We start from the raw sequence: 57,671 nt of genomic DNA, 5'->3' as shown, positions 1-57,671 counted from the left end.
GACGGTCTTATTGGTACTGCTTTATGTGCCTTCGATGCCTAATGGTTATGTACCTTAGATATGCATTAAGTGTGATTTATTTCACATTTACCAACGGATACGGCCTTTTTCAACGACCACGCCGTATTGCTTGAAGTAGTCAAATTTGACTAACTTTGACTGTTCATTGGTACATATTCCGGTGAGGTCTTCTAAGTATCGGCGGCTCTTGGGTGTCTTCGTTAGCATGATGTAGCCATACTCACAGTTATCGATGATGGTCTTTGGTACTTCTTGGCCACGTTGGAATAGGTTGATGGTGTGAATGTTGTAAGAGCGACCAAGGCGAAGCAGCTTGCCATGGTAACCCGTTGCTTTACCTGAGCTTGTCGAGTTCTCCGCGACTTCTTCACAAATGACCTTGAGTGGCTTCTTGTGCTTCCCATCGCCACAACTCCACACTACACGGCAAAACAGGTCGAAGTCTTTAGCAGAAGGCTCTGAGGGGCGATAAGCTATCTTAAAGCCTTGCTTGGTTTCTCGTCCGGCCATTAACGCACTGGCGAACGTGCGTAAGTTTCCATAAACGCGGATTTTACGACCTACGATAAGGCCGTCATATTCACGTTTTGGATCGTAAATGGCGACTTGGTCAGTCGATGAGATAAGCAGTTTTTTGGCTAAGGACGATTTACCCGAACCCGACATGCCGACAATGTAGGCATGGTGGTTATCAAGTGCGTTGTTATTGTTGATTGGTTCCATATCTAACCCTAAAAAAAAGACCGCCCGAAAGTGGGCGGCCTTAGTGTTACTGCTTTATGTGCCTTAGATGCCTAACACCAAGCGGGTTAGATATGTATTAAGTGTGATTTGTATCACTTAAAGGCTTAATGAGCGGTGTGTTGCTCTTTTTCTTTCTGCGCTTCGTTAGCTGCATCGATGGCCGCTTGCTTATCGGCTTTTTTAAGACTGCGGTGCTGAAGGTAGAGCGAAGCGGTGATGCTGAGAGCCACCATACCCAAGGAAATCTCTTCCTTGTATTTCACCGCCCAGGGTGGAGGCGCAACGTTGTATTTTAAAATCACCGGTGCTGCGGCTTTTGCCAATGCGTGGGCATTGTCTTCACCAATCTCTAGACGTTCATCGAGCATTTCTTTTACGGCGAAGTCAGCCATACCAACACCGACAAGAACGGTTTCTTGTGTTGCTTCTAGCGCAAGTTGCTGAGCGTTTACCGCTTCGGCTTTTTCGTCTGCTTTGTCTAACGCAGCTTGAGGGTCGAACTCACTTTCTAGTTCTTCTAGGAACTCGCTTTTGTCTTGCTCTGTGTGCGTTTCAATTTCTTCAGCATCGATGACAGGTTGATCGAGTTCTGGTGTGTTTTGTTTCTTCATGGGTAGGGTGTCCTTATACAGCTCGTAAAACAGTGACGGCTTTACCAAGGGTTAAGCCAATGAATGCACCGATGCCAGCGCAAAATAAAGTTGATACGCCTTTCGGCTCTGCAGTCTCTTTGGGTGTGTCCGTTGGGGCTTCCTGCAGAACGTCGAGTTCTTCGGTTTGCTCAACTGGGGCAGGGTTCAATTCTTCTAAAGGCTTGTGCTGTTTTAGATAGTCTTGAGTATTGGCATTACTGCGCTGCTCCGTACACTTGCAAACGTGACAACGTCCCTTTAAGTAGGCCGAACGTTTACCGCTGCATTGGCTGACTTCCATTGCTTCATTGCAATTAGGGGCGGTGCATTTCACATAACCTAGAATCATTGTTCTTCTCCTTGAATCTGCTTGAGCTGTTCGCGTAGTTCATCGATTTGTTGCTGTAGGTTTTCGAGCGCGGCCACTTTGCTGTCGAAGATATCGCGGGCAGCTTCGAAGTTTGTGATCGCGAATTCCTTTACGGTACCGACCAATTTAAGAGGGGATATTTTCGGCCAATCTGGGGACGCATCCTCGAGAACGCGGCGCGATTCTTTGATGCCGTTTATGATTTGGGTGAACTGTTTTTTGAGGCTCATAAGACAATGGCCTCGCTAACTAACCCAAGTTTAAGCAGGACATTAACGGGCACTTGTGCCTGTCCCGTTTCCCAATGTGAAAAGGTAGCTTGAGTGATTTCAAGGTTGTTTTGAGAAATGAAGTCTTTCTGTTGTAGGCCAGAACGTAAACGTGCATCACGTATCAGTTTAGCCGGAATAGGGTACTTATATTTGGATGGTTCCATAGCTCGTTGCCTTAACTGACGTTAAAAGAAACAAGCCGGAGGTTTTACGAACGGTAGATATTATACATGTCCAAAAGAGATAAGGTACTTGTTTTATATGGTTAGTTGGTTTTGTTTCACATTTAAACAGTGAATAAGAGTTCTCGTTTGCATAAGTCGTTGTTCTTTTTAAGATAAAACCATTAGAATTGTATTGGTTAATTTTACTACTCTGGAGTCGAGAACGTAATGGATGAGGTATTGGTAGATGCTAATGGTATGGTCTTAAATATAGTTAATAAGCTTCATACATTGTTAGGTAGTATTGGAGATGATGAACAACCAAAGCATGTCAAAAAAGCCGCTCAAGACTATCGTAACGTATTGGAGGAGTTCTCTAGCTACCCATCGAAAGGTAGTAGCCTTCACTACATGAAGCTAACGTTGGAACTAATTCAGTCAGCACAGGCTGTTGCTATTGGAATAACGTATTTAGTAAAAAGTCTACCTTCAGAACTGATAAACGAAGCAAATAGAATTATCAGGTTATGTGTGAATGCTCGTGAGAACATTGAAAATGAAGTTGGCATAGAAGAACTAAAAGAAAGTGTTCAAGACAATAAAGTTATCATGGACACAAAGAAGTTTAAGTCCTCAGAACATTCTCTATTTCTATTGGAAGAAAGGCTTTTGAAGGCTAAGAAAGAACACTCTATGCATGATCAACATATCAAAAGTTCTTTGGTTGAAAATGAAACTAGAATAAAAGAATTAAATGAAAATTCAGACAAGTTAGCAACTTCAATTTATGAGCAACTAGAAAAAGTTAATGAACTGTATGCAGATACATTAACAAGTATTGATGCTAAGCAAGAGCAAATTGACGACATTTTGGGGCATGTATCTGGACGTGCGATATCCGGAGACTATGAATCTAACTCTTCAGATGAAAGAAAAATAGCTAATGCACTAAGGTATGGCTCTCTCACATGTATGTTTTTTATCGTTTTAATTGTTGCTTATTCTTTCTGGGAAACGACTCAAGCTTCATTTAAGTGGGAGCAAAGCATATTTCGTGTTGCTCTAGCTGCAATTCTATCCGTTCCGGCCGCCTATTTAGCTAGAGAATCAGCTAAACATAGAGAACAACAGTACAATCACTTACAAACATCTCTGAACCTAAAAACTTTATCGCCTTACATTGCGAGTTTGCCAGAACCGGAACAGCACAGAATTAAGGCTGAAGTTGCACAACGTTTGTTTTCAAGTAAAGATTTTTCAAGAGTTACTGATGATTCATATCCACTAAATACACATGAGTTGATTATGGAGCTATTGAAAAAAATTGACCTTAAAAAATAGTTACAACTTCAACAAACGAGGTTTTCGACCTAATAGTTTTTTGTGTTTGTTATGAAAATTATCGTTGTTTAACTTACTAATAATTCGTTCAGCGGAGAATTAAATGAAAGCAGTAGTAGCAGGTCTTAGCTCTTCAATTGGAATGTATGCAGCTGAAATTGATGGTACAGGAGAGTACGTGATTTTTGAGTTACTAGATACAGATGAGCCTGAGATCGGAGATGTAATAGTTCATCCGGACTTTTACTCGATGGGCGGTGAAACGTATAGAAATCAAACTCAAGGCTGTTCAATTGAAGTTTATGTTCAAAATGTGGGTGATAAAAACATCGCAAGGGAAATGCTTTTCTAGAGGTGTTGTAGTTTTGTTAAAAAATTAATTGTGATAAGGGAATTTAATGAAAAAGAGATTACAGGTTTTTGTTTCTTCAACGTATGTAGATTTAAAGGATGAAAGACAGGCTGCTGTTTCTGCAATCTTAAAGTCTGGGCATATTCCAGCTGGTATGGAGTTGTTTACTGCTGGAGACCAAAGCCAATGGGATATTATTAAGCGGTGGATAGATGAGTCTGACGTTTATATGTTAATTCTAGGAGGTCGCTATGGCAGTGTAGAGCCTCAAAGTGGCCTTAGTTACACGGAGCTTGAATATAATTACGCCCTAGAAAGTGGAAAACCGCTGTTTGCTGTCGTAATTAATGAATCGGCCCTAGATCAGAAATTACAAAACAAAGGGGTTTCAGTAATTGAAAAGGATTACCCCGTTGAATTAAAAGAGTTCAAACAGAAAGTCCTATCAAACATGTCTTCATTCTATGATGATGAGAAAGATATTCGTCTTTGTGTATTAGAGAGCTTACCTGATATTGCCGCATCTAGAAGTTTGGATGGATGGATTTCCGGTGCCGAAGTGCCTGACACAAAGGGATTGGTAGACGAGATCAATCGACTTACCCAAGAGAACAACGCATTGAACAATGAAATGGTTAGACTTCAAGATAAGATCAAGAATCAACCTAAACATAACGCAAATCAGTCATTCGATGAAACAATAGAACTATTAAAGTCTATAAACGTAAAGTTATCAGATAAACTAGCAGATTCATACGGCCGAGAAAAGCTGAACTTGTTTGATGCACTTTTATGGTTAAAAGAAGCGTTAATTACCGGAATCACCAATTCACCGTCTTCCGATAGCGTAACTTTGTATGTATATAAAAACATTTGTCCGAGGCTACAAATACATGACTTAGTCGTAAATGAAAAAGTGGCATCGGTAAAATATCGCCGCTTCTCTTTAACGAAACTAGGTCAACAAGTATTAGCGCATCATGAAAAGCAGAAACTATTGAATAAATAGACCTTGAAGCATAGCCCCTCCAGAGGCCACGACACGGGCGTGGCCTTTTTAATATCCACGCTTCCTTCTGCTAGAATCATCGCGAAGCGATAGGCTCTTAGAATCACGTCCAACTAATCCCAATCCGTAGAATCACCATTCCTTTGTTGTGTTTCGTCCACAGGCATACAAGGCCGCAAGTCGCTTGCGACTAAGAAAGGCCGCTTCATTAATTTATCCCCGAGTTTCGAGGGGGTAAAAGCATTAATACCATTACTATCCTTAATATCATGGTTCTAGTCGAAGACTATGCGGGCTAAGTAAATAGAGTAGGGAATGGTAGTAAGAACTAGGAGTAGTTTAGATCCATATATACGCGACTTTTGCACAAGCCAAACGAGATCGAGAGAATGCCAACCTCAAGCGATTGAAAAACAACCTACTTGTGGATAAGTTAGAGTGAAATAAATGGTGAGAACGGCCATAATGAGCCAATTTAAGATATGAATTGCGTTGATAGATCGCAAATAACGCCAGTTAAGGCGCATAGAAAAGAGTTTAGGCTATTGTGGTATTGGGACTGGGTTCTTAGCTTCTGCCGCTTCTTTGCGGCGTCTGCGTAGCAGTGTAATTGGGGTTTGAATGTATTTGACTGGACGGCCGATGCGGTTAGCAAAGGTTTTGAGCCAACGTTTAGACGCGGTCTTGGCTTCTTTGTATTGCTCAAAGATACCGATATCGTGAAAATAAGCATCTGTTACACGCTTAATAGACGCTAGGCCGCGCCATTTTTGCAGGTTGTCTTTGCCTGTATAGGTTTCTCTAGGCTGTTTGGATGTAATCCAACCTTTGTTAAATGCGAACTTAACGCACTGTTTAACACGCCAGATAGGGAAATCGCACATATCAGCAATGTACCCCCAAGAACGCAAAGCAAAGCCGTCCTTTGTGGCAACACCAATCTTATTCGAGCTTAGGCACATTTCGTTTACTAGGGCTTTCATTACGATCGCAATATCACGAGCAAAGCTCTTACGAACGCCACGGCCATTAGCCGTAAGGAATGCTATTGAGCTAGATGGACACTTAACAATCTTATCCAAAACAGAACGATTAAGAGCCGCCAGTGGGCGGTCTTTACGTTGCTTTTTGGTTAAGTCGTACATACTCATGGGAGTTAGTCCGTACCAAGCATTTTTGTTAGGCGGAAAAGTTCGTTCAAAGCACCACGGTAGTAATTAGCGGATGCTTCTTTGGTATGTGAGGTTAAAGACGGGTTTGATTGGTATTCGTCACTGTGTTTCTGTAACACTTCCATGCGATCTTTGATTATTTCGATAGGGGTTTTACGTTGATTTGACATGGTGTTGATCCTTTTTTAATAAGTCTGGTCAATACTTAAAGCCTTGGAACATCACTCATTTTTCAGACAGCCCCCATAAAAGCTTCGAATCAATTAGGGGGCTTAAAGGATGTTCGCAAAGTCTCCCGACTTGACGAAGTGTATTAAAGTTCATTTCAACATTGCTGTACATACTAACGGTACAGTGGCGGTATGGATTATCCTTGTCCGAGGAGGTGAAAAAATGATAACAACCTTAGATTTATTAAACCGTTTATGTGAATTAAAACAGGTACATAGCACTAGAGAAGTTGCAAAAGTACTAGGCATTGGACACACCACGGTACAAAATTGGCGAAATGGCACGACAATGAGTGACGATCTAGCCTGTGAAATAGCAGAAATGTTGGGATTAGACGTAGACCTTACTTTGTTAGCCATACTAGCCGAAAGGTCTAAGAATCAACGTACAATTGAAGTAATTGAACGAGTGATTGAAGACAAAAAAACAGCATAATTTGATAGGCAAAAAGTAAGGGTATCTAATTGATTTGATTGAAAAAGATGCCTTTATTTTTTGCCTATCCCACTGCGTATTATGGGTCTAAATTATGTTGAGTGGTTTGCTTGCTTAACTGAATAAGAACGTGGGCGAGTAACATGCTCAATGAGGAGGTCAGCTTGTCTGGCCTTTTTGATGCTCGTTAGGAAAATCGTTGTTAGAAGTTAACCCGTAACATAATTTGCACAATGCGCACTCTAAGTAGCATTAAACACGTTGACAATGTAAAGAGAAACATACATCATTTGATAACAGTTGAAATGATTGAATGATTAGATGATTGTGGAGCTCAGCGCTAACTTTGCCCCACATAAGTTTTGAATGTTAACCTATCAAATGATTGATAAGCTCAAGAGCTTTACCTAATAAATCTATGATAATTAACACTATTTCTAAGTATTTCATCTTTACCTCTGAGTTTTAGAGTAACCCTACTAGCTGTGGAATTTTAGTATCTGGGTTAACTTGAAAAAAAAGCCACTTAATTGTGGTTTTTTGCGTTTCTACTTATAAAGTAGTGTTTGTATCATGGCATGCTTTTAAGTTACAGGCAAACGTGACGCGTTGGTTGACTTTTTGGTCTGAGACCAAGAACTTGAGTAGCTCTCTATTAGGTGGTGGTTATACAAATCAGACACCGACCGCAAGCGACGAGGATTAGCGAAACTAGCCCCGCAGGGATAAGGGCACTCGATACAGTTCTTGGGTATGGCTCCCCCAAATGCCCGAAAAGCAGCGAAGCGTTACTCCCTCTAAAGAAGATCACAAAACCTTCCTTTCATTTTGCCAGAATAGCTTTTTGGTACAGAGCACTCCCAATTTTCGATTCTATCGATAAACAAAAAATCTCGTTTTATTACTGTTCTCGACCTTGAGAGATGACGACGAGCGGAGCTAGCGTAGGAGGAAGAACGATAGGGAGAGTACACTATCTTTAATAGTGGACTCTTGTCTCAATATGAGATTTTTCACTCAAAAAAAATGACCTCAAAAGGTCATCTTCAAAATCTCAATCGGTCACCCGAAGGGTTGGGGTTCCTGTAACACCCCAACTAACTCCGGACATCCGGACTATTTCTCTTTATCTAGAACTTTAATGGCATGTTCTTTTGCTTTCTTTATTTCTTCTTCGCTAGCATCAAGTTGGCCATTCTCGATTACTTTTAATACTAACTTTGCATGACAAATTTCGTCTTCTCTTGCTTCAATATCAAAGAGCTCGAAAGGGTACTCTGATACCTGAGAAAGCATACGGATGAATCCTTCCGTATCATTAATATACTTATGCATACCTATTAGCATTTCTGTATGTGGCACATGCTGCATTAATATCCCAACGCGCCTAACAAAATCTAGAGGATCAATTTTCTGACTTTGAATGTCACCGCTGCAGATTTCTTTCTCTGAAATTTTGAGAATCTGACTTAGCTTTGAAACTTGGGTTGCTTTGGGTTCGGTAATATCTCTTTCCCACTTACTTACGGTTTGTACCGTCACTTTCATCTGTTCTGCAATATCTTCTTGTTTGATGTTTAATTCAATTCGTTTGTCTTTTAGAACGCTACCAACACTCATGTTTACGTAATCCATATCAAAACCCTATTTAAGTTTAAGTTTACACCTACTTTTATATGTCATATTATTCAGCCATACATTTATATCTGTGTACATACATAAAAGTGTTTGTATTGATTCTTGACAGGGTTTTCATTTGTTCTTTATTGACCAACTTTTCATGCAACAAGATCACCATGAGGGAAATCTTCCTCTTGTGGGGCGTCATGTTATCGAAAGGGTTGAATTAGAAACTGGTGAAAATCTTCCACCCACAGTTAACCAAAAAATATTAGAAGGCTCATACAGTACAAAGTTAACTATTCGATGTAATGGAACTCGCGTTCGAGTCGAGGGGAACCCGTCGCGCTGGCAACGTATGGACAACCTATTTGGATTGCAGACGCTTGATGAATGTGTAGCAATTTATAACCATATTTTAGCTTCGTATGACTTGCCTCCGTTTACTAAAAATACTCGCTTTGCTCACCGTCAATCGGCTGATGGTAAATCGTCTTCATTGATTGGTAATGGTGCTGAAATTACATCGATAGATTGGACTAGAAATTTAGCTGTAGGGAAGGGTAATGAACGCTCTTTTATTCGAGGTCTTTCTTCTATGCAAATTGGTCGAGGCCGAAAACCTAAGCTCTATCCTGATGGCAATACATGTAACTGGGGGGAAGGCTCTACGTGGATAATGGACAAGCTATATGCAAAATCGGTTGATTTACAGAGACATTTATTAAAAGACCAACGCAAAAAAGAAGGAGTATCACAAGAGGCATTAAATTACGTGAACAAGCTTATTGATTACTGCGAATCATTCGGTGTTGTTCGAGAAGAGCACAGTTTGAGACAGGCATTATTAAAACGACACGACTTACAATTTTACGGCATCACTACAGAACAAGACTTTTACAAACACTTACAAGATATTGAGAATGCTATGAAAACAACACACATATCACACGACGAGCATCAATCCTTTGCAGACCAACTTTTATCACTAGGCGTAGTTAAGAGCCGACAAGCAGCCAATGCAACGCAGAGTTACGCCATTATGTGGCAACACGGAACAAATTTAAGAAGTGTTTTAAAAGATAGTCAATTTTACGAACACAAAGCGCGCCTAAAAGCGATCGGTATCGATATCGGTCAACAATTCGATGTTAGTCGGATGTGTCCAACGCTTAAACGTTCTGAGGTTATCGAGGTTCAGCCACTTAAAATTCCGCCTTGGTACAAGATGCCAGTTGTAGCCGAAACCAATATTTTACCTTTCAAAGCCTACGCATAGGAAAAGCACCATGTTAAAAATCGAAGTATTCAAAGAAGACGTAAAAGTCACATCTAGAACCATGCCAGGGAAAGACGGAAAACCACCACGTACTATTTACGAACAAGACGCTTATGCATATCTACAAGGTCGTTTCCCAACGCTTACCAAGGTTCAACTGGAAGAAGGTCAACCACCTTATGAAGCCGGATTTTATACCTTTCATAGCTCTTCTTATATCGTTAATAACTTTGGCACTGTGGAGCTAAAGAAGTACGGAAAAATCATCACGCCTCTGGAGTTGGATTTATGATTTGGAATTTACCTAAGCGTACCATTCACTACAAAGGTGGACTGACTATGGTGAGCCGTGAGGATGACCCTAAATATCAGTGTACATCTTGCTACAAACCATTCTTTGAAGATGAGGTTTTCATTGGTGCATTTCTTTCAAAAATTGAGTGTCCTAATTGCCAATCAGCATTGAGAGTTCTTACAGAATCAGAACCACTCATTACCAAATAAAACAAAGCCCGTAACTGCTAGAACAGCTACGGGCTTCTATCACAATCAACTATACGAGAGTTAATTATGAGTTTCCAAGAGTACACGCTAACGGATGTTTCCGACAAGGTTAATGATCTTCACGATATGTCTCTTTTCTTAAATTCAGGTTCTTACACTGAAGAAATAGGCGACAAATTAACATTCCATATGATGGAAGAAATTGAGACGTTACAGAGCATGCTTAGTTTTATTCGAATCTATCCACAGATTCAGGCTCAAGAGCAGCTAGATAGCCCCCAGAAAGAGCTTACGCCTTAGTGCGTATTATGTACGTTATGTTAAATTGATTTTGGCGTTTATAAGGCAGGTATCTTTATGTGATGCCCTGCTTTTATTTGGTGTCGATATTCTCTGATTTATACTGTGTATTTAACCATATTGGCTATTTACCATAAAATACCTAATAACCAGTGATAATAATCTTCGATTTTACCCCTGGCATTAGTTAGAGCTTAACCGCCAGCAAATTTAACTTTGTAGCCTTTCTTTTCAAGATGCGCTTTGAGCTTGTCACGAGCGTCGCCTTGAATCTCGATGTTGCCATCTTTTACTGAGCCGCCGCAGCCACACACTTTTTTGAGTTCCGCTGCCATTAGTTTTAATGGTGCGTCATCTAGGTCTAAGCCCGTTACGATAGAAACGCCTTTGCCTTTACGGCCTTTGGTTTCTTTTTGGATTCGAACGATACCATCGCCTTTAGGACGTTGGACTTTCTCTTCTTCAGGTTTAATGCGACCTGTTTCTGTTGAATATACTAGGCTCATAAATTACTTCTTTTGTTGCTCTGCTTTTTGTTTTGCGAGTAAGTAAGCTTCTATATGACGCTGGATTGCAATCTTGCCGCCTTTGATAAGACGCCCGTTAAACATGCAATACCACGCGTTAGGCTCACCGGTGTCATTCTTGATCTGATAGCCGTTGAAGTTTTCAGTTAGGCCACCAGTTCCTCTCGACTTATTTAATGCAGTGAACTCTTTAGGGTCAATAATAGACGCCGTGTCAATCCACCAATCAATACTCTTCTTCACGGCAGCTAGGTTGCCCTGAATCACATTGTTTTTTAACTTAGCACGCCAAATGGTGTTATTCGCATCCATCGATTGCAGATGGACGCTACGGTAAATTGAATTAGCCATATCTATTAATCATCTTTTTGTTTTCACTGTATTAATCATAAGTATACTTATAATGATATCAAGCATAATATGGTAAAAACACCTGTCGAGGTACGGTAATTTGCGAAAAAAAGTCCCTATTTTAACCGACTCTGTGACAATTAATTCATTTGTTGAAAAATTGAACAGGCACGCGACAATTGAAATTATAGATGAGTTAACAGGATACCAGTACTCTCGTAACTCACTGCTGGGTATCTACAGTGATTGGAATCGCTACCATGCGTTCTGTGCTAAAAATCGTATCAACACACTCCCTGCCTCTATTACTGCTGTTCGTCGTTTTCTTGAGACTGAATCCAATGACAGAAAATACGCATCTTTAAAACGTTACACTGCAACACTTAGCTTGTTGCATACTGTGTTGAGCTTTGCCAACCCAATCAAACATAGACAAGTTCGTTTTGCCCTGCTCCACTTGCAAGCTCAAATGGCCGGCGACGCTAAGCAAACCAATGCCATGACATCTACACACCTCGCTGAGTTAAACACGTTACTTTCAAATGAAAAATCGAGCTTAAAAGAGATCAGAGATATCGCCATTTATAATGTGATGTTTGAGTGTGCTTTAAAACGATCAGAACTTAAGGCGTTATCAATGGGTAATGTCGAGTGCGTTGAAAATGATTACCAGATTACAGTAAAAGATTCAGTGTATCGGCTGTCGCAAGTAGCAAGTGATGCACTTCAGCGTTGGCTTTCGTTTACTGGGACCCAAGATGAGTTACCCGTGTTTCGTGCGATAGACAAGCATGAGAATATCAGCCTGCAACCTTTAGATGATTCGTCGATCTATAGGATATTAAGAAGTGCAAGCGACTTACTTCAACTCGCAGAAAACCACCATTTTTCAGGGAATTCGATTCGTGTGGGTGCCGCACAAGAGTTGTCAAAACAAGGTCTTAAGGTTAGAGAGATTCAGGATTTTGGTCGTTGGCTCAGCCCTGCAATGCCTGCGCAATATGTGGGTTATTCGGGGACGGCTGAGACTGAGAAGATGAAGTTTAAAGCACTGATCCCTTGGCAATAAGCTGACTATCTGTTGGCATTAAACCAATAGTTCCTTGGCTGTAAGCTGATGGCCTCTGTGTTGACAGTTAGCTTGTTTATAGACCGCGTGTTAATAGTTAGATTTTAATAGACAGCTAGCCAAAATCGGCGTGATCAATAGACGACTGGCTTTAAAAACAAAAAGCTTTGACTCTAAAAAAAAGCTCGGACTCTTAAAAAAATAGCGCCTTGGCGGGTAAGCTCAAGGCGCTATTTTTTATTTAGCCAGTGGTGTAAGACTCACTAAGATATTTTGGAAGAACTAAGAAATGCTCGTTCTCACACAGTTCTCTAGGAACTGGCTGAATTTGTGGCCATCATGTTCAACCATTTTAGGGAACATGGAAATTGGCGTCATACCTGGGAAGGTGTTGACTTCATTCAGGTAGATCTCGTTGTCTTGCGTTAAGAAGAAATCGATACGAGATAAGTGACGAAGCTTCATTTGGGTGAATACTTTGCGAGCACTGTCTGCAATTAACTCTAGTTGTTCGTCTGTTAAGTTATTTGCTTCAACTTCGGTAATTGAGTGGCTGTCTGAGCTGTATTTCTCTTCGTAAGAGTAAAATGCGCCATTAGGTGCAATCACCTCGCCCGGTTTGCTGATGTGTAGCTCACCATCGATTTCATAAGCGGCAACTTCGAGCTCTCTAGGCACAACTGATTTCTCAACCAGCACTTGATCAGAGAAGGTAAACGCCTTATTGATCGCTTCGCTTAAGTCTTCCACTTGGTTAACTTGGTAACAACCTACAGAAGAACCTTGACGAGCCGCCTTCACGAACACTTTGCCCCAATTTTCAAAAGCTTGAGTCGCTTGTGAATGAGCTTGGTCGTTGTTGTCTGATAAAAACAGATACGGCGTATTTGGGATGCCAAGTGCGTCGTACCAAAGCTTTGAAGTGATTTTGTTGAAGCTGTTGTTGCTCGCTTCAGAACCACAGCCTAAGTACGGAATCTTAGCCATTTCAAACAATGATTGAATGTCACCTGTTTCACCCGGGAAGCCGTGAATACAAGGCACAATGAAATCGACTTTAGATTCTAGGTTGTCGCCACGTAAGGTTTGATTGTTGATATCTAGATAAACCAATTCACCTGAATCAAGACACCAGCCTTCGTTTTTAATTTCAACTCTGACAACGTTAAAATCTGCAACGCTATTCAGTTGTTCAAAAAGGTAATTGGCTGAAACTAAAGATACTTCATGCTCTGAAGATCCACCGCCACAAAGTAGAAGGATGTTAATGGTGTTCATGGGTAAATTCGGTCCTTGAAACTAGGAATACTGACTTCAATGATAAACAAAAGTCGAAATAGGTACAGTGTTTTGAACGTTAAAATTGTGTTCGAAAGATCGAGCGATTAACTATTAAACAAAACTGCTGGTCTTAAAACAAAAGAAGGAGCATTTGCTCCCTCTTTCTGAATTAAAACTTAGTTCAACTTGTTAAGCGTTGGGTATTCAGAGTTCTTGATGTCATCAATACTCTTAACAAACGGCTTCAAGTTTTGGAAAGTGGCTGGCAGCGTTGAGATTGCCTTTTTAGCTTCTAAGCGCGTTGCGTAATCACCGTAAAGTACTGTGAACCACTTAGTGCCGTTAACCATTTTGTAGTTTTCCCAAACTGGTTGAGAAGTCGTAGGTAGCATTTTCACGAAAGAATCGACTTTACTCTGGCTGCCAACAGCAACTACTTGAACCGTGTAACCAAAGCGCTGGTTCATATCTTGTTGTTTCTTCGTTGGGCCTGTCACTACTGCAACTGGCTTAGCTTTAGTTGTTTGAGTGACTTTCTGCTCAACAGGTTCGGTTCTGATCACGTTAACAACGTTTTCTTCAACAACGCCTGTTTGCTCAGATTGAGATACAACTGGAGCTTCAACTTTTGCCGTTTTGTACTCTTCTTGATAACTATCTGAAGTTACATTTGTAACGTAGTCGTCCGATACACATGCAGCCAAGAGCAGTGGCAAAGTCACAATTGCAAATTTTTTCATGGAAAGCTCTATATCCTTAATAATAATTACTATAAATCATGCCGATACGTCGGTTTAGAATCAAGTTAACTTTGAGATTATACACCATTAGTGGGTGACCTATTTCACAAACTTTATGCAGTGTTTGCTTATTCATCTGAATTCGGTGAATTTGCCATCAACCCGTGAGTGAAAAGTAAGTTACGATGAACTTACGTGCATTGCTAGGATATGTCTATGAATCATCTTGATCCCCTCCTTAAACCCCGTTCAATCGCTGTTGTTGGTGCTTCTCAACGAGAAACGCGCGCGGGATATATCGTCATGAACAATTTGTTGCACGGGGATTTTAAAGGTGCGGTGATGCCCGTTACGCCAAAATATGACTCGGTGGCAGGCGTACTCTCATACAAGAACATTTTGTCACTGCCTATCGTGCCTGACCTTGCGATTCTCTGTACCAATGCAACCCGTAATGTGGCTATTTTTGAAGAGCTGGCCGAGAAAGGCATAGCCTCTGTCATCGTGCTTTCTTCCGACATGCAGCAACAAAGCGATAATGGCGAAACGTATGATGCACGATGCCTAGCGATTGCTAAAAAACACAACATTCGGGTGCTTGGCTCCAATAGCTTGGGGATTATTGTCCCTTGGTTAAATTTAAACGCCTCTTTTTCTCCGGTAACTGCGCTGCCAGGTAAAATCGCCTTTGTTTCTCAGTCGGCTGCAGTGTGTACCACGATTCTCGATTGGGCGAACGACAAAGAGATTGGCTTCTCAGCGTTTATCTCGATAGGCAATGGCAGTGACATTGAATTCTCGGAACTCTTGGATTATCTGAGTACCGATTCTCACACCGAAGCGATATTGCTTTATGTCGATAGCATTACTGATGCGAGACGCTTTATCTCTGCAGCGCGTGCAGCGTCACGCAACCGACGAATTCTAGTGCTCAAAGGCGGGCGAACAGCGAAAGGCCGAGCAGCGGCCATGGCACATACCGGTGGTGCTGATACCTTAGACATTATCTATGACTCTGCGATCCGACGCAGCGGTATGTTGCGAGTTAAGAACTTACATGAACTGTTTGCTGCGGTAGAGACACTAACTCATTCAGTGCCCTTGCGTGGCGAGCGCTTGGCTATTGTTACCAATGGTGGCGGCCCTGCAATTATGGCCGTGGACACCCTATTTGACCGCGGCGGTAAGCTCGCAGAATTATCTGAAGATACGCTCGATAAACTCAGTAAGGTTTTGCCATCGAGTTGGTCTCATAGCAACCCTATCGACATTGTTGGCGATGCCGGCGATCAACGCTATATCGACACCATAAACATCTTGCTCGATGGCGATGAAGCGGATGCCATTCTTATCATGCACAGCCCTTCTGCGGTCGCACATTCAGCCAAAACAGCAGAGCGAATTATTGAAGCGATTAAAAAGCATCCTCGCCACAAGCGCTTTAATATCTTAACGAATTGGTCTGGGGAGTTAACCGCTAGACCAGCGAGAAAGCTGTTTACGGAAGCGGGTTTCCCAACTTATCGAACGCCTGAAAGTTCAGTGGTCGCATTCATGCACTTGGTCGAGTACAGACGCAACCAACGTCAGTTAATGGAAACGCCGACCACGGCAGAAAAAGTGCACATTGAAGACTTGGCAGATGCAAAAAATTGGATAGAACGCCAACTACTGGATAAAGATACAGTTAGTCTTGATACTCACCAAAATAGTCAATTTTTCAAGCACTTCAATCTTGATGTGTTGCCAACTTGGATTGCTTCCGACCCAAGTGAAGCGGTGCACATTGCTGAAACGATCGGTTACCCGGTCGCCGTAAAACTTCGCTCACCAGACATTGCGCATAAGTCGGATGTTCAAGGTGTGATGCTCAATTTACGAAACAGTAGTGAAGTCGCGAATGCCGCTCAGGCAATTCTCGATCGATCTCAATTGTCGTTCCCTACTGCTCATATCCATGGCTTGTTGATTCAAGGTATGGCCAAGCTTGCAGGCGGCCAAGAACTGCGAGTTAAGGTTACAACGGACGAAACCTTTGGCCCTATCATTTTACTTGGCCAAGGTGGCTCTGAGTGGGATGAATCGATTGATGCCGCGGCTGCTTTCCCACCGCTTAACATGACACTGGCGCGTTACTTGATCATTAGGGCGATAAAAAGTGGCAAGATTCGCCTGCAAAAACTGCCTAACCCGATCGACATTGAAGGGCTCTCTGAGTTGCTGGTTCGTATATCGCAAATGGTAGTGGATTGCCCTGAAATACATGATTTGGATATCCATCCTGTACTGGCCAATGGTGACAAGTTCACGATATTAGATGCCGATATCATCTTGAAAGCGTACGAAGGCGATCCACAAGAACGTCTTGCGATTCGCCCTTATCCGGTCGAACTTGAAGAGAATATCGTACTCAAGGACGGCACCGAAGTGTTGCTACGCCCTATTCTTCCTGAAGATGAACCGCTTCATGCCGATTTTATTAATCGCGTCTCTAAAGAGGATCTGTATAAGCGTTTCTTTAGTGATGTTGGAGAATTCAACCATGAGGCATTAGCGAATTTTACTCAGATTGATTTTGATAGAGAAATCGCGTTTGTGGTGGTTCGCAAGGAAAAAGATGTGCCTGCGATTATTGGTGTATCGAGAGCGCTAATTAACCCAGAGAACACCGATGCCGAGTTCGCGATTCTGATACGTTCCGATCTGAAAGGTGTCGGCTTAGGTCGTATTCTTATGACTAAGGTTATCGATTACTGCCGTGCGAAGCAGACTAAACAGATGTCGGGCATGACGATGCCAACGAATAGAGGAATGCTGACACTAGCCCAAAAGCTCGGCTTCGAGCTAGATATCAGTTTTGAAGATGGTACTGCAGATATGGTGTTACCGTTACTTTAACGCCCATGTCTTTTTAAGATGTTGGATACACCAAGACTTGGCGTCGCCCATTTTGTTGCGTCGCCAAGCCATGACGATATCGATCGGCTGTGGTTCTGTCCCCGAAATCTGCTGTAGAACGCCAGATTCAATCAGCGGCTTAGCAATACTACTCGGCAAGGTGCCAATCCCTAATCCAGTAGTTAGAGCCTCTACCTTTGCAGGGAAGCTTGTTACGGTTAAACGAGGTTGTTTCTCTAGAATGTTGCGACTCAACGCTGGTTGGTCGCGTGCAGTGTCTGCAATTGCAATGACCCTGTAACTTTCCCTCGCTTTTTGATTGAACTCGCCAGAACGTTTATGAACGTAGTGGTTTGATGCCGCGACCCATACCATTTCCATCTTACCAATGATGTCACTTTTCATATCGTTTGGAATCGTGTCGAGCTTGGGACATACCAACAAATCGGCTCGGCCATCTGTCAGGGATTCCCAACATCCGGCTAAGATCTCTTCTTGTAAGCGAACACGTGTTTTGCTGATTTTCCCGAGTTCGTCGACCAGCGGGAAGAAATTGGCAATAGGAATGATGCCATCAAAGGCAATGGTTAAATCTAGCTCCCAGCCATTAGCAAGAATACTCGCATCATTAACGAGTTGTTCAGTGGCACCAAGAATGATTCTACCTTGCTCTAATATTAACTGCCCCGCTTCCGTGAAATTTGCACGGTGGCCTGAGCGATCAAAAATCATGATATCTAAGTCTTGCTCTAACTTCTGGATTTGATAACTCAATGAAGAAGGCGCTCGGTCCAGTTCATTTGCTGCAGCTGCGAAACTCCCACGACGATCAATGGCATCTAGTATATGTAGTGCTTCAAGTGTTATTGGGCTATGCATCAGTATCCAACTTTATAAATGAGATGTTTATCACAGAAATGGAAGTATTCACCAGCTAAATATCACAATTAAAGCTTTTAAAATACAATAAGTTATACGGTATTAATGGAGTTTTAACTGATAAAACCACCCACAAAGTGAAATGCAAATGGTAGTAATTATCATTTAGATCCAATATTGTCTCTCGTAAATCAAGATAAGACTATGGAATTAAGGTAACTATCAGATGTATAAGCAATCCCTACTCTCTGCTTCAATCGTTTTAGCGCTTTCATCAACATCAGCCTTTGCTGAAGATTATGCCCTATTTGACGAGGTTGTTGTATCTTCGACTCGTACTAATCAACAACTTGAAGATGTTGCTGCATCGGTAACTGTGATTAACGATAAAGATATCGAAAAAAACATGGTAACGGATGTGAACGATTTATTTAAGTACACACCAGGTGTCACGGTCACTACGAATTCTCGTCAGGGGATTCAAGGTATCAATATTCGTGGTATGGAAGGTAACCGAGTAAAGGTTATCGTTGATGGAGTCTCACAAACTAGCCAATTTACTCCTAGTGGTACTCAGTCATATAACTTCATCAACTCTTCGCGTGTCGATGTTGATACGGATATGTTGAAGTCTGTTGAGATAGTTAAAGGTGCAGCTTCGTCTCTTTACGGCTCAGACGCTATTGGTGGTATTGCTGCGTTTGAAACAAAAGACCCAAGTGACTTTTTAAAAGGCAAAGATTTCGGGGGCCACGCGAAGTTCAACTACTCTTCATCTGATAACACATTTAGCGAATCCGTTGCCTTAGCGAATCGTATTGGCGATCTTGAAACGTTAGTTGCTTATACTCGCAGGGATGGTGAGCAAACTGAAAACTTCGGTACACCTGATGAACAAGATACTCAGAACAACAACTTGTTGGTTAAGCTTCAATATCAATTAAACGAACAACACCGTTTAGAGTTTTCTGGTAACTTCATTGAGAATTCAGGTGATACCGATTTAGATAGCTCAAGCTACACCGGTTACACTGGCGAAGATTCGACTAGCCAACAGCAAATTGGTATCAAACATATTTGGGATGCTAACTTAGCGTTTGCCGACACCGTTACTTGGCAAGCTGACTGGCTGAGCAAAGAAGAAAACGGTATAACTAATCGTACATCTAAGGGTGGTAGTATGTTCTTACCGCCAGCTGGCAACGTTCAGAAAAAGGACTATATCTACGAAGATGAAGGCTATCAGCTTGATGTGCAATTCGATAAGTTCTTCATGACAGGTAATGTAGAAAATTACTTTATCTATGGTGCTTCATATTCGGACAAAGATATTAAAAACGTTAATAACGAATATAACTCAATTAGTGCAGACCAAGTTATCTTCTATATTCCTTCAGCATCAGAAAGAAAGTATGGATTCTTTGCACAAAATGAAATGACGATCGGAAATTGGATGATGACTCCGGGGGTTCGTTTTGACGGCTTTGAAACTGATCCAGGTGATACAAGCCAAAACCCAAGTGGGAACCCTGAAGAGTCTTATGCAAAATATTCTGACTCAGCTGTAACTGGACGCTTAGGTACAACTTACACGCTTAATGACGAAAATAAGATCTTCGGTCAAATCAGCCAAGGCTTCAGAGCTCCTGATTTCCAAGAGCTTTACTATTCATTTGGTAATCCTGCTCACGGTTATGTTAATGCCCCTAACCCAGACTTAGAAGCTGAAGAAAGTATTTCATACGAGCTAGGTTGGCGTCACAACACAAATTATTCATCAAGCGAAATCGCTATCTTCTACAGCGACTACGATAATTTTATTGATAACGTAGCTGTTAGTGGTTCAGCCACACCTGCCGATCCAACAGTATATAAAAATGTAAATATTGATGAAGCCGTAATTAAAGGTATCGAGGCTTCAAACACGTTGTCTTGGAATAACTTCATGCCGGTACAAGGTGTGAGTACTCGTGTTGCAGCCACGTACACAGAAGGCGAAGACGGTGAAGGTAACCCTCTTAACAGCGTGAACCCTTGGAATGCTGTAGTTGGATTTAACTATGATGCTCCTTCAGCGTTATGGGGTACATCACTTAACATTAGTTATACAGCTGGCAAGAAGTCTAGTGATATAAATAGCGCGGGTCTAAAAGACGAAATTCTACCGACTGATTCTGCAACAGTAGTTGACCTAACTGCATACTACTTGCCGATGAAGGACCTTACGCTTAGAGCTGGTCTTTTCAACGTTACGGATGAAGAGTACTATTCGTGGAATGATGTTCGTGGATTCTCACAAGAAGATAAAGATTACACGCAAGCTGGTCGTAACTGGTCAGTCACAGCTAAATACGAATTCTAATTCGTTAGAACGCTGAACCATAGAAACGTATACAGCAGATACTAAAAAGCCAGCTTAATGCTGGCTTTTATTATTTCACTAAAAATTGTATCAAAAAGGGATAAAGTGAAATTACTTCTCTGCCATCTCTTTCTTAACCATTACTGCAGCAGCAATGATGAAAGTGATAATTAGGCCTAGTTCCATGATTAACTCCAAAGAAAATTAACATTAAACATATAATTCGCGAGCATGATAACAACAACCGATACAGAATGATACTTTTTAACCACCAATTCACTTTTTATTCGATTTAGATCAAAAAAGATGCCCTAAAGCATCTTTTTGTATATTAATCATTCATGAAACGACTAGATCAGCCAGGGAAACCATTAGGATTCGTTGACTGCCAACGCCATGTATCTTCCGTCATTTCAGTCAATGTACGCGTCGCATTCCAGCCCAGCTCTTTTTGAGCTTTAGCAGGGTCTGCCCAACATTCTGCAATATCACCTGGGCGACGATCGACCAGTTTATAAGGGACTTGTTTACCGCTCGCTTTCTCGAACGCTTTAACCATATCTAATACACTTGAACCATTACCAGTGCCAAGGTTATAGATATGAAGACCGTCTTTACGCCCTACTTTTTCAAGCGCTGCGATGTGGCCATCAGACAGATCCATGACGTGGATGTAATCACGAACACCAGTCCCATCTTTTGTTGGATAATCGCTACCAAATACCGATAGGAATTCACGGCGGCCCACGGCTACTTGAGAGACAAATGGCATTAGGTTATTTGGAATACCTTGCGGGTCTTCACCTAGCTCACCACTTGGGTGTGAACCTACTGGGTTAAAGTAACGCAGCAGTGTAATGCTCCAATCTGGATTGGCTTTTTGGAAATCGGTTAAGCACTCTTCAACCATTAGCTTACTACGACCGTAAGGATTGGTTGCGCTTGTTGGAAAATCTTCTGTGATAGGCACACTCGCAGGATCGCCGTAGACCGTTGCTGAAGAGCTGAATACTAAGGTTTTTACACCAGCGTCACGCATTGCATCAACAAGGACTAACGTGCCGTTCACGTTATTGTCATAGTATTCAAGAGGCTTAGCCACAGATTCACCAACCGCCTTTAGGCCAGCGAAATGAATAACGGCTTCAATGTTGTGTTGCTTCATGGTTTCAGTCAAAAGCGCTTTATCACGAACGTCACCTTCAATGAAATTAGGGCGAACACCGGATACTTTTTCGATACGCTCTAGAACGCTTGGTTTACTGTTATACAAGCTATCAAAAAGTACAGGTGTCATTCCTGCGTTGATCATCTGGATACTTGTATGGCTACCGATGTAACCCATGCCACCTGTAACTAAAACATTCATGCTTAGCAGACCTTTTAATTAAAAATATTCAACCTATCACTTATGATACAACAACTTAGGTAGAGGTCACAAACGCCTACGGCTATTAACTATCACGAGAGAACACAAATTGACCTTTTCCTTTGCGTTTTGCTTGGTACATCGCCTCATCGGCAACCTTTAGGATCACGTCTATATCACGCTCTGAACCATCAACTAAGTGTATGCCCAAGCTCGCTCCAACATGAAGCGAACGCTGTTTATGGGTCACTTCTTGCCCGATCAGGTCCAACAGTCGCTCCGCTAACTTTGCTAACAAGACTTTGTTGGTCTGTTTAATAATAAGAACAAATTCATCCCCCGACAAACGTGCTACCAAATCTCCTGCACGAACTTGAGATAGCAACCGGCTCGATACTTCTTTGAGGATTTCGTCGCCCGCATCGTGTCCATAGTTATCGTTAACGTGTTTAAAGCCATCGAGATCCAAGTAGATAACCGCAAAATGCTGATTAGAATAATGGCTAGATGTGACTACATCATCCATCACCTTATACAGCTGAGCTCTGTTGGCCAAACCCGTTAATGCGTCGTGATGAGCCAAGTGTTCAAGCCTTTCCATCTCTTTGACATTAGATAAATCAGACAGTGTGAGTACCATATCAAACTCGTCTTTCTCGTTGTCTGACGAAACTCGATTCACTTTTACAAACATTGGAACCAAAGTGCCAGATGCACTCTTCTCCCATACCTCGCCTTGCCACTGCCCATAATTTTCCAATGAACTGCGAATTGTCGGCATTAGGGATGAAAACTGTTGCCAAGAAAAAACGTCAAATGGTGTTTTGCCCACCAGCAGATCGGCGTGATAACCGAGAAGTTGAGTGACCGCTGGATTAACCATGGTAATTACGTTGGATGAATTCAGTACGATTAAGCCGTCTTTGCTGTTCTCAAAAACACCCGCAGCTATACGCTGGCGACTCATGGCCGTTTCTATCCCCGTGACATCTTGGATTGCATAAAGAATACGACCGTGCTTTGACAACGAACGGCTGCTCACACGAAGCCAGCGTTTTGAGTTAAAGAGATCGGTGGTTTCGAGTAGTTCGTCATTCAGCTCAATATTGGCGTCGATAACCTCTTGTAAGAACCCAGTTTGCTTTGTCGCGATCAACTCTTGGATCAATAAATTTTCAAGAAACGCTTCGGTACACTTGAAAATGTCACGAGTGGCAGCGTTCGCATGAACGATGAACCCTTTTTCATCGGCTACCAACAACGAGTGCTGAACAGTTTCAATTACCTCATTCGCAAACGACTTTTCTTCTTGTAGTTTATCTAGCGTAAAGTTGATTTGGTTGTCACGATGTTGAAGTCTTTCGAGCATGGTATTAAAAGCTCGAACCAGATCCCCTATCTCATCGTGGTTAGTTGCGACTAATTTTGGTTGTTCTGAACGACGTTCAACAAAAGCTTGCATCGCCTCATTAAGGTCAAACATTGGATCGATAATCAAGCGTTGAACCAATTTGACCAATCCCCCGCCCAAGAGCACCAGAAACAGCAGGTAGACGGCCGCAACCTTGAAAATATTCGTTAAGATCGTATTAAACGTCTCTTTTGATATTGTCACTCTCAAGTTAGCGATCACAGCGTCATCCAGCGTCACCGGAACAAGCAAAAAGATGAAATTCTCGGAGATGGCAAATTGGTGATCCGCGATGTCATTTAATTCATCTGTATTCGGCCTTGGAACCAGCGTATTACTGACTTGATAACTCGTAAAAAGCTGTTCATTAATGTCATAGAGCTTCACCCTGACGATATCTTTATCCGCAACGAAGGCTGACAAAATCTCCTGAGCCGAAGATTTATCCTCAAATAGAATCGCAGCTTGTAGGTTATAAGCAACACCTTGTGCCAACACTTTAACTCGCTGAATAAGACTCTCTTTCTCTCGCTCAAAAGTGACAGTGTAATTAACTGATTGAATCGTCACAAAAGTAACTGCGATGAAGATGACAATCGGTAATATCAGCTTGTTTTTAATCGATAAATTATTAATGAAAGACAACATTATTGGCCCTCCACTATAGCGATTCGTGACAGGTTTGAGCCGATGACGTATTCACCGCGTCTTGTATTCACTAAGTTGATCTTAGGCTTTAGCTTATTATCGATGTGCGTTAGCTCAATGACTCCTCCCATGTCCGTAAAGTTTGGGATATCGCTAATCGTCACAGTATGTGGTGAGTGGGCTTTACGGCTAAATTCATCATTATCTAGATCAGATAGGTAAGTGATATCACACTTAGGAGTCACCAATTGATGTACTTGAATAGCGAGAGAACGAATAGATTTTCCTTGTGTAATCGACGTCAGTGCTTTGCTTACCTTCTCATCGCCAATCACACAGAAGTTAACCGTATTCATGGTGCTCTCGTCGTTCCAACGAATAAAGTTGGCAATTCTAAAAAGGTACACCGCCTTCACTTCATAAGGCTTGAAACTAGCCGCCGATGTATTCAAAGGCATAATAAACATCGCTAAAGTGGCAAGGCTGAGTTTAGTAAAACCGAGCTTAATACGGTACTTAAGCCACTTAGAATTCATGAGAGACCCTCACATATACAGACTCTTGGTTGACACAAATCTCGGTAAGTTTTTGTGTCACTTTTGAAGCCGTTTCCATTTCAACATCTAACATAGACAACTCTTCAAGGCTCATTGACATGAGTTGGTCTAAAGAGTTTTCTTGAGCAGCTACAAAAACAGGTGTCGTTAATGCTAGTCCTAAGCAAACCTGGCGCGATATCATGTGCTCACCTAATATACAGATAGATATTAATCCTTTAATCAATAGTTCAACTATATATAAAATGCCATACTGGTAAATCTACGGTGTCGAAAGTTTGAGTTAGGTCACTGTTTATTTATGGTATTTATAAGACCGTCATTACTTACCTCAACGTAAAGGATTAGCACCACGTGACAACGAAGATTTTGCTTAATTGCGACATGGGAGAAAGTTTCGGCAATTGGAAGATGGGCGATGATGAGTCGGTCATGGAATGGGTCGATATGGCAAACATCGCTTGTGGCTTTCACGCGTCTGATCCGCACGTTATGTCCAAAACCATAAAACTAGCGCAGCACTATCACACCCAAATCGGTGCTCACCCTGGTTATCAAGATTTGGTTGGGTTTGGTCGCCGTTCTATTCCTCATACCATGGACGAGATCAGTGAGCTGGTTTGCTATCAAGTCGGTGCACTACAAGCCCTTTGCCGATATCACCATGCATCTGTTGGCTATGTGAAACCTCATGGCGCCCTTTACAACGATATGATGGCGAACATTGATGTGTTTAATGCCGTTGCCCAAGCCGTCGCTGAATTTAACATCCCCTTAATGATCCTCTCTTCGTCAGACAATCAGCAGTATTTAGATATTGCTGACGATCATGACTTACCCCTCTTGTTTGAAGCGTTTGCCGATCGTGCATACTTGAATAATGGGCAGTTATCGCCGCGAACTCAAAAAGGCTCGGTTTACGTTAATCAGGACGACATCTACAACCAAGTCATGCAAATCATTAACTACGGTTCGGTCACGACCATTGAAGGTGAAAGACTGCCTATTGAAGCCGATACCATTTGTGTTCATGGTGATAACCCCCAATCCATCGCATTAATTAGAAAAATCAGACAAGACCTCAATGCTTTTAACTAATATGAAGCGCGTGATTGGTATGGCGCATGGCCTTATTACTCGCCTAACCGAGCATCTAACCAATTGCTCGTAAGGTCTAATCGCTTTGTATTGGTTTAGACACGGATGTTAAAAACGCCAAATACGCAAATAAAAGGCAGTAAGTAAATCAAAGGCAAACAAACGTATGGAAACGAAATGACGACGAATCAAATTGAGTTCAATATAGCGCCAGTCGCAGAATGCAGCGTTTTGGTGACCTTGACGCTATCGCCTTCAAATAATCAATCTAGCACTCAATATGCGCAGTACATGGCTCACTTTTCTGATGCCATTCGCCAAAACTTAGCGTCGGTGTTGATGAATGTGACGCCGGCTTACCAAACAATATTGGTCGATTACCTACCTTATAGAATTTCAGAACATCAGCTCATGGAACAACTCAACTCTTTGTTGAGTCATGCTATTTCGTCCTTCTCTAGTGTTAGTAAAACGCGTAACACTATCGAGCTTCCCGCTTATTACTCACCAGAAACAGCACTCGACTTAGACCGATATCAAGCCAAAGGCATGTCGCTGGATGAGATCATTCAACATCACACCTCACAGACTTACAGCGTCAGTGCCATTGGGTTTACGCCTGGCTTTGCGTTTATGTCTGATGTGGTCAACGAGCTTGCTTTGCCTCGTCATTCAACCCCACGTTTAAGTGTACCGAAAGGCAGCATCGCCATCGCGGATACGAAAACGGCGGTGTATCCTTCGGACTCACCGGGCGGTTGGAATATTATTGGCAATTGCCCACTCGCACTGTTTGATCACAGCCAATTGAAGAACGCTGATACCACACAAACGCCGCTGTCTCTACTTAATGTTGGTGATGCGGTCCGTTTCATCGCGATTTCAAAACAAGAATTTGTAGAGCTTAGGCTTATGGAGATTAGTGGAGATGTCGCTAATGGTTAATACAATCGCTAAACCAACACTAACAGTGATTAAACCCGGCCCGTTGAGTTTGATTCAAGATTTCGGACGATTTGGTGTTGCTCATCTTGGATTAACACAAGGTGGTCCTGTTGATGATTACTCGTATAGCTGGGCCAATCACCTGCTCGGAAACCCAGTCAACCAAGCGGCGTTGGAAATCACGCTTGGGCAATGTGCGTTACGAATCGATTTTGATTGCGAAATGGCGTTATGTGGTGGCGATTTACAAGCGAAGCTCGATGGCAAACCACAGTCGAACTGGCGTACTTTTCAAGCTTTCGCAGGGCAAGTTCTCTCATTTGGTTTACCTAAAAATGGTCTAAGGGCGTATTTAGCCGTTAAGGGTGGCTTCGATGTCCCATCAACTCTTGATAGCTGTTCTACGGTGACTCGTGAAAAGATTGGTGGATTAACGCAAGATGGAGAGCCATGTCAACAAGGGCAACAAATTGCGTTTACCCAACACAAACTCTCTCGCCCGTTTAAAGCGTTGAGTGTCACTTTCCGGTACACGCCTAATTACAACCTACCAGTGAACCTGCGAGTGATTGAAGGCTATCAAAGCGAGCTGTTCTCCGAGTCAGCAAAAGAGACTTTGTATAACGCACAGTATCACGTTGATCAAAATTCAAATCGCATGGGCTATCGACTGAGTGGTGAATCGGTTGATTCACCTGATATTCCGCTATTGTCAGAAGGCATTGCCTTGGGTGCGATTCAAATCCCCCAAGATGGGCAACCTATCGTATTGCTTAATGACAGACAGACCATTGGTGGCTATCCGAAGATTGGATGTGTCGCCAGAATCGATTTGCCACGCTTAGCACAAGCCAAACCTGGACATGAGGTCTCGTTTAGTAAAGGCGATCGCTTAGGATTACAAGATGTATGGTGCCAATGGGCTCAGTTTTTCGGCTATTAGTTTTTGCTCTGTAGCTATGTAACTCTGTAGTTATGTCGCTATGTCGCAAAGAATCTAAGAATCTAAGAATCTAAGAATCTAAGAACCTTGAAAGAGTTAGCCAGAAAGGTTTCGTTTGCAAGATGTAGTTCAGGCAATTGACAAGATACAGGCAGGCGTTTCAGTTAAAGGTTCGGCTTACCTGTCAAAGTAAGCCGAATTGAAGATGTGATTATGGCTGAGTATTAAGCGTGATCTTGGCCTGATACCTTTGCAAGGGCTTCTGGGTATCCACGTTCTTGTGTCAAATCTATCGCTCTATTCTCAATATCACTTAGATTAAGTGACATTGTCACTGAGTGTGTATCTTCAATCGATACTGACTCTGCGACATCAAACCAATGCTCAGCGACCTTTTGTGCAGCCTCTAGGGTTGAGGAGGCTTTGACTACTTCAAGTCGAGCATAGCGAACACCACAGAATGAAACGTCTGAAGCTCTTAAGCTCGGATCGGTTCCCGGAATCTGCTGTGCTCCGAACAGAGGCTTACCACCTACCAGTGCAGAGCTAAAACTTGGGATGAACTGAGACATATGCGTTATCGCAGCGCGAGTTCTTAATTCAAGCTGCTCTTCACTCCAACCTGATACGATTTTCTTAAGAAGCTTAGAAGGCAGCTGAGGCTGTGATGAATCTGTTGACGATGAAACAAGCCCCCCCTCAAACAGAGTAATCCCTTCTGTCATACCGTGAAGTTGGAATACACCATCAGCGTACGGTGTTAACTGAGCCATGCCTTGCGGTGTGCCTCTCGGGCCATGGAAGATAACCTCTGGCCACTCTTCCTTACATTCCTGCGAATACGGCCACTCTGTAACGTATGCGGCTTTGAACTCAACAAGCCTTTGTTGCTTAGAACCGACAAAGTCATCCACGATGCCCGTTTCAAAGCCACTTGCATTAATCAAGTAGTCGGCCGTTAAATGACAGCTTTGGTTCTCAGCGTCTGTATAAGTCAAAGACCAGCCTTGCTCTAACGATTCAACAGATTGTAATCGGCTGTTGGTTAATACTGAGCAATTCGATTGTTGCCCCAAAGACAGTTGAGCGGTTGCAGATAAGCGGAATACACTCCAGCCATACTCTTGAACCATAGCAACAGGATACTTAAGGGTTTCTAGATCCGTATGTTTAGCGAAAGGAATACACCAATGATCAAGCGATGTTGGTTTGAGAGGCTGTGTTTGGGTAGCAAGTGCTAGTAACTCTTCTTTGCTGTACAGCTTGTAATACTCTTCCGGTTTACCAAGCACTTGGTTGCTTTTATCTTGATTAACAAGCTCAGCATAAGCGTCCTTGATTATCTTTAGACGCGGAAGTAGATCCAACGGCTCTCCACCATCACTGTGTGGAACAGCGATAATTGTCGGACGAATATTGATCGTGTGGGGAAACAAGCGGACGGTATCAATTGACTGCGTGAGCAACTGAAGACACTGCTCTACAGAAATATCTCGATACAAATTGCCGCCAGCGTGCAGGTGGCAAATTGGTGGACCATTAACCAAACTCGGCCCTTTTTCCAAGATAGTGACCTTAAAACCCAACTCACTAAAGTGAATCGCGCTCGTTGTTCCGGCAATACCACCACCAACAATGGCAATAGAAGGCTGATTTGTATCCGTTTTGTTGTGGTTCATCGTGTTCTGTAGAATAAGATTAACTGCCGCTATTCTACTTTTGTTCTGCGATGAATTAAAACACATTTTTATCAAGGTCTTAGTTAAGTGGGATTTAATATCTATGTAAAAAACATAAATAATCTCTTGACTCAATAACTCCAGATAGAGTTTTAAAGGTTATTCTAACAGTCAAAATTGTCCTAAGTGACGCCACATAAAGGCTGCATCAGTACTCTTAAAACATAGATGTTAACTTATCCCTAAAGTTATCCACCGTTTTTGTGGATAACTGTTGATAACGTTCTTGCTAAGTTGCGCAAACCCTTTGTTTACAGGGACTAACCGCTGTTCATTAAATCGGCATTATTGTGCGATTAGTTTTAAAAAACACTAAAAAATTGGAAAATTAAGGTGCGATATTCGTTACTTGTGCTACGCATTGGTTAAATAAAAAACGGTCTAAAGCGACGCCTTATAAATAGTGCATGACTAAATATAAATAATGTCACTTTTAGACCGTTCTAAGCATTTGTGAGATCTCGCTAGAGACTAGCCAAAATCCTTGTTTACTGGTGCCAACAAACGTTTGATTAAGCTATTCACTACCGCGGCCAATGTGATAAACGTTAGTACGGGTAGCGCTATCCACAGCATTGGGTGGAGTGAAGGTTCTAACTCGAAGCCAAAGTTCATTACCCCTGCAACACTGAGCTCAGAACCCATCGCAGCAATCGAGCCAGCCACTAGCGCCATTAACCCGTATTCACACCAAATAGTGTTGAGAATTCGCTTCTTACTCGCACCTAAAGTGCGGTACAAACGTATCTCTTGTTGTCTTTGAGACAAGCTCAATCGCAACAGAGTAAAGATTAGCAACAACCCTGCTACCACACCCAAAGCCGCAAGTACGGTTATCGACCAAACAATCTGTTTGAGCAACTCTTGGATCTTGCTACCCATCTTACGAATATCCATCAAACTCACGGTTGGGTGATTTCGAGAGAGTTCGTTGAGCATCTGATTATGTTGTTCTTCTAGTCGGAAGCTCACGAGCCAAGTAGAAGGAATAGAGCTCAAAACATCTGGCGTAAATATGAAGTAGAAATTCGGCTTCATTTCTCGCCACTCTACTTTTCGGATGCTGTTCACCTTGGCAGAGACATTCTGGCTGTTGATTGTGAACGATAACTCATCGCCAATCTTTAGACCCAGCTGCTCCGCGACATCGGATTCTACAGATACGCCCTGCTCTTGTGTCCAGCTGCCTTCTAACACTTCATTGTACTCAGGCAGGCTATCTCCCCAAGTGAAGTTAATTTCGCGGCTTAATGCGTCTGTTTCTTCTGAGGTCTCGCTGTATTTTGCCGCCTCAACGCCGTTAATGGTTGTGAGTCTTCCTCGTATAATTGGAAACGCTTGAGTACGCTCTACTGCGTTTGCATCAATCGTCTCGAGATAACTGTCTTTCTCATAGCTCGCAATATTCAGCGCAAACGCATTTGGCGCGTTTTCAGGTAAGGTTTGTTGCCAATCCGACAGCAAGTCACTTCTCACTAGCCATATGATCGATAGCAGCATCAAAGACAGCGCTAAAGAACCAAATTGAATCCCTGTTGCTAATGGTGTGCGATTAATTCGGCTCAATGCCAAGCGCATAGATGTCGACGTCGGCAGCTTGCCGACCAAACGCAGAACAAGCGTACTGACAATCGCGAGCACTAAGAACAGGCAAGCGATACCCGCAAGAACTATCCATACCAACAAGTTATCGCCGTACATCAGCATCATTGGAATAATAGGCACCAGCAACAACAGGTATTTCTTGTAGCTTTCATTGGACTGATGACTTGATTGAATCACGCTGATTGCCGAGGTGTTTACCAAGCCAATTAACGGAATACCAAGAGCAGGCACACCAATGAGGATGCTTGATAAAATCGCCAAAATGACAGGTTCAATACCATAGCTAGGAAGTGGTGTCGGCAACAAATCACCTAAAGGTATACGAAGTAGAAACTCTAAGCCGACCCCTATTGTAATTCCCAGTACAGCGCCGATGACCACTAACAGAGACACCTGTACAAACAACCATTTAATGATCCATTGCTTACTCGCACCCAAACTTTTAAGCATCGCAATGGTTTTACGGCGACTCGCAACATAATGTTGGCAAGTAAGTACCAAAGTGGTCGCCGCCATTATCACAACGATAGCCACAGTTAACGAAAGATATTGAGTTGTGCTCTCGAACATGTCGTTAGTGCGACTCGCAGAGTCTTGCGTGCGCCAGCGATCGCTCGGTGTTAATTCTACGCTGTCTTGCGCGGCTTTCAGTTTTGTATCATCACCGTTTAGAAACAGCCTAAAGCTTACACGACTGCCCGGTTGAATCGCTCCAGTGGCCTCGATATCGCTGGTATGAATTAGCACAGCAGGCATTTGTTGGAATGGGTTAAAGCTCAAACCTGGCTCTTGGGTGATACGCCCTGTTATCGTTAAATCGGCATCGCCAATAGTGACATTGTCACCAATTTCAACCTCAAGCTGTGCAAATATACGCTCGTCTAACCAAAGTTCACCTGGCTCAACATGGTTACTTGATGCTTTATCAGCACCCTCTAAGATCATTTCACCGCGTAATGGGTAATTACTTTCAACCGCTTTCACCGTTACTAGCTGCATCGAGTTATCACTGAATGCCATGGTTGAAAAACGGGTCAACTGAGAGCTTTCTAACTGTTCAACCTGAGTGAGGTCTAGCAAGGGTTGCGGGATTGGGTTTGCTGAAATAAACACACTATCGGCAGTAAGCGCATCTTTGCCTTGTTTAACAATCACCTGCTCCATACGTTCGGCCAATGCCGACAATGCAAAAACACACGCAATGATCAGTGTTAATGCTATGGAAACTGGCCACAACTGACCGTGTCGAATCTCTTCGACACTCCATGAGAACAGGCGTTTATTCAGTCCGTTTGATGAATTCAATTTAGACTTCCTCTATCTGACCGACATGCATCTTAAGTGTTCGTTGGCAACGTTGTGCGAGTTTAGGATCATGCGTCACTAGAACAAGCGTTGTGCCATGTGATGAGTTCAACTCAAACAACAACTCGACAATTTTGGCTGCCGTTTGTTGGTCTAGGTTGCCTGTGGGCTCATCAGCAAAAAGGATTTTTGGCTTGATCATAAAAGCACGAGCTAAAGCGACCCTTTGTTGTTCACCGCCTGATAGCTGAGATGGCAGGTGATCAAGTCTGTCTTTTAAGCCCACTGATTCAAGCAAAGCCGTCGCACGTTCGATGTCTTCGTCTTCACCTTTAAGTAAACAAGGAAGCGTGACATTTTGCAGCGCAGAAAGGCTTGGAATTAATAAGAAGCTTTGAAATACAAACCCTACCGATTCACTGCGGATCTTAGCCCTTGCTTCATCATCAAGCTGTGAAAGTGGCTGCCCTAATAAACTGATTTCGCCTTTCGTTGGCACATCAAGCCCTGCAAGCAACGTCATTAGGGTTGATTTGCCTGCGCCAGACGTGCCGACAATCGCGACAGTTTCACCTTCACGAATATCAATATCGACGTGCTCTAGGATTGTTAAATGTTCTTGATTAGTAGACACTGTCTTCGAAACAGCTTCTGCTTTAATGATGGATGTATGCATGACTCGACTAATTTCCTTTTTATTCTTTATTATATTTTCAACCGCTTCTTTGGCTCAAGATACCGAGTTAGATTCTAAGTTACTGGTACTTGGTGATAGCTTGAGTGCTGGTTATAACATGGACATCAAACAGAGTTGGCCAAGTCTATTGCCAAACGCATTAGCGAAGCATGACAAAACAGTTACCGTGGTAAACGGCAGTATTTCAGGTGACACAACCGGCAACGGGTTAGCTCGTTTACCACAATTGCTTGAAGAACATGCTCCAGACACTGTTCTTATCGAACTCGGTGCAAATGATGGCCTTCGTGGCTTCCCACCTAAGCTGATGTCTGCAAACCTTGATCAAATCATTGAGCAGATAAAAGCTGCGGGCGCCAAGCCAATTATGATGCAGATTAAAATCCCACCGAATTACGGTAAGCGTTACAACCAGCAATTTGAATACGTTTTTGCAGCGCTTGCTGATCAACAAAATGTGCCGCTTTTGCCGTTTTTCCTAGAGCATATCATCCTTAAACCTGAGTGGATGATGAACGACGGACTGCATCCAAAACCAGAAGCTCAACCTTGGATCGCTGAATTCGTCGCCGAAGAATTATATCAGTATCTTTAAGTTTTAATGGTCTAGCTCAATAAATTTTACACAGCTTTACGTTAGCCTGAGTGCATATCACCGTTAACTGTAAGGTTATTTATGCTGATCGAACCTATTATCAAGGGTGTGGTAGCCAAAAGCGCTCACCCTCTTGGCTGTCAAGAAGCCGTAAAGCAACAAATCAAGTTTGTTAAGAGTGCGCCGCAAATCAAAGATGGCCCTAAACGAGTCCTGATCATCGGCGCATCCTCTGGCTTCGGGCTTGCCGCTCGTATCGCCCTTACCTTTGGCGGTGCTAAAGCAGACACCATCGGCGTCTCATTCGAGCGCGGTCCTAATGAAAAATCCTTAGGCACTGCAGGTTGGTACAACAATATCTACTTCAGAAAAGAAGCCGAACGAGAGCAACGTACTGCGATCAACATCGTTGGCGATGCCTTTTCACAAGAGACACGCTCCCAAGTTGTCGAAGCCATCGAAACTTACTTCGAAGGTGAAGTGGATCTGATTATCTACAGCCTAGCCGCTGGCGTTAGACCTAAGCCAAATTCTGATGAGCTTTGGCGTTCTGCCATTAAGCCTATTGGTGAAAGCGTTACCGGCGCGACTATCTCGCTAGAGCACGACAACTGGGTGACAAACACACTTGCTGCAGCGACGGAAGAAGAAGCCGAAAGTACACTTAAAGTCATGGGCGGCGAAGATTGGGAGCAGTGGATAGATGAGCTTATCAACGCTGAATCCATTGCCCTAGGTTGTAAAACCATCGCATTTTCCTATGTTGGTCCAGAAGTCACGCACCCTATTTACTTAGACGGCACTTTGGGGCGCGCTAAAATAGACCTTCATCAAACAAGCCACGCGCTGAACCTTGAACTAGCAAACTTCGGCGGTAATGCCTACGCGACTGTGTGTAAGGCTCTCGTCACCAAAGCCAGTGTATTCATTCCGGGGTTAAGCCCTTACCTACTTGCTTTGTATAAAGTGATGAAAGATAAAGAGACCCACGAAGGTTGTATCCAACAAATGCAGCGTTTATTCAGCAGTAAACTCTATGGTCAATCAAAAGTCCCTCTGGACGGCGAACGCCTAATTCGTATGGATGAATGGGAACTCGATCCAGAAACCCAAGCTCATGTGACTGAGCTACTTGAAGCTATGGATGAAAACAACTTCCAAGCAATTGGCGACTATCAAGGGTTCAAAGAAGAGTTTTTACAGTTGAACGGTTTTGCTCAACCGTCGGTAGACTATAAAGAGAAACTTAATACTGATGATTTTATAAAGTTAAAGCCTTAATCGAAACTTATCTCATTACTGAGACCCAGATTCACCTTTGAAAACCTCTGCAAAATTGCAGAGGTTTTTTTGTGCAACATTTCTTATACTTAGTAAAAGTAAGATTCACAGTTTATTTGGTTCATCTTAATTAACACAGGACGTGTTGAGGCATTTAGCATAATTGACTCGGAGTCATATGAAGAAGATAAAAACGATAGACTTAGATATTCCTGACGATATGGCCTCCAGTTGGCAGAATATTGTCGACCTCTTGGCTCAAATCACTGAAGTTCCCGCCGCACTTATCATGCGCGTTCACACCAACTACATTGAAGTTTTCTCTACCAGTCGCAGTGAGGATAACCCTTACAACAAAGGCGATTCTGAAACCTTAGGCAATGGGCTTTACTGCGAAACGGTGATGGAGTCTCAGCAACAACTTGTGGTGCCCAATGCGCTTGTCGATCCTGATTGGGAAAACAACCCCGACACAAAGCTTGGCTTAATCTCTTATTGTGGCATTCCGCTATTTTGGCCTAACGGCGAATTGTTCGGCACCATTTGTATCTTGGACTCGAAAGAAAATCACTACACACCTACCTATATCAAGCTATTAGAAAGCTTTCGTACCTCGATAGAATCTCAGCTTAAAACTTTGTTTCAGCACGCTAAGCTCACCCAAATGAATCGTGACTTAAAGAACCGGGTTTACACTCGCACTAAAGATCTCGCGAGCCTCAATTATTCTTTAAACCAAGAGATCGATAAGCGAAGAGCGGCTGAACAAAAAATAAACTTCCAAAAGAATCATGACATCGGCACCGGTTTTTTGAACCGAACCGCATTCGAGTCTCGCCTAAATAACAAACTGTCGTCACAGCAAAGGCTGACGGACAGTTCATTTGCGGTGATTCATATAGGGTTTACGAATGGAAGGCGCATACAGGCTCGATATGGCTATGACGCGTTAGACCAAGTGCTGGTTGAATACCGAAAACGTATCGACAGTATCTCTGATATCGAGGTACTAACTGCACGCCCTACTTCTATCGATCTCGTACTGGCGTTCAGCGTAAAAGATTTGCACCAACGCCTAGAAGAACTTTGCCAGACGCTCGTTAAAGTCGGCCATTCAGAGTTCGATATCGACAGTGACAAAGTACATTTGCATGCGTTTATCGGGATTGCGATTACTGACAACGAAGACGATGCGGAAAGTATTCTCCAGAAATCATCAGAAGCCATGCTCGCCTGTAAAGATTCCGGGCAAAAATTCGCTTACTACTCTCAATCTCATACTGAACAACAAAGTCACATCAATAAGATTGAAGGTTATTTGCTTCAAGCTGTCCGCAATGATGACCTCATGCTCTACTTTCAACCTAAGGTATGTCCATTAACGCATCGTTGGGTTGGTGCTGAAGCCCTACTACGTTGGCGCCATCCCGTCTTAGGTGATATCTCCAACGAAACCTTGATACATATGGCCGAGCAAAACGGTTTGATTTTCGAAGTCGGAAGCTTTGTTTTGCGTAATGCGATTGAAAAAGCGAAAGAGTGGTCCGAATACGTTGAAGATTTCAAGATGGCTGTGAATGTATCTGCAATTCAACTCAAGAATGTGCACTTTGCGGAACAAGTGGTTCACCTACTCGAAACCTATCACCTAGAACCCCACTTCTTGGAACTCGAGGTGACAGAAAGTGGCCTGATTGCCGATGAAGTGGTTGCCAAGAATACCTTAGAATCGCTGCATGACATTGGCGTTACATTGTCACTAGATGACTTTGGGACGGGCTACGCCTCTTTCAGTTATCTCAAGAAATTTCCGTTCGACACGATTAAAATTGATAAGAGCTTCATCGATCAGATGCTTAACTCGCATGAAGACTCGGAAATCGTCCGTTCTATTGTCCAAATAGCGAAGAAGCTCGACCTAAAAGTCACGATTGAAGGGATAGAATCTGAAGCTCAGGAGCAATTTATTATCAACGAGGGCTGCGATGTGGGTCAAGGTTACCTTTATGGGCGGCCAATGCCGAGCCAAGAATTCGAACACAGTTTAATCAATCAAAACTATTTGGGGACAACCCGTTACGCTTAAAGCGAAAAAGAGCAGTTTGTTTTGGATTTAGGCCTACTTTCTCTTTACTCTAAAGGTGGTGATTTTTATAATCGCCGCCTTTCTGTTTTAATCTTCCCTTTATATAGGCATTCCTCGTTATGGATCAGTTGACTGCAAAGCTTAAAAAGCTCGAAAAACAAAACTTCCGCGCATATCAACAAATTAAAGGTCAATACGACTTTGCTGATTTCGAATTACACATCGACCACGTTCAAGGTGACCCGTACGCATCTTCTTCACGTTTTCGCGCAACACGCGCCTGGTCGTTAACAGGGTTAGGTTGGCTGAAAGAAAAGTCTTACGAATACCAAGTAGCAGCGCGTGATTTCATTGCACGTAGCTTCTCTGAATTTGCTAAACAAGAAACGACTGTGTCTATTGCACTAACAGGTCAAACTGTTTTGGATAACACATCTGTGGTTTTCACCGAGCACGGTATCGAAATTCGTTTTCGTATCAACTTACCGGCTGATGGGCGTAGTATTCTTGCAAAGAAAGCAATCAACATCATTACATTCTATTTGCCTAAGTTTATTCGTCGCGCAACGCTTGAACGCGAACTCAACATTGAAGCGATGATTAAGCATTGTGAAGCCGTTGAAGACCAAGACGCGTTACGTGCTCAATTGGAAGAAAACAACCTAGCGGCATTCGTAGCAAATGGCAGCGTATTACCTCGTATTGCTGGTAACTGTGACCTACCAATGAAAGGTGCGGTACCTTTCGCTGCTCCAGAATCGTTGAGTGTTACGTTAAGCACACCGAACCAAGGTGATGTGACAGGCCTAGGCATTCCAAAAGGTATCACGCTAATCGTTGGTGGTGGTTTCCATGGTAAATCTACGCTGTTGAACGCCGTTGAACGTTCTATCTACAACCATATTCCTGGTGACGGTCGTGAAGGTATCGTGACGGCGACTGATACGATGAAGATCCGCGCTGAAGATGGCCGCTGTGTTCACAACTTGAACCTATCAAATTACATCAACCATTTGCCGATGCAAAAAGACACATCTGATTTCAGTACACAAGATGCGTCTGGCTCTACATCGCAAGCGGCTTGGTTACAAGAATCAATTGAAGCAGGCGTTCAAACGCTACTTATTGATGAAGATACGTCAGCGACTAACTTCATGATTCGTGACGAACGTATGCAAGCGCTTGTATCAAAAGGGGCTGAGCCTATCACTCCACTTGTTGACCGTATTGGCCAACTACGTGAAGAGATGGATATCTCTACCATTGTTGTAATGGGTGGTTCTGGCGATTACTTAGATGTGGCTGACACTGTGATTCAAATGCACGATTACCAAGCGGTAGACGTCACTGAAAAAGCACAAGAAGTGATAGCTCAACACCCGACTCAACGTACTAACGAATGTGAGACGGCATTAGAAACGTTTGTTCCTCGTTCGTTAAACCGCGCAGCACTGATGAATATTCTTACTGACGGTAAGTTCCGTGTTAACGCGAAAGGCAAAGAGTCACTGCGTTTTGGTAAGGAATTCGCTGATCTTTCTGCATTAGAGCAGTTAGAGTCAACATCAGAAGTGAACGCGATTGGTTGGGCATGGTTCCAGTTTGCACAAACTCCGGGTTGGTCAAACAACCCTGCTAAAGAGTTTAGCGCTATCTTAAGCGATGATTGGCATGTGAACATGCCAAACTACGGTGACTTAGCGAAACCAAGAGTATTGGATGTAATGGCCGCACTAAACCGTATGCGTAAGTCTCAGTTCAAACCTTCGAACTAAGTTAGATTCAAGCATCATAAATTGTATTGACGGCTCTCATTGTGAGGGCCGTTTTTTTTATTCGCTAGCTCTATATCTAGATCTAAAGCCCTAAGACCGTCTCCTGCCTCACTTTTCTTGTTTGAAGATAAAACCCACCAATATTGTGCTTATCCTAAAAATCATGACACAGCTTTTACAAAACTATGGCGATATTCATATAAAGTTCCGACTCGACAGGTGTAACTAAATGTAACAAACCCTTGAGGCTTCAATGAATCATAAACGCGTTAAGATGCGTGACCATAAAAAAGAAGTAAATCTGTTCAAAAATCGTGTAACCGTTGCGTTTTGTGGGATCTTGCTGTTCACTCTTGTCTTAGTCGGCAACCTTTACCGACTTCAAGTCGAAAATTTTAAAAGCTATCAAACCCGTGCCGATGGCAACAGAATCAAAGTATTACCTATTCCCCCGACTCGCGGGCTTATTTACGACCGTAATGGTGTGTTACTCGCCGAGAATGAACTCGTCTTTAATCTAACGATGATTCCAGAGCAAACTGATGATGTCGATGCAATGCTTGCCAAGTTGGACAAATACATCCCGAGAGAGGCTGAGCAGATCGCTCGTTTCAAAAAGCGTTATCACAACACCCGCCGTTTCAAATCGGTCACGATATTAGAGAACCTAAGCGAAGAAGAAATTGCTAAGTTCTCAGTGCACCAGTACCAATTCCCCGGCTTATCGATTGATACCAGCTTGAAACGATTTTATCCAAATGGAGAAGTACTTACCCATGTCTTAGGATATGTCGCACACATCAATGATAGCGATCTTAAGAGACTAGAAGAAAAAGGCATCGAAGCGAATTATCAAGCGACTACCATTATCGGTAAGCTTGGTGTCGAACGCTATTACGAAGACATTTTGCACGGCACCAAAGGTTATCAAGAAGTCGAAGTAAACAGCCGTGGGCGAGTCGTCCGCACCATTGAGTATGTAGCTCCGGTAGCAGGAAAAGATATCGTATTAAATATCGACCTCGAACTACAAAAATACGTATTCGATCAGCTTGATCACCGAACAGGCAGCGCGGTCGTTCTTGACCCGAAAGACAACAGTGTACTTGCAATGGCATCAAGCCCCAGCTACGACCCGAACCTCTTTGTCGACGGTATTTCTAGCAAGAACTATCAACGTTTATTGAATGATCCTGCTCACCCATTGGTAAACCGCACGACTCTCGGCGTTTATCCTCCGGCGTCAACCGTGAAACCATTTATGGCTGTAGCGGGACTGCAAGAACATGTCATCTCCGAGGATACGATTCGTAATGACCACGGCTCATGGCAAATTCCCGGTTCCAAACGCAACTCTAAATCATGGCGAGACTGGAAACGTTGGGGTCACGGACCTGTTGACGTAACCCAAGCCATTGAAGAGTCAGTGGATTCGTTCTTCTATCAAACCGCTTTTGACTTGGGCATTGACCGTATTTCAAGCTGGATGAATCGCTTTGGTTTTGGTGAACCTACAGGTATCGATATCTATGAAGAAAGCACCGCTAATATGCCGACTCGAGAATGGAAGATGATGCGCTATCGTACCCCTTGGTATCAAGGTGACACTGTTCCTATTGGCATTGGCCAAGGTTATTGGACATCGACACCAATGCAACTGGCAAAAGCGACTTCAGTGTTGGTCAATCATGGAAAGGTGATGCCACCTCATATCCTGAGAGCAATCTTGGATCATGGTGAGGACTTTGACACACAACAACTCGTTAAACCTAAACCTATGCCGTCTATCACAGAAGTCCCTGACAAAATATGGGATGTACCTATCAATGCAATGAGACTGGTAAACCACGGTAGTCGAGGTAGCGGTAGACGCGCATTTAAGGGAACTAGCTACACCAGCGGCGGAAAATCAGGTACGGCACAAGTATTTGATCTTGCGAAAGATCAGGTCTACAACTCGAAGAAGTTGGCTAAGCATTTACTCGACCATGCGCTTTACACAGCTTTCGCACCTTACGAACACCCTGAGTATGTCGCGACGGTGGTCATTGAACACGGCAACGGTGGTTCAAAAGTCGGCGCGCCATATATCCGTAAAGTACTCGATTATGCATTTGAGCATAAAAGTGGTGAAAGCAAAGACCAGTCGTAGCAACAATAAATGAAGTAGTAACGACGCTTAATCTAGTTACAGAACATAGCGTAATGACGACAAAGCCCCACTTGTGTCACTCACAATGTGGGGCTTTCTGTTTTAGGGTTCTACTCAACTAAGCAGCTAAAAGTGCCTTTCGATTACGAGCTTCGTAATACATTCCATGCTTCACAGAGCGTCTGGAATTTCGCCGTGTTGCCCTCGTCTCTGTCTGGATGCCAGCGCAAAGCCAATTGTCGCCAGCGCTTTCTAATCTCATGGTGAGTCGCGTCCAACGGTAACTCAAACAAATTTAACGCTCGGCTTCTATCCATATCGAGTTCATCACCACCGACAAACTTTCTGTACCGAGTCCAGAACTCGTTCAGCAGCCTTTTGACTTCGCCCTCGTCCGCTTCATAGTTAATCCAATTAATGTAGTATTCTCGCAGTGGGTCTTGATGATCGATGCTGTGACTGCTTCCGTGATACCGACCATTCATCAATTCAATGTCCATCGCTTGGACTTGTAGCCAACCATCAGGGTGTAAGGTTTCTTGAAGCTGATAAAGCGCATTCATGATGAGGAAGTTCTTTTTAAACAACTCTTTCTCAGGTGCAGGGTCTAGTACCGGCACAAACCCAAGGTCGTTAAGGTGAGCCGCCAATGTGTGTACTTTCCAGCCGCTTGGCTTTTGCTTAAGCACTTCCATAATCGGCCAAAGCAATGGGTTCTCCATGTGGCAATGAAAGTTTGCTCTCACCTCTTGATGATTCGACATAGTGGACTCAGTTAGATTTTCTGTATTAATGGATGACTAGGGCTTTGGATACAATGAGCAACCTACATCATAACCATTGGCGTATCTCTTTTAATTGAAAGCGATTTTCTGCGATTTGTCGAGCTAATGGACCAACAACTTTCAAACGCTTGGCTCAAAGGCACCCTTTCATCATGAAACTGAAAGTCATTAAGTGAGTGCAACCGCCATCAATGCAGACGTGAGCCTGCGGTACAGGTACAAAAAAGGTCAGCAATTTAGCTGACCTTTGATATCTATACCAATTTTAGTACGAAATATTTCGCTAATTAGATAACGCCCAGTTCTCTTAGGCGCTCCATTAGGTACTCGTTTGCTGTGTACTTTTCAGACAGCACAACTTCCGGTTTCGGGTGAAGGAATAGAGGCAAAGAGATACGAGATTTCTCTTGGCGTTCACCTGATGGATTGATTACACGGTGAGTTGTCGATGGAAAGTAACCACCCGATGCCTCTTGAAGCATGTCACCAATGTTGATGATCATGTTGCCGAAGTCACATGGAACATCTAACCACTCGTCGTTTTGAGCTTTAACTTGAAGGCCCGGCTCGTTTGCTGCAGGAAGAACAGTCAGTAAGTTGATGTCTTCGTGTGCTGCTGCACGGATAGCGCCTGGCTCTTCGTCACCTTGCATTGGTGGGTAGTGAAGAACACGAAGCAGAGTCTGCTCACTGCCGTTGATCATTTCAGACAACGCGATAGAGAACTTCTCTTGTACTTCTTTAGGAGCATGAGCTTCAACCCATCCTAGTAGCTCTTGAGCAAAAGCATTCGCACGTTGGTAGTAATCTAGAATCTGTTCTTTCAGCTGCTCAGGGATTTGGCCCCAAGGGTATACGTGAAAGTACTCTTTGATGTCTTTTACAGTGTGGCCCTTAGCAACTTCAGACACTGAAGGTGGAAAATATCCATCTTGTGTTTCAACATTAAAGTGGAAGTTCTCTTTTTCTTCAGAGATGAAGAATTGGTACCAGTTTTCGTAAATAGACTCAACAAGCTCTTTCGGGATTGGGTGGTTCTTAAGAACACCAAAACCAGTTTCACGTAGAGAGCGAACAAATTGTTCTGCTGCGTCGTCAGCAAGGTAATCGACAGTTTCCAGTTTCATGACTTTTCTTTCTTGTTATGTAGTGATGAAGCGATTTTAAGGATCGCTTTGTTGTAAATCAAACTTTTGTGAAACTCTCGCAACCGTTTGTCTAGATACTGGGCGATAACGCCAGTTTTCAACAAATATGGTGATTACAGGTCAATTGAACACTGTTCGATATTGTGTAACACTATTAAAAACTTCGACGAGAGATCTCGATATGACAATTACGCCACTTGCTCAAAATCGACCATTGCTTTCATTAACGACGCTTTATCTGATTGTGTTTCTATTTTCAGCGTTTGCTCCCTCTTCAAGAGCGGTATGGATTGCAGAAATTGTCCCAGCTCTAGCGATATTAGTGGGTATCTGGTGGCTATCAACCAAGCTGACCTTCACTAAGACTGCCTATATTTTGATGTTTATCTGGCTGATGTTACATACGATTGGCGCGAAATATACATTTGCAGAAGTGCCGTTTGAATGGTTTAACAACATGATTGGCTCTGAACGTAATAATTTTGATCGTGTCGCGCATTTCTCCATTGGTCTCTATGCCTATCCACTAGCTGAATATTTGATTCGTAAGAAGTTGGCTCAACCAGTGTTGGCGTGTTTCTTTGCTCTGTTTGCGATCATGAGTGTTGCAGCAGGTTATGAGATTATTGAGTGGTGGTACGCGGAGATTGCAGGTGGTGATGAAGGTATCGCATTCCTTGGTTCACAAGGTGATATTTGGGACGCGCAGAAAGACATGCTGTGTGATACAACGGGTGCTATTGTCTCGCTATTACTTCTGAAACTTCAAGGGCGAGTTAGAGCTTAAAGCTTTATTCTGAGTATCAAAAGTAACGTTGAAATGCCAAACACAAACTGTGCTGTGGCATTTTTTGTTTCACCGTGACGGGTTATTTCATCGTTACCTTGCCACCAACAAACTTGTAGGCTGGCGTACCTCGAACCAAGGTATCTCGCGCGAATTCAATCCCACATTCAGGGCACACACATGGCTCTTTAGTGAAATCTTCAACAATACGTTCCTTAAAACACTTCACGAGTGCACCTTTGCCACCTTTCCGATATTTAAAAAGTTGCGCTTTGCATTTCGCACAGAAAATCTGAACCGTTTTGGTCGGTTGTTTCTTGTTTGGTTTAGCCATAGAAGTTAATGATTGAGCTCTTTATTTCTTAAGTTTAGGTGCGACAAGAACCAAGCTTATCCCGAGTAAAATAACGGTCGATGAGATAACAAATTGCATGGTGACCGGCTCGGAGAGTAACAAGACGCCACCGAGTGTCGCAATAACCGGCACAGAAAGCTGTGCAATGGATGCGACCACTGTATTCAGCTTTTTCACCACGTAATACCACAAACTATAACCCACACCAGAAGCCACCGAGCCCGATATAACCGCGTAAATCAAACCTTGTTCAGTGATAGAGACTTGAGGCATTGCATTAGGTATTACAACTAGAAGGCTTAAACCTGCAAGGATAAATAGCGAGCTAAATCCAAAGTTAGCGGTCGTCGATTGCAGTGCGTTTAAAGATTTCTTTCCTGCCAATGTGTAAATACCCCACCCAACTCCGGCCAGGGACATCAAGATGATAGAAACTAAGTCTGGTGCCTGTGTCGATTCAGTTGGCATTAACAAGTAAACAAGCCCTGCTACCGATAACAAACATCCGCCCCACTCAAGTAATGACATTCTGTTTCCAGAGAACAAGTGTGCGGCAATCATCGTAAATTGTACCGCGACAAACAACACCAGCGCACCAAGACCTGCGCCAAGCTTTAAGTAAGCGAATGAAAAGCCAAACATATACACAAGCAGTGACAATATTGATGTGAATTGAAACTGTGACTTTAGCTTTGTATATACCGATGTGCTGTTGTTTGCTAGCTCCTGTTTATGCTTAGATTGGGAAGATAAAGTGAATAAAATCAGAAGTGTAAGCGCACCAGACCAGATGCGCACGATCGAAAAGCTCAAAGGATCAATCGTTTGATCCATTAAAGCCCAGCGACACAAAACTGAATTAGCAGCAAAGGCCACCAGCGTAATAAATGTAACCATCACAGTTTGCATCGTGTTGTCCTAATTGAGTTGTTTGGTCCTAATAAGTGTTCTTGGGTTTCAATCAACGTTAGATTTCAATCAACGTCAGGCTTCACCCAAACTTGACTAAAGTCGAACCAACCTAATGCATTACATTTTGCGTTCTGCAACGTACCACATTGATCTTTGTTAACGCCCAACCAACAGTGGAACATCGGAATTAACTGATTGCTTTGCACCAGTTGTTTACCTAACTGTCGTGCTGGGAATTGCTCGAATTCTCCCGAACGCCAACGATCAATCATGTGACACCATTGGTCGAAATCTTCAGCTGGGCTAGATTCATCAAGAAAACTGTAGTCCATTAACCAGCCGGCCAATGCATCGTCTCTGTTGTTAGCGATACCCATAGGATTAATCCAAATATCAACATTATCGGCGTGTGGAGGATCGGTTTCGTAACCGATAAGCTCAACATCGACATTATATTGCTTCAACACGGTGACAATCGCTTTGGCAAGTGTTGGGAACATCGGGTGTTGGCATTGGTACGCCAATCTAATGGTTGGTTTCGCATTTGCTGGTGGACAGACCGGCGTGTTTAACTTTATGTCATACCAACCAGGTTTTATCCCATAGGCGTGTAGAACGCCCAAATCGATGACGGTCTCTTTTGGGATATGAACAAACAGATCAGCTGCATTCAATGCGTTAGACAAAAACTCCGCCCATGCGGGATCTTGTGCGATGCCCTTCTTTCTATTCAACAGTAAATACGTACAGCCGGGATCAAGCTCTACTTCATCACTATCACCACGGTCGGCCATTACCGGTTTCGAAAGACTTGGGTAAACCATAGAAGAATACGCCTCATCAACCACCCAAACCTCAACGCGATCAATCAACGGCCTGAAACCAAAGTATCCGTTGAAAGCCGTTAGTACGAGTTGCTTCTCATCGTTCTTCTCAATGCGATACGGCCCCGTACCAATTGGTCGAATATCGTAGTCTTCGCCACGTAAAATCATCGGCAAAGTGACCTTAGCGACCGACTCCGTAAGCGCGAGTGGGAAATACTTGTCTGGGCGCGTTAAGAAGACATCGACCACGCAATTTGCGGGTGAAGAGACATCTTTAATATGCGAGAACAAGTTGAGTGGTTCGAGCGCAAGAAGCGTGTCGACAACATGATTCGTTAATAGAGGCTCCCCGTTATGAAAACGGACACCCGGTCTTAAGAAGAATCGCCATTGATAGTCACTGATTTTTTGCCATGAATGAGCAAGATCGGGTTGTAACTGATCATTTTCATCCAATCGCGTTAACCCACTGAAGACTTGGCAGGCAATATGCTGCTCTGAACGTCGCATCGATTTTGTCGGGTTAAGCATTGAGAGCGGTCGGTAATAAGGCAGACGAATGACCTGCTCACCTTCTTGATATTGCACACCCAAATAGTTTTGAATAACCTGAGTAAGCTTGGCAGCATTGTGGTCAAGCACTGACAGCGCCTGACCAATTTTACCTTCCTGTAAGTACCGCCTCGCTAAGTTTTCACTGACATCGCAACGATTCTGCTTAAAGATAAGTTGAGATAACTTACCTCGGCCTGCCGCCGGTAACCATTCTACCCAGCCTTGTTCTTCAAGTTTGTTGAGTACCATTCTTGCATTACGACGCGTACAACAGAGTACATCTGTTATGTCATCGAGTTGAACATCAGAATCTTTACCATCGAAGTATTCAAACAGGGTTTCAAATTGAACGCGAAGTCTTGGGCTGCTCATAAAGAGGAAAACTTATTCAAAGGACATTGAATTCAGTTTCCCTATTTTAAGACGTAAAATCAATCTTACTGACGTGTTTTTATTGCGAATTATTGGGTATGACGTCCCAAGATGTTATTCAAACAGAATGGCTAAGTACTTTTGCAGCATACGGTTACATCACATCGCAGCCGATTTCATTGGCGATGTCACAAAGCTGTTGTTCATTATCTAATTTAATTGACCACTTGCACTCAGAGCCATTCGCCGAAATGACATTTGCCCCTTTTCCAATTAATTGAATCGCATCAACTTGCGCTTGCAGCGTGACTCTATGTTCACCATCTAAACGAACAACCAGCTCATGTGCGGTTGCGATAACTTTTCCACTTTTAAACGTTATGACCATCGGTTTCTCTAGCTACTTCTTTGAAATACAAATTACTATTTTCTAAATAGAACAAACTTAACTGCTGCTTACTCTATTATCGCTTATGTTTCTTCACGGCAATCGTTAATCGACTCGTACAAACTAAGCGTTGACGCTCGTCAGTGATATTGATTTGCCATACTTGGGTAGAGACACCCAGATGAATAGGTTCAGCAGTACCGATAACATGGCCTTCACGCATTGATCTTACGTGATTCGCGTTGATATCTAATCCAACGCAATAGTAGCCTTCTGGTACGCAGAAATTAGCCGCCAATGAGCCAAGCGTTTCAGCTAGCACAACCGATGCTCCGCCATGAAGCATGCCTAGTGGTTGGTGCGTAAAATGACAAACCGGCATGGTTGCCACTAAGGAATTGTCGTTTACTTCTGTGTAAACAATGTTGAGGTGCTCAATTAAGGTATTTTTTGAGGTCGCGTTGAAGGTATCTAGGTCAACGGGCTTTTTCCAAATACTCATATGGGTTCCTTAATTATTGACTATATTAGTGCGTGAATCGCTTTATTAGTAACTGAATAGCTTCATTATCGTTAATAGTGATCTTAACGATAACCATGTTTTTAAATACAATACTTATCTTACAGCTCTTAGTTATTACGCAAGTTGATGTTAACATGCATAAAAACCGAATACACAGAGGATATTGTATGACGTCATGGATGAAGTTTGCCTCGCTTCTCACACTTGCAGGCCTAACCGCATGTAGCGCTTCCCCGACAGGAAGAAACCAATTACTGCTTTTTTCTGATCAAGACATGTCTCAACTTGGGGCACAATCTTTTGAACAAATGAAGAAAAAACAGCCAATAAGTAAAGACGCGAAAACAAACGCTTATGTACAGTGCGTTGCAAACAGCATTACTCAACATATTCCAAAACAAGGCTTTAGTGAATGGGAAGTTGTTGTTTTTGATAGCGACCAAGTGAATGCCTTTGCTTTGCCGGGTGGCAAAATTGGCGTATACACAGGGTTACTTAAGGTCGCGGTCAATCAAGACCAACTCGCAACGGTTATCGGACACGAAGTGGCTCACGTTCTCGCTGACCACAGTAATGAGCGTCTCTCTCAGTCTCAAATCGCTAATACTGGTTTATCCATTACCAGTGTTGCGTTAGGAGCATCAGAATACAAACAGTACCAAGGAATGACAATGGCTGCCCTAGGTTTAGGTGTTCAATACGGGGTTATTCTACCGTATGGCCGAACTCAGGAATCAGAAGCCGATGTTGTTGGTTTAGAATATATGGCTCAGGCAGGGTTCGATCCTAAACAGAGCGTCGACTTGTGGCAAAACATGGCGAAAGCATCAGGTGGTAGCCAACCGCCAGAATTGCTGTCTACGCACCCTTCCCACAGTACGCGTATCAAAGATCTACAGGCGACGATAAAAACGTTACCTCAATCGGGTTCACCAAGACCAAATTGCAAAGCGTAATCTAACATTTGTTTAGACGCTAAACTTCGAATACAAAAATGCCCTATCCATATTGGTTAGGGCATTTTTTTGTTTTTGATTCTTGTTAAGTACCAAGAATTTGCAATGGTAGGCTTAATAGCTGATCACCAGTAGATGCAAAATACCAGATAACACCGATCAAGCTACTCACTAGACCCACATACCAAACAAACGACACGACTTGACCGTATTTGTCTAATGGTAACAAGTGACTGTGGTGACGCCCTTTCCATTCGAATAGTATTTCCACACTGCCCATAATCAATAAGAAGCCAAACAGGGTCAAATTCAACTGATAACTCAGTACCACGCCAGCAATAGCGGCTGCAACACACAGCACAATACCAAGCACACTGCTCATCGAGAAACTGATACTTTTTAGTACATGTCCGCCATCGAGAGGCAAAATTGGTAATAGATTAAATAAGTTTAATAACGCGTTAAATACCGCAAGCCCAGCGAAGAACATTTCGCCAGTCGCCCAGTACAACACCATAAATATCAACGACAATATCAAGCCAAACAATGGTCCCATGATCGAGATAACCACATCTTGCCAGCGCGTATTGATCTTTTCGTCGGATAACGCCAAGCCACCAAGGAACGGTATCAAATAGATGCCTTTGGTCTTCATTCCAAAGTATTTCATTGCTCTGATGTGGCCATATTCATGGAACATTAAACAAGCGATCAAGGCTAAAGCGAACTGAATTGAAAATAGCCACGAATAAGCGGCTAAACTCGCAGAGGCAAGTACCACCTTGATTAACTTGGCACTCTTGAGGGCTTTCATTCCCAGCGAAACTAACCCGATTAAGCTAAAACGCTTCTCTGGTTTTGGTGCGACAACCGGGGTTTGTTGCTCGATATCTTTGGTGTTTCGATTGCCTTCGGTAACGGTTTGGCCATTCACGGTCGCTTTATAGGTCATCTCAAACGGTTGCCACTGAACGGTCGCCTCAACGTTACACTGCAACGTTTCTTCACCTGCACGCAGAGTAAATGCATGGGTTCGAGCATCATCTTGATCTGTGGTTGCGTCTAATTGGGACACCAAAGTATTGTCCCAATACAACTGTTGCCACCCTGCCATTGACCCCTCTAAACGAAGTGGTTTTCCAAGAAACTCTATCGCGAGTAATTCCAAACTTTAATTCCAATTTAATGACTATCAATATGAATCGATATTATGCCGATTTAGCGATTAACGGTAAACATAAACAAAGTTGTTACATATTGAGCAGTTGAACACTATTTATACCAGTACCTAACATAAACATTCTGGTCACACCTCCAACCACCCATAAATCATTGATTGTAGTTATATTATTAGTGTTAGAGTGCCGCCCCTTAAAAATATTACCTCACAAAATGATAACTCATTCTTTGACTTTATATTAAACATGAATTTAACATGCTATTTACATTAGAGCTTGAACACCAACAACGCTCAGTGTGTTTTCAACAATAAGAATGAGATTTGATGCCCTAGGAGGGTCAAGGATGAAAACAATACAACGCTCTCTCGTTTCACTTTCTGTGCTATTTGCATGTAATTCACTTGCGGCTGGTTTCCAAGTTGCTGAGCACTCTGCCTCAGGTCTTGGTCGCGCATTTTCAGGTGAAGGTGCTGTAGCTGATAACGCGAGTGTACTAGCGAGAAACCCCGCCGCAATGACCCTATTTGATACAGCCCAATTTTCAGGCGCGGTTTCTATCGTTGATCCAGAGGTTAACGTATACGACGTTGATGCTAACGAACATTCAAAAGATGTTGCGCCGTTGCAAGTAGTACCAGCTGCATATTACATCAGCCCAATCAACGATAAATGGGCTTGGGGTATCGGTATGTTCACCAATTATGGTGTTGCTACGGATTACCCTGATGACATCTCGGCAGGTGATATGGCTGGCGATACGTCGCTCCTATCTGTCAATCTAAATCCAAACATCGCATACCGTGTAAATAACTCATTTAGCATCGGTGGTGGTCTAAATTTAGTTTACGCAGAAGCTGAATTGACTCGCCACAAAGGTGAGCTCGCAGGTTTGGTTGGTGGGAATCCGTCTGACAAACTTATCGGTATGACTGGCGAAACATTTGCCTATGGTTGGAATGTTGGTGCGATGTATGAACTGAACGAAAACAACCGCTTTAGTATCGGTTACCGCTCTTCTGTTGACCTTGACTTTGATGACGGTGAATTCACCAGTTACGACTCAGGTAGGGCAACATCTCCCAAGGTTGATGGTCGCTTACAAATCGAGCTACCTGCAATCTTAGAGCTTTCTGCATTTCACCAACTTAACGAACAATGGGCAATTCATTACGGTTGGCAACAAACTGATTGGAGTACTTTCAAAGAGCTAAAAGCAACGAGTCCAGATTGTACCGATAACGGTGTGGCTGGCCAGTGCTTCTATAAACCAGAAAAATATGAAGACAACAATCGATATTCATTAGGTGCGACCTATAAACTAAACAGCAAGTGGACATTAAGAGCTGGTTACGCTTATGACGAACAAGCTGGTGAAGCAACGCTCAGTATCCCGGATAGTGACCGTATGTGGTACAGCGCTGGTTTCACTTATGCGTGGAGCGAAAACATGACTGTCGATGCCGGATTTGCGCTTGTAGTAAGTGATGAAGGTGAGTTCACAGAGACAAATGGTGCTCAGCAAGAACGAACGTTCGAAGCCGAAGGTACCGCTTATCTTTCGTCAGTTCAGCTTAATTACACATTTAACTAAATCAGGGTCGCATCATGAAACGTAACTTTAAGATATCTCTATTATGTTCCGCGATTCTGCTAGCAGGTTGTGGTGACAATACTGAAAGCTCGGGGACAAGCAACCAACAACTCGAAGCTTATTTAGAAACTTCTTTAGCAAGAGCTACAACGCAAAAAATGCTCTTGCAAGGCAGTAACGCATCTGTTCCTTTAAGTAATAACCTATTATTCGACTCTACAGATGGAACGTTAGCGATCCCTACTGGTGGAGACGAGAGCATTTCAAACCCAAAAGCAGCACTGAACTATGCCGATGGTTTTTCGACAAGCATGCCAATTTACATCGAGTTTGAAGGTGATGGTTTTGGTGATACCCCTGGAGTTGTTACTTCTGGAGTTACATTGTTGAAGCTTTCAAAAAAGCTAACAGACACATCCACAGCGGCTCAAGTACCAACACCTGTTGCTAGCTCTGAATACACAGTTTACAAAGTAGGCTCAAATCTAGCAATTACACCGAATACTCCTTTTGATGAGAAGTCTGAATATTTGCTTGTTATTACTGATGACGTTACAGATGTAAATGGTAACCCAGTAGGTACATCGCAAAGCTATGCGGCTCTCAAAACAGCAACGAAAACATACACCACCGGAGATCTAGCGAGTGCGCAAACTTTAATTAAAGGCCAAGAAGCAATAGCAGCTGCTGTCGGTGTTGACGCCAATAAAATTGTCTATTCAGCTTGGTTCACTACAACTTCCGTTGGCGATGTACTTGCCTCTACAGCATCGTTGATTGGTGGAATGATTGATGCTGGAGCCCCACTTTCGACTTATTGGAATGGCAGCGCAAACCCAAATAGTGTCGATCTGTCAAACGCTTATAATCTTAGCCTAGATTCTTCATCAACAGTTCCGTTTGCCACAGCAATCGCTGCCGATGCAAACTTCAAGAAATATCTCGGAGATGATGACGCTACAGAAACTGCGACCTTAATTGGCGGAATAAACCTCCTCTACTCTAATGGTGTTATCAGTACTACAACTGTAAATGTGACTAAAGGTACCATTCAGCTTCCTTATTTCTTGGAAACAGATCCAAGTAAGTTTTCTGTTACACCATTTGCCTCAGCGTTGGACAGTTTAGCTGTTATCAAAAGCGCACTAACGGATAGCTCTACAAGTTCTTTCGTTGGTGGAGAGTTGGTTAAATTAGGATTAGACCCAACAAACCTTAGCGCAGCTGATGTCACGACTTTAATGGGAAAAACACTCACAAAGGACGCAAGTGGAACAGCTCTAGATAGTGATCGCATTGTCACTCAGTATTCACCAATACCACAAATTAAATCACTTGAAGCTGTTGATGTGCTTTTGTTTACACCCACAACTGGCACGCCTTCAGGTGTAGTCATTTATCAGCACGGTATTACCTCTGTAAAAGAAAACGCGTATGCATTCGCTGCTAATTTAACGGCCGAGGGTCTTGCAGTGATAGCGATTGATCACCCTATTCATGGCTCGCGTTCGCTTGCTGGCGGTGCTATATCAACTAACGATAATGCACTGTACTACTTGAATCTAAGTGCTTTGCCTGTTGCCCGTGACAATATTCGTCAAAGTGCGCTTGATGTAATAGGTCTTCGTATGGCACTTGAAAAAGTGGGTAATGATTTTACTGGTACACCATTAGCCGGAGTTGATGTAAAAGACACAACCGTTAAGTTTATGGGTCACTCATTGGGCGGCATTACCGGATTTACTTCTGTTGCTACATCAGAAATTGCTGGCACACATAAATTTAGCTCGGCGGTATATGCTAATTCAGGTGGACACATTGCTGAATTGTTGTTCGCATCGGAAACCTTTGGCCCTGAAATTAAACATAATTTGGCTAAACAGCTGAATACGGCTTACAAGGATTCAGTCGCGACAGCTTGTGCAACCAACAACATTAAAGATGGTGATTGTTACACCGCTTTTGCTAAGGAAAATCCAACTAGCGCCGCAGCAATTGAAACTGAATTAGTTGCATTTAAAGTCGCCGCTCAAACCCTTATTGACACGGTCGATCCACATTCACTAGCAAACACTGAGGACCTGTCATCATTTAGCTCTAGCTATCCAACGTTGTTGATACAGTCGCAAAATGATGAAACGGTACCAAACAATGGCAATGATGATAATGGTGCACCGTTATCATATACAGCTTCATTTGTTGGTTCTGAAGGCTTAGATACAACGTTAGGGTTGAGCGACTCTACAAAAGCGAGTCCTTCAATTGGAAACCGTGTGTTTGTTCAGTATGACGAAACGGCTAAGCACTCTACGATCATTGGACCACAAGCAGACCTTTCTGATGCCTCTCATACTCTATCAATGAGAGCTCAAGTAACTGATTTCTTGAAGTCGGATAGCCTTGATACAGCAGCACCGAGTGCACTATTGGAGTAACTCAAACTTAAGTACCTTTTAATGAAACCAAATGCCAGCCTAACCGCTGGCATTTTTGTATCTATCGACATCCTATCGTCCCTAGTTAACCGTTTGCATAGAACCTTAAAACACAAATGGTTGATCTCAGCTAAAATTAATCAAGACAGAATACCGTACGACCTCTTTCTTTATTGTAAATAAAGTGGATAATAGCCCCGTAATTTAATACCTAATAAATGTGAGTCCATTATGTCTTCTGAAGCTACGATGCTAGAACGCTGCCAATCTAAATGTGAACTATGTGGTTCTGATTCTTCTCTTACTGCATACGCAGTACCGCCACACAGCCACGTAACAGTGGATCACGGCATCATGGCATGTGACAAATGCCTTGGTGAGATTGACGATCCAAAAGATATCAACCACTGGCGTTGCCTAAGCGACAGCATGTGGAGCCAAGAAGCGCCAGTTCAAGTAATGGCATGGCGTCAACTTACTCGTCTGAACTCTGAAAGCTGGGCTCAAGACGCACTAGACATGATGTACCTTGAAGAAGAAACATCAGTTTGGGCACAAATCGGCATGTCTGCTGATGACAAGCCTCTTGATGTGAACGGCGTTGAACTTAAAAAAGGTGACGACGTAACAGTAATCAAAGACCTGCCAATCAAAGGTACTAACCAAGTGATTAAGCAAGGTACTGTTATCCGTGGCATCAGCGTTGGTGACGACCCTAAGCTTGTTTCTGGTAAAACAAACGGCGGTCAATCAATGTACGTAATCGCTGAGTTCTGCCGTAAGAAGTAATTCTTCTCTTAGCTGAACAAAATCTCAAAGGCGCTAATGAATAATTAGCGCCTTTTTTGATTGGAAAATTCAAACCAATTTTTTTGTCAGAATCCACTGCCTATATTAAAGTAGACGGCACTTTCTTCATGGCTTTGTGCGTAATCCATCCCGATATGTAAACCATACCTACGAGCAATTTGATAACGAAAGCCTACTCCACCTGCGCTCACCTTGTTACTTTGTTCAGCTCGCTCTGATGCTTTTCCTGATCCATAGAAGCCTGATACGTTCCAACGATGGCTTATGCTGTAAGTTAGCTGCCCTTGAAGTGTCTCAATTTCATCTCCCTGATAGCGAAATGAGGAAACACCTCTTAATTCAACATATGGCTTGGCTGTTGGAGAAACGAACCCATCATCTTGCTCATAGCTTTGATAATTACCCGCTAGCCCAAGCGTCCACTTTTCTGCGACTGGGATGTAACCTTCGCCTTCAATATTGAAGTTACGGTAGTTTGAATCACTACCAATAGCATCATCAAAAACCATGTAGTCCGCTGAAAACCGGTACCCGCTCTTTGGATAGAACAAGTTATCTCTTGTATCAAATTCAGCTTCAATACCTAAGCCTGATGTCACCGACTCTGTGCCTAAAGTGAGTTCCATTAACTTATCAATCAAACGATTATCAGATTCAACTTTAGACTTGGCTAATAACTGTTTCACGCCAATCATCCAGGGCGTGTTTCCAATTCTAAATTGCACCTTTTGCGACAGTACAGCGACTGACGTTTTTGTACCAAATTTAAGGTCTAACTCTTTCCCGCCAAGAGAAAACTGCTTATATAAATCAAGATTCGCAACACCAAAACCACCACCACCAATATAACGTATTGAATCATTCACCCAAGATCGTCTATGGCCACCGAATACAAACCAAGTATCATTCTCAGTCCCCAAAGCACCTACGACACTCATCGCAGACGGAACGAGTTGCGCTCCTCCATCAATAGCCTTTAACGCAGCTTCTTTACGGACACGTTTTTCTTCTTCACTCTCATGTAGAAACAACCCAGCAACACCGCCACCGTACCCAACGGCAGGCTCTGTAATTAAGATAGGTATGGGTAAGAATCCAGTCGCATTTTCCGCGATGTGATGCCCCATATCAAACTGACCGTCCACTGGGTCGTAAAAGGATGCCATAGAAGTAAAAGGGGTCAATAAGGAGCTTGAGAATAACGCAAGCACACCACAGCGATTCATATAAATTGCCTCAAAAAAAAACCGAGGACTGAGCCTCGGTTGAAAGTTTGCTTCCGTGCAATAAACATTGAAATTAAGAACTTTTTGCTGCTAAGAGAGTTCCTCATCAGCACGGGCATAATAACCAGCTTTGTATATTTGCCCTACTCCCATATGGAGGATGTCGCCCTACAAAATTAAAGAGCTTTCTAAATGACAGAAACGCAAAAGGCTCATATAAATGAGCCTCTATTAATAAGTTACTTACGTTCTTGCTCTGTTAATCTCGTTTCAATACTCGATCAACATGTTCTTTTATAACAGATAAAACCGATAATTTTACTTCCCTCATTTGCTTAGAGTGATGGCACCAAAGCGCAAAACCGAATTTGAATCCTTGTTGCATTTCAGACGACTGTATAGGTTCAATGTCGTAATGGGAAAATTCAGAATGAGCAAACGTTTTTGGTAACAGTGCCCACCCTAAACCGGCTTCAACCATTTTAATAACTAACGCCAATTGATCGACTTCTTCGTTATCGGAGCTGATGGTTACTTTTTCTGACATTCCCTCCTCAATAAACGATCTCAAGATAAACTGCTTTGAATTTCTTAACGCTAAAAGTACATCCTCTTGCGCCAAAGATGAGAACTCACCATTTTTTTGAACGAATGGGGAAAATTCAATGTGACCTAGAAAAGTCGCATCAAAGCTGTGTATACCACGGCTGTCATGCACATTAACTAGTCCAAAGTGGTACTCCCCGCTTTGAAGGCCCTTCTTAATATCCTTTTTGTTTCGAATTAAAAAGTTCACTCGCATCATCGGGAAATCACGACGCAGTTTCTTTCGAATATCCAAAAGCATTTGATGAGGTATCACACCAGAATAAGCAAAGGTGATGTTTTCCAACCCGCCATAAGACAAGCTCAAAGCCACCTTGTCGAATGTTCTTGCCTGTTCAATCGTTTGCTTAGCGTAGTGGTACAGATGATGACCATCTTCCGTCGGCTTTACAGAGCGTCCAACCCTTTCAAATAGGCTTACCGCGAGTTGGTCTTCAAGGTTAGTTATAACCTGCCCGATTGTCGTTCTATGCTTGTTAAGTTTGACTGCTGCCTTGCTGAAAGACAGTTGATCATAGACAGTCACAAAAGCAAGAAGTTGTTCAATACTAAAGTTCATAATGAAGTACTAATTTTTCTCGAATCATGTATTTAAACTATCACAAGAACGCGTAATTGCTACTAAGCAACGAAAATAACGCCATGACTAACATGCTGGATAGAAAAGAAAACCTACTGAATTGAGTAGGTTTATAGAACGCTTATTTATATTCGATGACACGCGCTAAATAATTAAATTCACCTGAGTCTCCATGATAATCTCGGTATACATCAACACTGAAATAGCTCGGGCGATCTTTCTCAATATGTTCCATTAACTTTTGTTCTAAGAATTCGAGGCTATCGCCAGTTTGTGAGTAAACAAATTTTTTGCCCACTTTTTGTAGTTGCAGCGCGTTTACCTCATCATGAGAAACGTAATTGTTTATCTCTGTCCATTCGCCAACGTATTCAATAGAAACATAACTCGAATTCTCATCAATCATAATAATGGCTGAATCTTCATGTACTCGTGTCATTTGTTGCATTTGGTTATCTACGTGATGTTGCTCAGCTTTCGTTAGGTCTTGCGCCATAACGCTCGTTGACATGCTTAGTAATAGTAACGCCAGTGTTGTGTTGTTCATTTCTTTGCTCTTTTTATTGTGGTAATTCAGTGACCCAAAGCTGCCCTTGAGTCGCTTTATAGAAGCCGTATTGATAAATTGCTTTCAAGTAGTGCTCGTCAAACATGTCTTTTGAGCGTTTGGCAAATCCAAAGTCTTTTTCGATATAGGTAAATTGCATTTTGATGTCATTCAGTTCACTGAAGTATTTCATTCGATAAAGGTCTCCTCGCGTCTGTGCCAACGTCAAGCTTGTTAAACTTTTTGCTACCAAATCCAACCCCTTATCTTGTAAACGATGATAAGGCGCTTTAAGAGCCCCATTTCTTATATGGAATCCACGTATTTA

Annotated in this window: 55 protein-coding genes and 1 pseudogene; 24 read left to right on the top strand and 32 right to left on the bottom strand. The window is 42.8% G+C overall.

Going from position 1 to position 57,671, the window contains the following annotated elements:
• Positions 1 to 87: 87 nt before the first annotated feature.
• The 5 genes from AACT19_RS17005 to AACT19_RS16985 all read right to left on the bottom strand — a co-directional run bounded on the left by AACT19_RS17005 (position 88) and on the right by AACT19_RS16985 (position 2,203).
• On the bottom strand, positions 88 to 744 hold the full coding sequence (locus AACT19_RS17005; protein ID WP_076647636.1) for a type IV secretory system conjugative DNA transfer family protein: 657 nt from the start codon (positions 742 to 744) through the stop codon (positions 88 to 90).
• Between the two features lie 125 nt (positions 745 to 869).
• Positions 870 to 1,376, bottom strand: a complete 507-nt coding sequence (locus AACT19_RS17000; protein WP_076647633.1) for a hypothetical protein — start codon at positions 1,374 to 1,376, stop codon at positions 870 to 872.
• A 13-nt stretch (positions 1,377 to 1,389) separates the two neighbouring features.
• The gene (locus AACT19_RS16995; protein WP_076647630.1) at positions 1,390 to 1,746 is read right to left on the bottom strand and encodes a hypothetical protein; all 357 of its coding nucleotides are present in this window, start codon (positions 1,744 to 1,746) and stop codon (positions 1,390 to 1,392) included.
• On the bottom strand, positions 1,743 to 1,997 hold the full coding sequence (locus tag AACT19_RS16990; protein ID WP_076647627.1) for a hypothetical protein: 255 nt from the start codon (positions 1,995 to 1,997) through the stop codon (positions 1,743 to 1,745). Before AACT19_RS16990 ends, AACT19_RS16995 begins: the two co-directional genes overlap by 4 nt.
• Positions 1,994 to 2,203: a helix-turn-helix domain-containing protein gene (locus AACT19_RS16985; RefSeq protein WP_076647625.1), complete on the bottom strand. Its 210-nt coding sequence runs from the start codon at positions 2,201 to 2,203 to the stop codon at positions 1,994 to 1,996. The genes AACT19_RS16990 and AACT19_RS16985 overlap by 4 nt, the downstream gene beginning before the upstream one ends.
• A 228-nt stretch (positions 2,204 to 2,431) precedes the next feature.
• Between AACT19_RS16985 and AACT19_RS16980 the strand changes: the two genes are divergently transcribed.
• The 3 genes from AACT19_RS16980 to AACT19_RS16970 all read left to right on the top strand — a co-directional run bounded on the left by AACT19_RS16980 (position 2,432) and on the right by AACT19_RS16970 (position 4,905).
• The gene (locus AACT19_RS16980) at positions 2,432 to 3,544 is read left to right on the top strand and encodes a hypothetical protein (protein WP_076647622.1); all 1,113 of its coding nucleotides are present in this window, start codon (positions 2,432 to 2,434) and stop codon (positions 3,542 to 3,544) included.
• 103 nt (positions 3,545 to 3,647) lie between these two features.
• The gene (locus AACT19_RS16975) at positions 3,648 to 3,896 is read left to right on the top strand and encodes a hypothetical protein (protein ID WP_076647619.1); all 249 of its coding nucleotides are present in this window, start codon (positions 3,648 to 3,650) and stop codon (positions 3,894 to 3,896) included.
• A gap of 46 nt (positions 3,897 to 3,942) precedes the next feature.
• Entirely contained in the window at positions 3,943 to 4,905 is a 963-nt protein-coding gene (locus tag AACT19_RS16970) for a DUF4062 domain-containing protein (RefSeq protein WP_076647616.1), read from the top strand.
• 542 nt (positions 4,906 to 5,447) lie between these two features.
• Here the strand turns inward: AACT19_RS16970 and AACT19_RS16965 are convergent.
• Both AACT19_RS16965 and AACT19_RS16960 read right to left on the bottom strand, forming a co-directional pair.
• The gene (locus tag AACT19_RS16965; protein ID WP_076647613.1) at positions 5,448 to 6,056 is read right to left on the bottom strand and encodes a hypothetical protein; all 609 of its coding nucleotides are present in this window, start codon (positions 6,054 to 6,056) and stop codon (positions 5,448 to 5,450) included.
• A gap of 5 nt (positions 6,057 to 6,061) precedes the next feature.
• The gene (locus AACT19_RS16960) at positions 6,062 to 6,247 is read right to left on the bottom strand and encodes a hypothetical protein (RefSeq protein WP_076647610.1); all 186 of its coding nucleotides are present in this window, start codon (positions 6,245 to 6,247) and stop codon (positions 6,062 to 6,064) included.
• A 223-nt stretch (positions 6,248 to 6,470) separates the two neighbouring features.
• Here AACT19_RS16960 and AACT19_RS16955 point away from each other — a divergent pair, with 223 nt between their 5' ends.
• Positions 6,471 to 6,743, top strand: coding sequence for a helix-turn-helix domain-containing protein (locus AACT19_RS16955; RefSeq protein WP_076647672.1), 273 nt, complete (start codon positions 6,471 to 6,473; stop codon positions 6,741 to 6,743).
• Between the two features lie 1,116 nt (positions 6,744 to 7,859).
• Here AACT19_RS16955 and AACT19_RS16950 read toward each other — a convergent pair.
• Positions 7,860 to 8,378 carry a helix-turn-helix domain-containing protein gene (locus tag AACT19_RS16950; RefSeq protein ID WP_076647607.1) on the bottom strand — a complete coding sequence of 173 codons (519 nt, stop codon included), beginning with the start codon at positions 8,376 to 8,378 and terminating at the stop codon, positions 7,860 to 7,862.
• Positions 8,379 to 8,499: 121 nt separating this feature from the next.
• On the opposite strand from AACT19_RS16950, the gene AACT19_RS16945 reads away from it, so the two are divergent.
• From AACT19_RS16945 to AACT19_RS16930, 4 genes are all read left to right on the top strand, one after another.
• Positions 8,500 to 9,642, top strand: a complete 1,143-nt coding sequence (locus AACT19_RS16945) for a phage/plasmid replication protein, II/X family (RefSeq protein ID WP_076647604.1) — start codon at positions 8,500 to 8,502, stop codon at positions 9,640 to 9,642.
• Between the two features lie 10 nt (positions 9,643 to 9,652).
• Positions 9,653 to 9,934: a single-stranded DNA-binding protein gene (locus AACT19_RS16940; RefSeq protein ID WP_076647601.1), complete on the top strand. Its 282-nt coding sequence runs from the start codon at positions 9,653 to 9,655 to the stop codon at positions 9,932 to 9,934.
• Positions 9,931 to 10,146 (top strand): hypothetical protein, encoded by a 216-nt coding sequence (locus AACT19_RS16935; protein ID WP_032499644.1) that lies wholly within the window; start codon positions 9,931 to 9,933, stop codon positions 10,144 to 10,146. Before AACT19_RS16940 ends, AACT19_RS16935 begins: the two co-directional genes overlap by 4 nt.
• 66 nt (positions 10,147 to 10,212) lie before the next feature.
• Complete coding sequence (locus tag AACT19_RS16930) at positions 10,213 to 10,446, top strand: RstC protein (RefSeq protein WP_076647598.1); 234 nt, start codon at positions 10,213 to 10,215, stop codon at positions 10,444 to 10,446.
• Positions 10,447 to 10,640: 194 nt separating this feature from the next.
• On the opposite strand, the gene yciH is transcribed toward AACT19_RS16930, so the two are convergent.
• Together yciH and AACT19_RS16920 are read right to left on the bottom strand one after the other, a co-directional pair.
• Positions 10,641 to 10,952, bottom strand: coding sequence for a stress response translation initiation inhibitor YciH (yciH, locus tag AACT19_RS16925; protein WP_009845368.1), 312 nt, complete (start codon positions 10,950 to 10,952; stop codon positions 10,641 to 10,643).
• Between the two features lie 3 nt (positions 10,953 to 10,955).
• Positions 10,956 to 11,324 carry a DUF3319 domain-containing protein gene (locus AACT19_RS16920; protein WP_004730993.1) on the bottom strand — a complete coding sequence of 123 codons (369 nt, stop codon included), beginning with the start codon at positions 11,322 to 11,324 and terminating at the stop codon, positions 10,956 to 10,958.
• Between the two features lie 100 nt (positions 11,325 to 11,424).
• Here AACT19_RS16920 and AACT19_RS16915 point away from each other — a divergent pair, with 100 nt between their 5' ends.
• On the top strand, positions 11,425 to 12,393 hold the full coding sequence (locus AACT19_RS16915; RefSeq protein WP_076647594.1) for a tyrosine-type recombinase/integrase: 969 nt from the start codon (positions 11,425 to 11,427) through the stop codon (positions 12,391 to 12,393).
• A 282-nt stretch (positions 12,394 to 12,675) separates the two neighbouring features.
• On the opposite strand, the gene AACT19_RS16910 is transcribed toward AACT19_RS16915, so the two are convergent.
• Positions 12,676 to 13,671, bottom strand: coding sequence for a D-alanine--D-alanine ligase (locus tag AACT19_RS16910; RefSeq protein WP_076647591.1), 996 nt, complete (start codon positions 13,669 to 13,671; stop codon positions 12,676 to 12,678).
• Positions 13,672 to 13,850: 179 nt separating this feature from the next.
• On the bottom strand, positions 13,851 to 14,414 hold the full coding sequence (locus AACT19_RS16905) for an SPOR domain-containing protein (RefSeq protein ID WP_076647588.1): 564 nt from the start codon (positions 14,412 to 14,414) through the stop codon (positions 13,851 to 13,853).
• A gap of 216 nt (positions 14,415 to 14,630) precedes the next feature.
• Here AACT19_RS16905 and AACT19_RS16900 point away from each other — a divergent pair, with 216 nt between their 5' ends.
• The gene (locus AACT19_RS16900) at positions 14,631 to 17,312 is read left to right on the top strand and encodes a bifunctional acetate--CoA ligase family protein/GNAT family N-acetyltransferase (protein ID WP_076647585.1); all 2,682 of its coding nucleotides are present in this window, start codon (positions 14,631 to 14,633) and stop codon (positions 17,310 to 17,312) included.
• On the opposite strand, the gene AACT19_RS16895 is transcribed toward AACT19_RS16900, so the two are convergent.
• A complete protein-coding gene (locus AACT19_RS16895; RefSeq protein ID WP_076647582.1) occupies positions 17,304 to 18,191 on the bottom strand; it encodes a LysR family transcriptional regulator in 888 nt (295 codons plus the stop codon). The genes AACT19_RS16900 and AACT19_RS16895 overlap by 9 nt on opposite strands.
• A 226-nt stretch (positions 18,192 to 18,417) precedes the next feature.
• Here AACT19_RS16895 and AACT19_RS16890 point away from each other — a divergent pair, with 226 nt between their 5' ends.
• Entirely contained in the window at positions 18,418 to 20,553 is a 2,136-nt protein-coding gene (locus AACT19_RS16890; RefSeq protein WP_076647579.1) for a TonB-dependent hemoglobin/transferrin/lactoferrin family receptor, read from the top strand.
• Positions 20,554 to 20,908: 355 nt separating this feature from the next.
• Here the strand turns inward: AACT19_RS16890 and galE are convergent, their stop codons facing one another.
• The 4 genes from galE to AACT19_RS16870 form a co-directional block, all read right to left on the bottom strand.
• A complete protein-coding gene (gene galE, locus AACT19_RS16885) occupies positions 20,909 to 21,922 on the bottom strand; it encodes a UDP-glucose 4-epimerase GalE (protein WP_017079232.1) in 1,014 nt (337 codons plus the stop codon).
• An 85-nt stretch (positions 21,923 to 22,007) separates the two neighbouring features.
• Positions 22,008 to 23,981: a diguanylate cyclase domain-containing protein gene (locus AACT19_RS16880; RefSeq protein WP_076647576.1), complete on the bottom strand. Its 1,974-nt coding sequence runs from the start codon at positions 23,979 to 23,981 to the stop codon at positions 22,008 to 22,010.
• A complete protein-coding gene (locus tag AACT19_RS16875) occupies positions 23,981 to 24,517 on the bottom strand; it encodes a YfiR family protein (RefSeq protein WP_076647573.1) in 537 nt (178 codons plus the stop codon). Before AACT19_RS16875 ends, AACT19_RS16880 begins: the two co-directional genes overlap by 1 nt.
• Positions 24,507 to 24,722, bottom strand: coding sequence for a hypothetical protein (locus tag AACT19_RS16870; protein ID WP_065681473.1), 216 nt, complete (start codon positions 24,720 to 24,722; stop codon positions 24,507 to 24,509). The genes AACT19_RS16875 and AACT19_RS16870 overlap by 11 nt, the downstream gene beginning before the upstream one ends.
• Positions 24,723 to 24,892: 170 nt before the next feature.
• On the opposite strand from AACT19_RS16870, the gene AACT19_RS16865 reads away from it, so the two are divergent.
• The 3 genes from AACT19_RS16865 to AACT19_RS16855 all read left to right on the top strand — a co-directional run bounded on the left by AACT19_RS16865 (position 24,893) and on the right by AACT19_RS16855 (position 27,524).
• The gene (locus AACT19_RS16865; RefSeq protein ID WP_017064591.1) at positions 24,893 to 25,636 is read left to right on the top strand and encodes a 5-oxoprolinase subunit PxpA; all 744 of its coding nucleotides are present in this window, start codon (positions 24,893 to 24,895) and stop codon (positions 25,634 to 25,636) included.
• A 177-nt stretch (positions 25,637 to 25,813) separates the two neighbouring features.
• On the top strand, positions 25,814 to 26,581 hold the full coding sequence (locus AACT19_RS16860) for a 5-oxoprolinase subunit B family protein (protein ID WP_076647571.1): 768 nt from the start codon (positions 25,814 to 25,816) through the stop codon (positions 26,579 to 26,581).
• A complete protein-coding gene (locus AACT19_RS16855; protein ID WP_026012243.1) occupies positions 26,574 to 27,524 on the top strand; it encodes a 5-oxoprolinase subunit C family protein in 951 nt (316 codons plus the stop codon). The genes AACT19_RS16860 and AACT19_RS16855 overlap by 8 nt, the downstream gene beginning before the upstream one ends.
• A 224-nt stretch (positions 27,525 to 27,748) precedes the next feature.
• On the opposite strand, the gene AACT19_RS16850 is transcribed toward AACT19_RS16855, so the two are convergent.
• From AACT19_RS16850 to AACT19_RS16840, 3 genes are all read right to left on the bottom strand, one after another.
• Positions 27,749 to 29,203: an FAD-dependent oxidoreductase gene (locus AACT19_RS16850; RefSeq protein ID WP_076647568.1), complete on the bottom strand. Its 1,455-nt coding sequence runs from the start codon at positions 29,201 to 29,203 to the stop codon at positions 27,749 to 27,751.
• 531 nt (positions 29,204 to 29,734) lie between these two features.
• A complete protein-coding gene (locus AACT19_RS16845; protein ID WP_017095555.1) occupies positions 29,735 to 32,173 on the bottom strand; it encodes an ABC transporter permease in 2,439 nt (812 codons plus the stop codon).
• A 1-nt stretch (position 32,174) separates the two neighbouring features.
• On the bottom strand, positions 32,175 to 32,849 hold the full coding sequence (locus tag AACT19_RS16840; RefSeq protein ID WP_004730959.1) for an ABC transporter ATP-binding protein: 675 nt from the start codon (positions 32,847 to 32,849) through the stop codon (positions 32,175 to 32,177).
• On the opposite strand from AACT19_RS16840, the gene AACT19_RS16835 reads away from it, so the two are divergent.
• From AACT19_RS16835 to mrdA, 5 genes are all read left to right on the top strand, one after another.
• Entirely contained in the window at positions 32,848 to 33,465 is a 618-nt protein-coding gene (locus tag AACT19_RS16835; RefSeq protein ID WP_004730957.1) for an arylesterase, read from the top strand. The genes AACT19_RS16840 and AACT19_RS16835 overlap by 2 nt on opposite strands.
• Positions 33,466 to 33,546: 81 nt before the next feature.
• Complete coding sequence (fabV, locus tag AACT19_RS16830) at positions 33,547 to 34,746, top strand: enoyl-ACP reductase FabV (protein WP_076647566.1); 1,200 nt, start codon at positions 33,547 to 33,549, stop codon at positions 34,744 to 34,746.
• 178 nt (positions 34,747 to 34,924) lie between these two features.
• Positions 34,925 to 36,832: a bifunctional diguanylate cyclase/phosphodiesterase gene (locus AACT19_RS16825; RefSeq protein ID WP_076647563.1), complete on the top strand. Its 1,908-nt coding sequence runs from the start codon at positions 34,925 to 34,927 to the stop codon at positions 36,830 to 36,832.
• 119 nt (positions 36,833 to 36,951) lie between these two features.
• A complete protein-coding gene (locus tag AACT19_RS16820; protein ID WP_076647560.1) occupies positions 36,952 to 38,607 on the top strand; it encodes an ABC-ATPase domain-containing protein in 1,656 nt (551 codons plus the stop codon).
• A gap of 253 nt (positions 38,608 to 38,860) precedes the next feature.
• On the top strand, positions 38,861 to 40,759 hold the full coding sequence (mrdA, locus tag AACT19_RS16815) for a penicillin-binding protein 2 (RefSeq protein ID WP_017081099.1): 1,899 nt from the start codon (positions 38,861 to 38,863) through the stop codon (positions 40,757 to 40,759).
• Positions 40,760 to 40,902: 143 nt separating this feature from the next.
• On the opposite strand, the gene AACT19_RS16810 is transcribed toward mrdA, so the two are convergent.
• Positions 40,903 to 41,523 carry a DNA-J related domain-containing protein gene (locus tag AACT19_RS16810; RefSeq protein WP_017079221.1) on the bottom strand — a complete coding sequence of 207 codons (621 nt, stop codon included), beginning with the start codon at positions 41,521 to 41,523 and terminating at the stop codon, positions 40,903 to 40,905.
• Positions 41,524 to 41,831: 308 nt separating this feature from the next.
• Positions 41,832 to 42,671, bottom strand: coding sequence for an isopenicillin N synthase family dioxygenase (locus tag AACT19_RS16805; RefSeq protein WP_004730947.1), 840 nt, complete (start codon positions 42,669 to 42,671; stop codon positions 41,832 to 41,834).
• 202 nt (positions 42,672 to 42,873) lie between these two features.
• Between AACT19_RS16805 and AACT19_RS16800 the strand changes: the two genes are divergently transcribed.
• On the top strand, positions 42,874 to 43,479 hold the full coding sequence (locus AACT19_RS16800) for a DUF2238 domain-containing protein (protein ID WP_076647557.1): 606 nt from the start codon (positions 42,874 to 42,876) through the stop codon (positions 43,477 to 43,479).
• Between the two features lie 82 nt (positions 43,480 to 43,561).
• Here AACT19_RS16800 and AACT19_RS16795 read toward each other — a convergent pair whose 3' ends face one another.
• The 5 genes from AACT19_RS16795 to AACT19_RS16775 all read right to left on the bottom strand — a co-directional run bounded on the left by AACT19_RS16795 (position 43,562) and on the right by AACT19_RS16775 (position 47,390).
• Complete coding sequence (locus AACT19_RS16795; protein ID WP_004730943.1) at positions 43,562 to 43,813, bottom strand: hypothetical protein; 252 nt, start codon at positions 43,811 to 43,813, stop codon at positions 43,562 to 43,564.
• Between the two features lie 21 nt (positions 43,814 to 43,834).
• The gene (locus AACT19_RS16790; protein WP_076647553.1) at positions 43,835 to 44,743 is read right to left on the bottom strand and encodes a DMT family transporter; all 909 of its coding nucleotides are present in this window, start codon (positions 44,741 to 44,743) and stop codon (positions 43,835 to 43,837) included.
• Between the two features lie 65 nt (positions 44,744 to 44,808).
• On the bottom strand, positions 44,809 to 46,500 hold the full coding sequence (locus AACT19_RS16785) for an SgrR family transcriptional regulator (protein WP_017079218.1): 1,692 nt from the start codon (positions 46,498 to 46,500) through the stop codon (positions 44,809 to 44,811).
• 154 nt (positions 46,501 to 46,654) lie between these two features.
• Entirely contained in the window at positions 46,655 to 46,888 is a 234-nt protein-coding gene (locus tag AACT19_RS16780) for a DUF3389 domain-containing protein (protein WP_076647550.1), read from the bottom strand.
• A gap of 76 nt (positions 46,889 to 46,964) precedes the next feature.
• Positions 46,965 to 47,390, bottom strand: a complete 426-nt coding sequence (locus AACT19_RS16775) for a hotdog fold thioesterase (protein WP_004730936.1) — start codon at positions 47,388 to 47,390, stop codon at positions 46,965 to 46,967.
• Positions 47,391 to 47,578: 188 nt separating this feature from the next.
• Here AACT19_RS16775 and AACT19_RS16770 point away from each other — a divergent pair, with 188 nt between their 5' ends.
• On the top strand, positions 47,579 to 48,367 hold the full coding sequence (locus AACT19_RS16770; protein ID WP_076647547.1) for a M48 family metallopeptidase: 789 nt from the start codon (positions 47,579 to 47,581) through the stop codon (positions 48,365 to 48,367).
• A gap of 85 nt (positions 48,368 to 48,452) precedes the next feature.
• Here AACT19_RS16770 and AACT19_RS16765 read toward each other — a convergent pair whose 3' ends face one another.
• Positions 48,453 to 49,535: a site-2 protease family protein gene (locus AACT19_RS16765; RefSeq protein ID WP_076647544.1), complete on the bottom strand. Its 1,083-nt coding sequence runs from the start codon at positions 49,533 to 49,535 to the stop codon at positions 48,453 to 48,455.
• 356 nt (positions 49,536 to 49,891) lie between these two features.
• On the opposite strand from AACT19_RS16765, the gene AACT19_RS16760 reads away from it, so the two are divergent.
• The 3 genes from AACT19_RS16760 to AACT19_RS16750 all read left to right on the top strand — a co-directional run bounded on the left by AACT19_RS16760 (position 49,892) and on the right by AACT19_RS16750 (position 54,363).
• Positions 49,892 to 51,139 (top strand): porin, encoded by a 1,248-nt coding sequence (locus tag AACT19_RS16760; RefSeq protein WP_076647541.1) that lies wholly within the window; start codon positions 49,892 to 49,894, stop codon positions 51,137 to 51,139.
• Positions 51,140 to 51,153: 14 nt separating this feature from the next.
• A complete protein-coding gene (locus tag AACT19_RS16755) occupies positions 51,154 to 53,574 on the top strand; it encodes a VolA/Pla-1 family phospholipase (RefSeq protein ID WP_076647537.1) in 2,421 nt (806 codons plus the stop codon).
• A gap of 231 nt (positions 53,575 to 53,805) precedes the next feature.
• Complete coding sequence (locus tag AACT19_RS16750; protein ID WP_076647534.1) at positions 53,806 to 54,363, top strand: PhnA domain-containing protein; 558 nt, start codon at positions 53,806 to 53,808, stop codon at positions 54,361 to 54,363.
• 86 nt (positions 54,364 to 54,449) lie between these two features.
• Here the strand turns inward: AACT19_RS16750 and AACT19_RS16745 are convergent, their stop codons facing one another.
• The 4 genes and pseudogenes from AACT19_RS16745 to AACT19_RS16730 all read right to left on the bottom strand — a co-directional run.
• Positions 54,450 to 55,610, bottom strand: coding sequence for a BamA/TamA family outer membrane protein (locus AACT19_RS16745; RefSeq protein ID WP_017079213.1), 1,161 nt, complete (start codon positions 55,608 to 55,610; stop codon positions 54,450 to 54,452).
• A 259-nt stretch (positions 55,611 to 55,869) separates the two neighbouring features.
• Complete coding sequence (locus AACT19_RS16740; protein WP_017092845.1) at positions 55,870 to 56,775, bottom strand: LysR family transcriptional regulator; 906 nt, start codon at positions 56,773 to 56,775, stop codon at positions 55,870 to 55,872.
• 142 nt (positions 56,776 to 56,917) lie between these two features.
• The gene (locus AACT19_RS16735; RefSeq protein ID WP_076647531.1) at positions 56,918 to 57,343 is read right to left on the bottom strand and encodes a hypothetical protein; all 426 of its coding nucleotides are present in this window, start codon (positions 57,341 to 57,343) and stop codon (positions 56,918 to 56,920) included.
• 13 nt (positions 57,344 to 57,356) lie between these two features.
• Positions 57,357 to 57,653: pseudogene (locus tag AACT19_RS16730) on the bottom strand (patatin family protein); the annotation flags it as partial.
• Positions 57,654 to 57,671 lie beyond the last annotated feature (18 nt).

The organism is Vibrio sp. 10N.222.47.A9 (assembly GCF_963872585.1).
Classification (GTDB): domain Bacteria; phylum Pseudomonadota; class Gammaproteobacteria; order Enterobacterales; family Vibrionaceae; genus Vibrio; species Vibrio splendidus.
This window is presented reverse-complemented; position numbering and strand designations above follow the sequence as displayed.

What these genes read in the sequence shown, in the direction of transcription:
- AACT19_RS17005 (WP_076647636.1), bottom strand. Translation starts at nt 744, where the DNA reads ATGGAACCAATCAACAATAACAACGCACTTGATAACCACCATGCCTAC.
- AACT19_RS17000 (WP_076647633.1), bottom strand. Translation starts at nt 1,376, where the DNA reads ATGAAGAAACAAAACACACCAGAACTCGATCAACCTGTCATCGATGCT.
- AACT19_RS16995 (WP_076647630.1), bottom strand. Translation starts at nt 1,746, where the DNA reads ATGATTCTAGGTTATGTGAAATGCACCGCCCCTAATTGCAATGAAGCA.
- AACT19_RS16990 (WP_076647627.1), bottom strand. Translation starts at nt 1,997, where the DNA reads ATGAGCCTCAAAAAACAGTTCACCCAAATCATAAACGGCATCAAAGAA.
- AACT19_RS16985 (WP_076647625.1), bottom strand. Translation starts at nt 2,203, where the DNA reads ATGGAACCATCCAAATATAAGTACCCTATTCCGGCTAAACTGATACGT.
- AACT19_RS16980 (WP_076647622.1), top strand. Translation starts at nt 2,432, where the DNA reads ATGGATGAGGTATTGGTAGATGCTAATGGTATGGTCTTAAATATAGTT.
- AACT19_RS16975 (WP_076647619.1), top strand. Translation starts at nt 3,648, where the DNA reads ATGAAAGCAGTAGTAGCAGGTCTTAGCTCTTCAATTGGAATGTATGCA.
- AACT19_RS16970 (WP_076647616.1), top strand. Translation starts at nt 3,943, where the DNA reads ATGAAAAAGAGATTACAGGTTTTTGTTTCTTCAACGTATGTAGATTTA.
- AACT19_RS16965 (WP_076647613.1), bottom strand. Translation starts at nt 6,056, where the DNA reads ATGAGTATGTACGACTTAACCAAAAAGCAACGTAAAGACCGCCCACTG.
- AACT19_RS16960 (WP_076647610.1), bottom strand. Translation starts at nt 6,247, where the DNA reads ATGTCAAATCAACGTAAAACCCCTATCGAAATAATCAAAGATCGCATG.
- AACT19_RS16955 (WP_076647672.1), top strand. Translation starts at nt 6,471, where the DNA reads ATGATAACAACCTTAGATTTATTAAACCGTTTATGTGAATTAAAACAG.
- AACT19_RS16950 (WP_076647607.1), bottom strand. Translation starts at nt 8,378, where the DNA reads ATGGATTACGTAAACATGAGTGTTGGTAGCGTTCTAAAAGACAAACGA.
- AACT19_RS16940 (WP_076647601.1), top strand. Translation starts at nt 9,653, where the DNA reads ATGTTAAAAATCGAAGTATTCAAAGAAGACGTAAAAGTCACATCTAGA.
- AACT19_RS16935 (WP_032499644.1), top strand. Translation starts at nt 9,931, where the DNA reads ATGATTTGGAATTTACCTAAGCGTACCATTCACTACAAAGGTGGACTG.
- AACT19_RS16930 (WP_076647598.1), top strand. Translation starts at nt 10,213, where the DNA reads ATGAGTTTCCAAGAGTACACGCTAACGGATGTTTCCGACAAGGTTAAT.
- yciH (WP_009845368.1), bottom strand. Translation starts at nt 10,952, where the DNA reads ATGAGCCTAGTATATTCAACAGAAACAGGTCGCATTAAACCTGAAGAA.
- AACT19_RS16920 (WP_004730993.1), bottom strand. Translation starts at nt 11,324, where the DNA reads ATGGCTAATTCAATTTACCGTAGCGTCCATCTGCAATCGATGGATGCG.
- AACT19_RS16910 (WP_076647591.1), bottom strand. Translation starts at nt 13,671, where the DNA reads ATGAACACCATTAACATCCTTCTACTTTGTGGCGGTGGATCTTCAGAG.
- AACT19_RS16905 (WP_076647588.1), bottom strand. Translation starts at nt 14,414, where the DNA reads ATGAAAAAATTTGCAATTGTGACTTTGCCACTGCTCTTGGCTGCATGT.
- AACT19_RS16900 (WP_076647585.1), top strand. Translation starts at nt 14,631, where the DNA reads ATGAATCATCTTGATCCCCTCCTTAAACCCCGTTCAATCGCTGTTGTT.
- AACT19_RS16895 (WP_076647582.1), bottom strand. Translation starts at nt 18,191, where the DNA reads ATGCATAGCCCAATAACACTTGAAGCACTACATATACTAGATGCCATT.
- AACT19_RS16890 (WP_076647579.1), top strand. Translation starts at nt 18,418, where the DNA reads ATGTATAAGCAATCCCTACTCTCTGCTTCAATCGTTTTAGCGCTTTCA.
- galE (WP_017079232.1), bottom strand. Translation starts at nt 21,922, where the DNA reads ATGAATGTTTTAGTTACAGGTGGCATGGGTTACATCGGTAGCCATACA.
- AACT19_RS16880 (WP_076647576.1), bottom strand. Translation starts at nt 23,981, where the DNA reads ATGTTGTCTTTCATTAATAATTTATCGATTAAAAACAAGCTGATATTA.
- AACT19_RS16875 (WP_076647573.1), bottom strand. Translation starts at nt 24,517, where the DNA reads ATGAATTCTAAGTGGCTTAAGTACCGTATTAAGCTCGGTTTTACTAAA.
- AACT19_RS16870 (WP_065681473.1), bottom strand. Translation starts at nt 24,722, where the DNA reads ATGATATCGCGCCAGGTTTGCTTAGGACTAGCATTAACGACACCTGTT.
- AACT19_RS16860 (WP_076647571.1), top strand. Translation starts at nt 25,814, where the DNA reads ATGACGACGAATCAAATTGAGTTCAATATAGCGCCAGTCGCAGAATGC.
- AACT19_RS16855 (WP_026012243.1), top strand. Translation starts at nt 26,574, where the DNA reads ATGGTTAATACAATCGCTAAACCAACACTAACAGTGATTAAACCCGGC.
- AACT19_RS16850 (WP_076647568.1), bottom strand. Translation starts at nt 29,203, where the DNA reads ATGAACCACAACAAAACGGATACAAATCAGCCTTCTATTGCCATTGTT.
- AACT19_RS16835 (WP_004730957.1), top strand. Translation starts at nt 32,848, where the DNA reads ATGACTCGACTAATTTCCTTTTTATTCTTTATTATATTTTCAACCGCT.
- AACT19_RS16840 (WP_004730959.1), bottom strand. Translation starts at nt 32,849, where the DNA reads ATGCATACATCCATCATTAAAGCAGAAGCTGTTTCGAAGACAGTGTCT.
- fabV (WP_076647566.1), top strand. Translation starts at nt 33,547, where the DNA reads ATGCTGATCGAACCTATTATCAAGGGTGTGGTAGCCAAAAGCGCTCAC.
- AACT19_RS16825 (WP_076647563.1), top strand. Translation starts at nt 34,925, where the DNA reads ATGAAGAAGATAAAAACGATAGACTTAGATATTCCTGACGATATGGCC.
- AACT19_RS16820 (WP_076647560.1), top strand. Translation starts at nt 36,952, where the DNA reads ATGGATCAGTTGACTGCAAAGCTTAAAAAGCTCGAAAAACAAAACTTC.
- mrdA (WP_017081099.1), top strand. Translation starts at nt 38,861, where the DNA reads ATGAATCATAAACGCGTTAAGATGCGTGACCATAAAAAAGAAGTAAAT.
- AACT19_RS16810 (WP_017079221.1), bottom strand. Translation starts at nt 41,523, where the DNA reads ATGTCGAATCATCAAGAGGTGAGAGCAAACTTTCATTGCCACATGGAG.
- AACT19_RS16805 (WP_004730947.1), bottom strand. Translation starts at nt 42,671, where the DNA reads ATGAAACTGGAAACTGTCGATTACCTTGCTGACGACGCAGCAGAACAA.
- AACT19_RS16800 (WP_076647557.1), top strand. Translation starts at nt 42,874, where the DNA reads ATGACAATTACGCCACTTGCTCAAAATCGACCATTGCTTTCATTAACG.
- AACT19_RS16795 (WP_004730943.1), bottom strand. Translation starts at nt 43,813, where the DNA reads ATGGCTAAACCAAACAAGAAACAACCGACCAAAACGGTTCAGATTTTC.
- AACT19_RS16790 (WP_076647553.1), bottom strand. Translation starts at nt 44,743, where the DNA reads ATGCAAACTGTGATGGTTACATTTATTACGCTGGTGGCCTTTGCTGCT.
- AACT19_RS16785 (WP_017079218.1), bottom strand. Translation starts at nt 46,500, where the DNA reads ATGAGCAGCCCAAGACTTCGCGTTCAATTTGAAACCCTGTTTGAATAC.
- AACT19_RS16780 (WP_076647550.1), bottom strand. Translation starts at nt 46,888, where the DNA reads ATGGTCATAACGTTTAAAAGTGGAAAAGTTATCGCAACCGCACATGAG.
- AACT19_RS16775 (WP_004730936.1), bottom strand. Translation starts at nt 47,390, where the DNA reads ATGAGTATTTGGAAAAAGCCCGTTGACCTAGATACCTTCAACGCGACC.
- AACT19_RS16770 (WP_076647547.1), top strand. Translation starts at nt 47,579, where the DNA reads ATGACGTCATGGATGAAGTTTGCCTCGCTTCTCACACTTGCAGGCCTA.
- AACT19_RS16760 (WP_076647541.1), top strand. Translation starts at nt 49,892, where the DNA reads ATGAAAACAATACAACGCTCTCTCGTTTCACTTTCTGTGCTATTTGCA.
- AACT19_RS16755 (WP_076647537.1), top strand. Translation starts at nt 51,154, where the DNA reads ATGAAACGTAACTTTAAGATATCTCTATTATGTTCCGCGATTCTGCTA.
- AACT19_RS16750 (WP_076647534.1), top strand. Translation starts at nt 53,806, where the DNA reads ATGTCTTCTGAAGCTACGATGCTAGAACGCTGCCAATCTAAATGTGAA.
- AACT19_RS16745 (WP_017079213.1), bottom strand. Translation starts at nt 55,610, where the DNA reads ATGAATCGCTGTGGTGTGCTTGCGTTATTCTCAAGCTCCTTATTGACC.
- AACT19_RS16740 (WP_017092845.1), bottom strand. Translation starts at nt 56,775, where the DNA reads ATGAACTTTAGTATTGAACAACTTCTTGCTTTTGTGACTGTCTATGAT.
- AACT19_RS16735 (WP_076647531.1), bottom strand. Translation starts at nt 57,343, where the DNA reads ATGAACAACACAACACTGGCGTTACTATTACTAAGCATGTCAACGAGC.